Raw genomic sequence first — 44,966 nt, forward strand, 5'->3', positions numbered from 1 at the left:
AACAGTGGGTATACGGTTCGGTGAACGATGCACTGTACTCAAACTTCATCACAACAGGTGCAGGCACTATCTTCCCTGCAGCCCTGCAGAAAGCTCTTAAAGAGGCTGGCGAAGACTTCCTTGAAAAGAGTCCGAAGGCAGACGATATCTGGGTCAACGTTATTGCCCTGCGTAATGGCTTGAAGGCACGCAAAATTGACCACAGGGGAATGACCTTTATTTCTATTCCTCGTACCCAGAAGAATGCTCTGCACCACCAGAACGTTGCTGAAAATCTGAATGATAAGCAGCTGGCTGCAAGCATCACTCAGCATGAAATTGATCTGATTGCACAGGACGCACCGCGCGTCTCAGAAAACTAGAAGGGGGACCTCAGCATGACTACAAAATTTTCACGTCGTCTTTTCCTATCGGGTCTTTCTGCCGGTACTGTCGCTGGCTTCTCTGCCTGTGGCCAGGAGAAAATCGAACGAATTGTGCCTACTGAAACCGCTACAGCGGCTACTTCAAGTGCAGCTGCATCAGGCTCGGACCCGCGGAAATGGTCACATTATGGCGACTCATTTACTGCTTCTGGCCTACTTGCACAGGAGCTTGAAGCACTTACGGGATACACTCATATATCTGCTGGAGTAGCTGGCGATACCTCTATGGCTGGTGCATTTAGAGCTGGCGCTTTAGAACTTGAAGTAGGATTTGAGAATAATCTGATTCCTGCTGAGGAACCAGCCTTAGTTACTGCTATGAGTATAGAGCCTAACCCAATTGCAGCCAACTACTGGCATTATCCTTGTGAGGTTCTGGGAGTTAATGGGTACCTTATGCGTGAGTATGGTGTACTAGAAACATATTTTTACCGTGATTCTCCCGGCAATGAAATTCACGCAGATCCTATGAACGCTGTATACCTAGACCCGGCTACGCCTACTAACACTTTGACCGAGGGAACCCGCGGGAAATATTCACTTATTGTAGGTTTTGGTCGTAACGATATTGATACAAGAGTTACTAGTGAGCAAACTGTCCAGTATATTCGCGATATTCTAGAAACAAATACAGATACCGGTGCGCGACACCTGGTATGGGATGTTCCACCGTGGGTTTCAGAACCTATAGGCTCAGAGGCTCGCCAGCCAGTGGATGAGATTAACTCTCTACTTGAAGAATCTTTTGGTGAAATTTTTATTAAACCTGTGAGATGGATTATTGAAAACCCGGTTGAAGCGTTTAACGCAGCTAAGATTGGTATGACTGAAAGAGATCAAACTGATATTGATAATGGAGTAATTCCGGAGTCATTTAGAATTGACGATATGGGGCATTTTAATGAAGCAGGCGCTCGGGCATGGGCGCATGCCGTTTATCAAGAAATCAAGAAACGCGGCTGGTAAACCCTCTTCTTTATCGATTTAACAATTTTTCCTGGGGGGGGGGGTAGCACCCCTCTCAAGGTTTACATGGCAAGGGAACCATGAATACAGCTACCACATCACACGCTTATCGGCACCGAGCAGCCGGAACGCAACGAGCTGACATCCAGGGCCTACGCGCTGTCGCCGTTATCCTCGTTATCGCTCAGCACTTTTGGAACCTTCCCCAAGGCGGGTTCATCGGCGTCGATATCTTCTTCGTGCTCTCGGGCTTCCTCATTTCAGGAATTATCCTGCGAGATATCCAGCAGCACGGGCGAGTACGCCTACCTCGTTTTTATGCGCGCCGTCTACGCCGCATCATGCCCGTGGCACTCTTCGTCTCGTTAATTACAGTAGCTCTTGCCTGGTTTACCTGGTTCACACCCCAAGCTCTGCAATACACGCTCGACGCTATCTGGTCTAACCTCTGGGTCGCCAACTGGCATTTTGCCGGGGCAGGGACAGACTACCTGGCCCACTCAGCGAACCCCTCCCCCTTCCAGCATTACTGGTCGCTATCAGTAGAAGAACAGTTTTATGTAGCCTGGCCGCTAGCGCTAACCCTGGCCTGGGCACTAGGTAACAAGTTCAAAAAACCAGAACGAGCAATTGACATTGCAATTATCGCAACAATTGTTCTTTCAGCTCTATGGGCAGTACTCTTCACAGACTACCGAGCACAGTGGGCCTACTTCGACACCATTTCAAGAGCCTGCGAGTTCGCGATTGGTGCCCTAGCCGCAAGACTTGGTATGAGAAGAAAATACAGCCCATACCTTGGTGCTGTTGGGCTCGCCTTGCTCGTTATCTCAGCATTCACTATCACCGCAGAGACTCCCTTCCCCGGCCCTTTCGCTCTTGTACCTGCGATTGCAACAGCCTTCGTGCTTCTGCCCCAACAGCAGACCGTTCCCGTAGTTATCGGCCTTGAAAATCCTGTCATGCGCTGGATCGGCGATATCTCATACTCGCTCTATCTGTGGCACTTCCCCGTCCTTATTTTCATGACTACCTGGTTCAGTAACTCTAACCTGGTACTCCTAGGCTGCCTGGCACTAACCTTTGCACTTTCCGCCCTATCTTACTATTTCGTGGAAAACCCCGTCCGCCATTCAAACCTGCTTCGAAGCTGGGAGAAACAAGAGCGAAACCAGCTACCCTCAGCATGGATCAAAGGTGGGAACCTAGTATCGGCAGCCATCCTCGTTGCGATTGCAGCTATGACAGTATGGCAGTTTATGCCCTCAAAATATGCTGTACTTGCGCCTCAAACTATGGCCGTTGAAAGGGCCTCGGCAACAACTACTTACAGCACCATAGAAGAGGCACAGAAGGCAATTACCGATTCAGCGCAAGCAGAATGGAGCAACCAGCTCATTCCTTCGCCCAACCAGCTCACCCAGGAACAGATGGGCGAAGCAATGGCTCCATCAACATCCTGTGCCGTAGGATTCGGAGATACCGAGCTGAAGCTCTGCGAATGGGGTGCAAGCGAAGCATCGGCTGAGCGCACAATACTTGTCATCGGAGACTCAGTGGCAATGGCTTGGACTCCGGCCGTCGTTGCCGCCAGTGAAGCCACAGAACGTGTCATTGCGGCTGGTGTGGGTTCGTGTTCTATCATGTCTATTCGGCAGGAGGCTGATTTTGAAGCAAGCGGATTCGCTGAAAAATGTGCAACCACACGTGAAGCCATGTTTGGTCTCGCTGAAAAGGTGCAGCCAGACCTCATCGTGATTGCGAGCGCAACAGGTGGCTATGAGTATCAGCTCAATGAAGCTGGCCAGATTATTACCGATGCAACTCAAAAGTCAGAGAACTGGGAGCAAGCAACGACTCAGACACTCAAGCAACTTGCAAACTACACCAGCCATATCAGCGTGCTTGGTTCCCCTGCGCTTACCGGTGATCCACGAAGCTGTATGACTAAGACCGGGACAACAGCAGATTGCTCTGCTGAGCTACAAAGCTACCAACAGGAAAAGGAAGCAGCAGAACAGCGTGCTGTAGATGCTGCCGAGTTGGGAACGACCTCGGTGACTCGCTTTGATGCACTTGCAGCAACCTGCGTCAACGGGATGTGCCCTGTGGTTATTGGGGAATATCTGACTCATACAGACCCCACTCATATCACTCAGGCATTTGCTGAAAGCCTGGCACCACTTATCAAACCGGTGCTTCAGCCGTAAAGAGAAGGGGGCAGGGACTAAGGTCCCTGCCCCTTTTACTTATCCGCTTTTAGTGGGATTTGGTCTGACGGCGTGCTGCAACCAGCGCCAGTCCATCTACTAAGACTGAACTTGCCCCAATCAATGACAGAATAGCTAAACTTTCTTCACCTGCTCCGGTACGAGCTAAAGCAGGATACGCTGGCTGCTGAGTAGAAGTAGCACCTGATGAAGCTAACGTAATCTGTGATGAACTCGCTTGGCCTAACGACGCGCCTGCTTGGTTCACCTGGGTAGGGTTCGACGCTGTGGTGGCCTGTTTTACCTGAGGGCTCTGCTCAAACTGACTGTGCGGAGCAGGAGAAACGACAGATAGCTCATGGGCTACTACAAGGGTAGGCTCAGCTGTAGCTATAGTGCTGGGCGTAGCTATAGGTTCTTCAGGAGTTGCTGATTCAACCGGTAACCCGACTGTGGGCTCCTCTGCGGGTACGGGAGCTACAGGGGACTCAGCCGGTGCAAGGCCTAGATTAGGCTCCTCAGAAGGAGCAAGGGTATCAGTATGGTCAGCCGCAGTATCGGGAACCGCAACTTCTGGAGTTTCATCAGAAGAAGGAGCTGAAGGCTCTGCGGAAGGTGCCGGAGTTGCTTCTGATTCAGGCGGGGAAACAACCTTATAGTGTGCTTCGAGATTATCATGTGACCCATCAGGGTAGGTGAGTTGCAGATAGGCTGTATCCGACCAAGGGTTGGTCGACACATGAGCATCAGGGGATATCAGAATCTGAATCTGCCGCCCGTCGTCACTCAGACTAACTGCTGCAATATCAGTGTCTGAGTATCTCAGAGAAAGAGTGGTGCCAGTGGGTAAATCGCCGCCGTTGCCTATGACTACTAAGTTATTGCTGAACGATCCACCCGGAACAATTTTTGTCGCCGAGATTTTCTCTGTAGATACAGAGATAACGTTGCTATACTCCGCTACTTCCACGGTCAGATGGACTTCGCGCTGCACCCCCGTCCTCTCCAACGAAGTTCAGGGGAATCTTGTGGTTGCCGCTCGGCACTCCACCACCGGGGGTAAGTACCACAGAGCCATCGCTGGCAATAGCTACCCACGACGGGGTTTCGGCGGTCGCAGAGAAAACTCCCTGTGCCTTAGACCCGTTAGCAAAAGTAGGAGGAGCCAGCTCTAAGCGGCCATTTGGTTCAACAGAAAGATTCTCTGGATACCACAGACCTTCTTGTCCGGCAGGCTCGGTAACAATAATAGACCCGTCGTACTGCAACTGAACATTGTAGTTACCGTAGCCAGTCACTCGATAGTCATAGCGACCAGGACGAGTTCCTGCCGGGACTGAGCCAGAAATCCACCCTGAGCTAGAAACAGAAATCCATTCGGGGTTTGAATGCTCTCCTAAGTAGAAGGCCACTCCGGGCTCCCAGGGCATCTGTAAATCAAAGGAAGGGAGCTCTTGTCCCCATACAAGTGCGGTGAGGGGGAAATAGTTACCTGTAATATGCGAACTATAGAAGTCATTAATGACCACAATAGCCTGCGATACGGTATCAGCCGATCCGTCAGGGTAAGTAACCAGGACATCTACTGTGTAGGTGCCCGGGTCTACATCGTATGTGGGGGAAACCGAAATATCACCAGCAGGGCCAATAAAAATCCAGCTAGGTGTCCCAGGAGTTGCAGCGAAAGAGGTTCCAAAAGGCAGAGGGAGGCCTGAAGAATCCGTGGGAGCAGCATAGGTTCGCTCATCTGGGACCGCAATAGTATAGGATTCTTCCGCACTATAAAGGGGTGAGTATAGTGATGCTTGGGTCTGGAATTGTGCTGTAATTTCCTGCTCAGCGGTGTCAGCGGCAGCCCGGGGAAGAGCCCAGAGAGGAAATACTGCAACCCCGCAGGATAGTACCGCGGTTGCAATGCAGGAGTGGTGCATCATAAAACCTATGTAGCCTTCTAATAGAAAAGTGTTTTCCTTCTTATCTAATCAAAAAATATTCACAATCATAAATTCAGTGTACGCAGGTATTAATTATTTATATCTATAAAATTCGATCAGATGTTTGCTTTGGGCAGTGCTTCTCTGGGATTTGCACGTCAATATCTGGCATACTAAACAGGTATTCCAGAACAGCAGAAAGCAGGCCCATGCCCGTCCTTCTACCCCTTGAAACCGCTGACCTCACCGACGAGCTCAACTACCGCACTGGCCGTCTCATCTACGCCGGTGGTGGAGGCAATGAAGTGCGCCGCTCCGTGCTGCCGGGCGGCGTCCGCGTCATCACCGAACGCATGCCCTCCCAACGCAGCGTCTCCATCGGCTTCTGGGTAGGGGTGGGCTCACGTGACGAGCAGCCCGGCATGCTGGGTTCCACCCACTTCCTCGAACACCTGCTCTTCAAAGGCACAGAAAGCCGCAGCGCCCTCGATATCGCCCACGCTTTTGACCGGGTAGGCGGCGAATCCAACGCCCTCACCGCCAAAGAACACACCTGCTACTACGCCCGCGTGCTCGATGAAGACACCCCCATGGCCATCGACGTTATCGCCGATATGGTCACTGGAGCCAAGCTCGACCCCGCCCTGCTTGAACAGGAACGCGGCGTCATCCTCGAAGAAATCGCCATGGACCAGGATGATCCCACCGATGTAGCCTTCGAGTCCTTCATTGAACAGCTCATGGGCAGCAACCCCCTGGGGCGCCCTATCGGTGGTACCCCGCAGGAAATTACCGATGTTGCCCGCGATAAGGTCTGGGAACACTACAAGAAGTTTTACACCCCCGACCGCTTGGTCATCTCCGCAGCCGGTAGCCTCAACCACTCAGAGATCGTCAACCTGGTCCTTGACTCTCTGGCTAACCGCGGCTGGGATCTGACCGAAGGTGCCCTACCTGCCCCGCGCCGCGTCCGTCAGCAAAGCCAGATTGTTCCCGGGGCCCGCGAAAAAACCCTCGACAAGGGCTTTGAACAGACCAACATCGTCATGGGCTGCCCCGGTCTCATCGCAGGGGACGAGCGCCGCTACGCCATGAGCGTGCTCAACTCTGCTCTGGGCGGGGGAATGTCCTCCCGTCTCTTCCAGGAAATCCGTGAGAAGCGCGGCTTGGCCTACTCCACGTTCTCCTTCACCGGCTCTTACTCAGACGCCGGCTACTTTGGCATGTACGCGGGTTGCCTTCCTGCCAAGGCCGGGCAGGTGACCGCGCTCATGCGCTCTACCTTCGACGATTTTGTGCGCGACGGTATCACGCAAGAAGAACTTGAGAAGGTCGTTGGGCAGTTGGGAGGTTCCACCGTGCTGGGAAGCGAGGACGCCGGTTCCCGCATGAGCCGCCTGGGCCGGGCAGAGCTGGACTCGGGGAAGTTCCTCTCCATCGACGAACTCCTCGACGGTGTGCGGTCAGTGACGCTAGATCAGGTCAACGACCTGGCCCGCTATCTGGCCAGCCAGGAGTGGGTCACCACCATCGTCAAGTAAAAAACAGCAGGGGCACCCGCCGACATAGCGGGTGCCCCTGCTGTATGTTGATCGCGCCTTATTAGTCGAGGGCCTTCGCCACCGCATCCTTCACGGTTTGAGCGTAGACGGTTAGACCCTCATTCTGAGGGTGCACGCCGTCGGAGACCAGGTATTCGGGGTGGCCCTTGGCGGCGGCCTGCCAGTCGGCTACAAAGACGGTATCTGGATTCTGTGCCGCAAACTCGCGGATGACCTGGTTGGACGGTTCGATCCAGGTCAGGTTCGCCGGGCCCATACCGGTTACCAGCACAATCTTGCGCTCACCATTCGGTGACACTGAAGCCTTGAGCTGTTCAAGCTGGTCGAACGTAAAAGTGGAGTTAGCGGTCACCGAGAGCACTAGCACCTCGCGCATCTGCCCCGAATCTAGGAGCTGCTCAACAACGGGGAGGGCCGCAGAGCTAGTGCGGGAGACTTCGGCGTTGACCAGGGCCTGGGGCAGGGCTTCCCCCAGGGCAATGGAAGAAGCCAGGGTGACGGAGTCGCCCACAATCGTTACCTCCTGGGAACCGTCCACGGCGGCTGCCGATGGAGCGGAACCGGTGGGGGAGGGGGTGGCGCTTTCTGACGGTTGGCCGGATGTGCTGGGTTCTGCTGAGGCGCTGGGGTCGGCTGAAGCGGTAGGGGCGGCAGAAGCGCTGCTGGGTTGGGGAGCCGGTGCGGATGCCTGCGCATAGTTGGCACCGGCAGCCACCACAGCTTCGGCTTCGGTCATAGCCGGTGCGGTGCGTACAGCAAAAACGGTGGCAATGAGGGTGGCTCCGGCCAGGACGGCTGCGCCAAGGGGCAGAGCCCGGCCAGCGGGTGCAAGCATGGCAGAGAACCAGGTAGAGAGCGCCCCACGGAAGCCCAGCGTGCGCACGGGCTGCTCCACATACATGTAGGAGAGCCCTGCAACGATTAGAGTCAGAAGTAGCACGCCAAAGTTCACCCAGGGGGAGCGTGCTGCCCCAAAGGTGTAGTGGGCCAGCACCATCAGGGGCCAGTGCCATAGGTAGATGCCGTAGGAACGCTGACCGATCCAGCGCAGGGGAGCCAGTGACAAGATCCCCCGAAATAGCCCGGAGGTGCCGCCACGGACGTCCGGAAGCAGAGCCTGAATCATGCCCATACCCAAAAGGGAACCCACCAGCAGCCCCCAGGGCATCAGCCAGGAGCTGTGGTCTGACAGGGTCAAAGCATAGGGAACCACCGCAGCTAAACAGGCCCAGCCCACCAGCTGGCGGAGCCAGCCCCAGATACCGTTGCCATAACCTACAAGGGGGTAAAGCCGGTCGTCAACGGGCGGGTACATGGACCAGGGAATCATCATGGCCAGTAGCACGCCCAGCATGAGCCCGTAGAGGTGGGTATCGGTGCCGTAGTAGAGGCGGGTGCTAGAGGCACCCAGTAGGCCTAACGTAAGCGCTGCCAGCACGGAAAGAAGCCCCAGGACGCCCGGTACCAGGGCCCGCTGCCACCATTTGGCAGTAAACATAAAGACAAAGACCATGGCCACAGGCCAGAAGAGGTAGAACTGCTCTTCAACCGCCAGCGACCAGAAATTGGTCATGAGCTCAGGGGAGGTCTGAGTGAAATAGTCGTTGCCGGCCCAGATCAGCAGCCAGTTTGACGAGTAGGTAAAGGCACCAAGAATCTGACGGCCCAACCCCACCTGGGCGTCCCCACCCACCAGCAGGGCCAAGGACCCCACCACCAGCGTCAGCAGGGCAAAAGCCGGTACCAGGCGGCGCAGACGCCGAACCCAGAAAGAGACAATATCCATCTTGCCGGTATAGGCGCCCTCACGCAGTAGCAGAGCGGTAATCAGGTAGCCCGAGATGACGAAGAAGATATCAACGCCAATCATGCCCCCGGGTAGATACTGGGGCCACAGATGGTAGACCAGCACCAGCAAGACCGCGATAGCGCGGATGCCATCAAGACCGCGCAAGACGAAGCGTCGCTGCCCCTCATGGGGGTGCACGGCGGAGTAAAAAACGTGGTCGTCTTTCATAGTTCCCTTGGGTTGGTGAGCTGGGGTGCAGGCGCACCTTTCTAGTGTAAGAGTTGGTCGGGTTTTCTTGCGTCGCACCCGCCGGGTAGTTTTTGCAACAGGCAAGCCAAGGGCGGTTCCGGATGCTGAAATATCCCGGTCTGGCCGTGGATGTTCTCGCAGGTGACATAGCCTTTGGATGCGGTAAGGCGTGCGGTGAGGCTATCCCGTTCGCTAGAGTAGTGTGATGTGGCTTGTTGATGCGATACAGGTGCCAGCCGGTGCTATGCGTGTGAGCGAGTACTGCCAGGTGTCACCCGGCACCCGTAACATCAACGTACTAAAGGGGTAAAGAAGGTATGAGCAAGATTTGGAAGGTAGCTGTTGTCGGCGCCGCAGGACGTATGGGCTCAGAAGCGGTCAAGGCCGTCAACACCGCAGAAGACATGGACCTGGTAGCTGCCCTGGGCAACGGAGACTCCCTAGATCTCTTAGTCGAGTACGGCGCGGACGTCATGATTGACCTGACCGTCCCCTCCGCCACCGAAGCCAACGTACGCTTTGCCGTTGAACACGGTATTCACGCGGTGGTTGGCACCACCGGCTGGAACGAAGAGCGCCTAGCCTCCCTCGAAGCCCTGCTTGCCGAGCATCCTCAGGTGGGCGTACTCATCGCCCCCAACTTCGCCATCGGCTCCATCCTGGCTACCGAATTTGCCGCTAAGGCAGCAAAATTCTTCGAGTCAGTAGAAGTCATCGAAATGCACCACCCCAACAAGGTCGATGCGCCCTCGGGCACCGCCGTCCACACCGCCCAGAAAATTGCTGCTGCCCGGGCCGAAGCCGGGGTGCCTGCCTCACCTGATGCCACCGAAACCGATGAGGGCGGCTCCCGCGGCGCTAAGGTTGCCGGCGTCAACGTACACGCCGTCCGCCTGCGCGGCCTCACCGCCCACCAAGAAATCCTGCTCGGTGACGCCGGCCAGCAGCTGGTCATCCGCCACGACTCCTTCGATCGCACCAGCTTCATGCCCGGCGTCCTGCTGGGCGTCCGCCAGGTCGAACAGCACCCCGGCCTGACCGTGGGCCTTGATCGCTATCTCAACCTGGACTAACCCATGACCTTGCTGCGGGCCTTCACCGCCGGAGCTATTACCCTGGCCGTCCTCACCGTACTGATTTTGCCCCTACCCCTGGGCACCCGCCTCTTCCTGCTGGCAGTAGGCGTGTTCTGCGCGGTCTTCATCGCGGTGGACGCCGGTGGGCGAGGAAAAGCCTTCGCCGCCCTGGTGACGGTAGCCCTTAGCCTCTACCTGGTGCTCACAGCCCAAAGAGGCTTTATCTTCCTGCAGAACGCGGGGGCACTAGGTGCCCTGCTGGGTGGGGCCCTCATCGTCCTACCCGTCCTGGGTGCCTGGGCCATGATCCGCGAAATCATCTTCGGCTCCCGCACCCAAGCCCTGGGACAGGAACTCGCCGCAGCGGGGGAGCTACCCGAAGATACCCTGCCCCGCACCGAAGCAGGCCGCATCGACCGCGCAGTAGCCGACGCACAGTTCACCCACTACGCCACAGCCACCGAGAAAGACCCCACCAGCTGGAAAAATTGGTTCCGTCTCTCCCTGGCCTACGACGCCTCCGGCGACCGAAAACGCGCCCGCAAAGCCATGCGCACCGCCATAGCCCTGCACCGAGGCAAAAACCCCACCCAGGTCACCATCTAAAGCCAGGCTGCCCACCGGCGTCCGCCCCGGAGTAGCGCCAGCCTTTAATCAAACTCACCCCACCCCGCCCAGCCAGATAAGGTAACGTAGTAGATATGTCTGAGACCGCACAGCACACCCCAGCCATAGCAGAACCCATCTTCGGGCGCCTGCTCACCGCCATGGTCACCCCCTTCACCGCACAGGGAGAGGTCGACGAGCAGGCAACCGCCGCGCTCGCCACCAACCTGGTTGACCGCGGCCACGACGGTCTCATCGTCTGCGGCACCACCGGCGAATACTCCACCATGACCGATGAGGAAAACGAAAACGTCTTCCGCATCGTCAAGGAAGCCGTGGGCGACCGCGCCAAGATTGTAGCGGGTGTAGGCTCCAATGACACCGCCCACACCCTCCACCTGGCCTCCCGCGCCGAAGCTGTGGGTGTCGACGGTCTGCTCGTGGTCACCCCCTACTACAACAAGCCCACCCAGACCGGTCTTGAAGCCCACTTCCGCACTGTCGCTGACGCGGTTAAGACCCCCGTCATGCTCTACGACATCCCCGGCCGCACCGGTACCCCCATTACCCCGGCCGTCTACCGTGCCCTGGCAGACCACGAAAACATCGTGGCAGTCAAGGACGCCAAGGCCGACTTCACCGCTGCCACCGAGGTCATGGAAACCACCGACCTGGACTACTACTCAGGCGACGATGGCCTGACCCTGCCCTGGCTGGCTATGGGAGCCGTCGGCCTGGTCGGCGTCACCTCCCACGTAGCCCCCGAACACTTCCGCCAGCTCATCGACGCAACCATCGCCGGCGACCTGGCAACCGCCCAGAAACTGCACCTCGACCTGGCCCCGGTCGTCCGCGCCGCTATGAGCCGCGTACCCGGCTGTGTTGCCGCCAAGCAGATTCTCACCTGGCAGGGCATCCTCGACTCAGCCACCGTGCGCCTGCCGCACGTGCTGGCCACCGACGAAGAAGCCGCACAGATGCGCTCCGACCTCGAAGGCTCCGTCATCGCCTCAACCCTGGTCAAGTAAAAACGTACTGCGGGTACCCGGCGGGCCCACCCAAAATCAGGAAGATTTTGGGTGGCCCGCTTTGCCCGTATTCAGAAAAGAAAAGATAGAAGAAAGAGAAACTATGCAAACAGTTGAAAGCCCGCACCTTCCCCCCAAACTCAAAAAAGACACCCTGCGCGTTGTGCCGCTGGGCGGTCTCGGCGAAGTTGGCCGTAACATGACCGTCTACGAAATCAACGGCAAACTGCTCGTGGTCGACTGCGGCGTGCTCTTCCCCGAAGAGTCCCAGCCCGGCGTAGACCTGATCCTGCCCGACCTCAACTACATCAAGGACCGCCTGCAGGACATCGTGGCGATCGTGCTGACCCACGGCCATGAGGACCACATCGGCGCTGTACCCTACCTGCTGCGTATGCGCCCCGATATTCCCCTGGTGGGCTCCCAGCTGACCCTGGCCCTGGTCGAAGCTAAGCTCCAGGAACACCGCATCAAGCCCTACACCATGGACGTTGTTGAAGGCCAGGTTGAGCGCTTCGGCCCCTTCGAATGTGAATTCGTAGCCGTTAACCACTCCATCCCCGATGCCCTGGCAGTCTTCATCCGCACCAAGGCGGGCAAGGTCCTGCACACCGGCGACTTCAAGATGGACCAGCTGCCCCTGGACGGCCGCATCACCGACCTGCGTCACTTCGCCCGCCTGGGTGAAGAGGGAATCGACCTCTTCCTGCCCGACTCCACCAACGCTGAGGTTCCCGGCTTTACCCCGACCGAAAAGAACATCGGCCCGGTCATCTCCAACGTTATGCGCGATGCTAAGCGCCGCGTCATCGTTGCTTCATTCTCCTCACACGTGCACCGCGTCCAGCAGGTGCTCGATGCAGCTGCTGAACGCGGCCGCAAGGTGGTCCTGGTCGGCCGCTCCATGGTACGCAACATGACCATTGCAGAGAAGCTGGGCTACCTGAATGTACCCGAAGGTATTCTGGTTGACCTCAAGAAGGTCGATGACTACCGCCCCGAGCAGATTGTCATGATGTGCACCGGCTCCCAGGGTGAGCCCATGGCGGCTCTCTCCCGTATGGCTAACGGCGACCACAAGATTCAGGTCGAAAAGGGCGACACCATTATCCTGGCCTCATCCCTGATTCCCGGTAACGAAACTTCTGTCTACCGCGTGATCAACGGCCTGATGAAGCTGGGCGCCAACGTGGTTCACAAGGGCAACGCTAAGGTACACGTCTCAGGCCACGCCGCTGCCGGTGAGCTGCTTTACTGCTACAACATCCTGCAGCCCAAGAACGTCATGCCTGTGCACGGCGAAGTACGCCACCTGCTGGCCTCAGGCAAGCTGGCTATCGAAACCGGAATCAAGAGCGATCGGGTGATCATCGGTGACTCCGGAACCGTCGTCGATTTGCGCGACGGCCGCGCTGACATTGTCGGTCAGGTACCCTGCGAATATGTCTACGTTGACGGTAAGTCTGTAGGTCACGTTACCGAAGATGACCTCAAGGACCGCCGCGTCCTGGGCGAAGAAGGCTTCGTCTCTATCGTCACCGTAGTTGACCGCGCCACCAAGCGCGTGGTCACCGGGCCCGACATCCATGCCCGCGGTATCGCCGAAAATGATTCCGTCTTCGACGACATTACCCCCAAGATCACCGCAGCTCTTGAGGACGCCCTGCACCGGGCTCCTGAGCGCGTGCACACCACGCATCAGCTGCAGCAGATCGTCCGCCGCACCATGGGGGCTTGGGTAGCCCGCCGCTTGCGCCGCAAGCCCATGATTGTGCCCGTGGTCATCGAGACCCACACCCCCGAGGCTGACGGCAACTAGCAACCTCTGAGCATACCCGGCGGCAGTTTTACCTGCCGCCGGGTAAGCTATTTAAACGCAACCGATCATCAAGCAGTATTGGGAAGAATGGCTCCGCGAAAGTCTGCATCGAGTAAATCAGCCCCCCGCGCCGCGGGGAGTCGCTCCAAGACGTCCTCACGTCGCTCAACCTCAGCTCAAGGTAGAAGCCGGAAGGCCTCGTCAGCACCCCCACAGGAAAGTAACGCCTTTGTGCGTGCCCTGGTCGGAGCCTGGCAGGCCCTGGCCTTCACCGTGGGCGGTGCCGTACGCCGAATGGGTGAGCTCCGCACCGATATTGAACTCCACGAACGCCGCGACGGCGGTGCCCTGCTGGTGCTGGCTATCGGCCTGCTGACAGCCGGGGTGGAATGGTGGGGCTGGCGGGCTGACCCCGCGAACCTGGCCTGGTACGAGTGGCCCCTGCACCTGTGGCACATCGCTGTGGGCGGTCTCTTCGGCCAAGGCTCCCTGCTCATTCCTATCCTCTGCCTGATTTTCGCTATCCGTATCTTCCGTCACCCGCTGGAGGTGCGGGCTAACAACCGCATTGCGATTGGCTTTACTATCATGACGGTCTCTGCCTCGATGATGGGGGCCAAAGTTGCAGGCTACCCCTCTTTCTCATCGAGTTTTGATGAATTCTGGGGCGGCGGCGGTACCGTTGGCGTGCTGATTGGCACCCCCGCCAGCCGTATCGTAGGCGGCGTGAATGTGCTGGAATGGCTCTTGATTGCCCTGGTTTTCCTGGCCGGTCTGCTGGTGGCCACCGATACGCCCCTGCGCCAGATTTGGCCCAAGATCGTGCATATTTTCGGTCTGATGCTGGGGGAGAAGCCCCACGGTTCGGTCGCTGATGCCGGGCGTCCTTCCCGTGCCTCCCGTTCTCAGGACAAGGCTGAAACTCGCGTGCTAGAGGGCGAACACGACCGCTCCTATCTCTACGAGGACGCCCCCGCCCCGGCTCCCCGCCGTCGCGGTGGCTTACTGGGCTGGTTGGGCTTTGGCCCCCGTCCCGTGAGCGACCGCAGGTTAGACCGCTACGAGGCGGACGAGGCCTACCAAACCGCTGTGATTGATGACGGCTCCGAGGCTGACCCCGAGACCGCCCGCGTTGAGCAGGTGCCCCCGGCACCCCGCCGTGCCACCCAGACATCAAGCCGACCTGTTGAGGCCTTTGACGTAGAAGCACCCCGCAAGCAGACCCGCCGCGAGAAGAAAGCGGCGGCTAAGGCTGCCAAGAAGCAGGCCCAGCTCTTTGACCAGGGCCTGTGGGAGAGCGAGGACGAGCTTTCGGCCAGCTACGCCGGCGAAGACCGTTCGGACGCCCCGGCCCAGCGCCTCGACCAGGCCCGCCAGGCTGCCGCCGAGCACGGCTACCGCCCCGAACCCGCCGATAGGTCTAACGACGACTTTGCGACCGAGACTGCTTCAGCTCAGCCTGCCGCTCGCCAGACCGCTACTCCTTCTTCGGCCCCTGCTCCTGCTGTGCCCCGCCCCGGTCAGGGCAGCTCTTCTGCCACCTCGCTGGGCGCTGCCCTGACCGGAGCTGCTGCTGGGTCAGCCGCTGCTGGTGCCACTTCGTCAGCCAAGGCATCTGCCCCCCAGCCTGCTACCGCAGGTTCCGGGCAGGTACCCGCGGCGACTCGTCCTGCTGCTGACCGCCCTGTTGCAGAGCGCCCGTCCGCCCGACTGCAAAACAACACCGTGGCAGAACGAACCGAGCAGCCCCGCGGCGAGCTGGTCGTGGAATCCTCCACAGGCTCCTACACCCTGCCCACCGAATCCATGCTTGAGGCCGGCCCACCCGCCAAGGAAAGCTCCGAAGCCAACGAGCAGGTGGTCGATGCCCTGACCAACGTGCTCCAGCAGTTCAACGTTGACGCCGAGGTCACCGGCTTCTCCCGCGGCCCCACCGTCACCCGCTACGAGATTGAGCTGGGCCCCGGCACCAAGGTGGAACGCGTCACCGCCCTGTCCAAGAACATTGCCTACGCCGTGGCGTCTGCCGACGTTCGCATTCTCTCGCCCATTCCGGGTAAGAGCGCTATCGGTATCGAAATTCCCAATACCGACCGCGAAATCGTGGTGCTGGGCGATGTGCTGCGCTCGGCTAAGGCCCACGCTACCGACCACCCCATGGTCATGGGCGTGGGTAAGGATGTCGAGGGCGGCTTCGTCATTGCTAACCTGGCTAAGATGCCCCACATGCTGGTGGCAGGTGCTACCGGCGCCGGTAAATCCTCGTTCGTGAACTCCATGATTACCTCGATCCTGATGCGCTCAACCCCCGATCAGGTGCGCCTGATTATGGTTGACCCCAAGCGCGTGGAGCTCACCGCCTACGAGGGGATTCCCCACCTGATTACCCCCATCATCACCAACCCCAAGAAGGCCGCCGAGGCCCTGCAGTGGGTGGTGCGAGAGATGGACGCCCGCTACGACGACCTTGCCCACTACGGCTACAAGCACGTGGACGACTTCAACAAGGCCGTCAAGGCTGGCAAGATTCAGCCTGAGCCAGGTTCCAAGCGCCAGATTAAGGCCTACCCCTATCTGCTGGTGATCGTGGACGAGCTTGCCGACCTGATGATGGTTGCCCCGCGTGATGTGGAAGAGTCCATCGTCCGTATCACTCAGCTGGCCCGCGCCGCCGGTATTCACCTGGTGCTGGCGACCCAGCGTCCGTCCGTTGACGTGGTCACCGGCCTGATTAAGGCCAACGTGCCCTCCCGCATGGCCTTTGCGACCTCGTCAGTGACCGACTCACGCGTGGTGCTCGACCAGCCTGGCGCCGAGAAACTGATCGGCCAGGGTGATGCCCTCTTCCTGCCCATGGGCGCGTCGAAGCCCATGCGTGTGCAGGGCGCCTGGGTGGGCGAATCTGAGATTCACGAGGTCGTAGAGCACGTAAAGAAGCAGGCCCCTGCGGTCTACCGCGACGACGTGATCGCCGCTGCCCCCTCCAAGAAGATTGACGACGACATCGGGGACGACCTGGATGACCTGCTGCGGGCAGCCGAGCTGGTGGTCAACACCCAGTTCGGTTCGACCTCCATGCTGCAGCGCAAGCTGCGCGTGGGCTTTGCTAAGGCAGGGCGCCTGATGGACCTGCTCGAATCGCGCGAAGTCGTTGGCCCCTCTGAGGGATCGAAGGCCCGCGACGTGCTGGTCCAGCCCGATGACCTGCCCGCCGTCCTCGCTAAGATTCGGGGTGAAGAGCCCCCGGCCCCTGTAGACAGCGACCCCTACGGCGGGGATCCCGTAGCCCACATGAACGACGGGGTTCCGCAGACCGTTGACTACTACGACGAGGCGGATGCCCCCGACAGCGAGGACGCCTGGAACCTCACCGGCCGCTAGCCGGCCTTCCCCTGCCAGACCCAACCGACGGCGTCCGCCCCGCACACATCGGCGGGGCAATGCCACCCTAAGGAGAAGACCATGGCCGACCAGACCGCAACCGCCTCAAACTGGAACATACCCAATGCGCTGACCGCCCTGCGCATACTGATGGTGCCCCTGTTCGTGTGGGCCCTCTGGGCGGGCGGCCCCCATGGCGAGGCCAGCCTGAGCCTGCGCTGGTGGGCAGCTGCTGTGTTCGTACTGGCAATGATCACCGACTGGCTCGATGGCTACCTGGCCCGCAAGAACAACCTGATTACCAGCTTCGGAAAGATTGCCGACCCCATTGCCGATAAGCTGCTGACCGGTGCCGCCTTCGTGGTGCTGTCTATGTTGGGGGAGCTGTGGTGGTGGGTCACCATCGTCATTCTGGTGCGCGAGTGGGGTATCACGGTGATGCGCCTGTTCATCATCAAGTACGGGGTCATGGCGGCCTCTAAGGGCGGTAAGCTCAAGACCGTGCTGCAGACGGTGGCACTGGTGCTGATGATTCTCCCGCTGGGGCAGCTGGGCTCCTGGGCTCTGTGGCCCGGCTACCTGGTGATGGCCGCTGTGGTGGTTGTGACCGTGGTGACCGGTATCGACTACGTCATCAAGGCCATGCAGCTGCGCCGCGACTACTTCGCGGCTCAGGGGAAGTAGCCCGGCATGGTAGAGACAAGTGCCCAGGACCTTGAGCGCGCAGCTGCCCGCCTGGTTGCCGCTGCGGTAGCTCGCTCAGCCGATGCGGCGCAGAAGGGGGCGGACGCCGGTGCTCAGCTGGCAACGGCAGAGTCCCTGACCGGGGGTATGGTGGGCCAGCTCATCTGCACCGTTCCCGGGGCATCTGCGGTGTACCGGGGTGGCGTTATCTCCTACGCTACCGAGGTCAAAGCCTCAGTGCTGGGGGTACCTGCCGGTTTGCTGGCTGAGCGGGGAGCGGTAGATCCGGACGTCGCAATCGCCATGGCTCAGGGAGCCGCCCGGGTCTGCGAAGCTGATTTCGGCGTAGCCACCACCGGGGCTGCCGGGCCGGAGCCCTGCGATGGCAAACCGGTAGGGCGCGTCTACCTGGCCGTAGCGCACCCGGCGAGCGGGGGCGTCCGCGTGCTTGAAAAAAACTATGCGGGCAACCGGGCAGAAATTCGCGCCCAAGCCGCCCACGATGCCTTGAACCTGCTTGCAGAGTTTCTTGCTGAAACCGCTAAGTAAGCTCCCAGAAAATTTTCAGATGAATTTTTCAGCTAACAGGGAATGAAAACACAGCCCTGTGGGTTTAGATAGATGTAACAAGAAAAAGTCGTAAGTAAACGAAATATTCTTGAGGTCAGCTGACGAAAGCGCGAACATGCGATAGGCTGATAACACCCGCTCCTGATATAACGGGAGCATGACAACCAGGAGATTGGTATAAAAATGACTAAGCAGCCCGTATCCGTGAACGGTGTCGTCCGTTGGAAGGATGTGGGTCAGACTGAGAACGCTGCCCCCGCCCAAGACACCGGTAAAGTAATCCTGCTCCGCCACGCTATCGGCGAAGTTCTGCGCGATGTTCGCCAGCGCCAGGGCCGCACCCTCCGCGAAGTTTCCCACTCAGCCCGAGTGTCACTGGGCTACCTCAGCGAGGTCGAGCGCGGCCAGAAGGAAGCCTCATCAGAGCTGTTGGCTTCCATCTGCCAGGCACTGAACATCTCCCTCTCAGCTATGCTGGCCGAAGTCTCAGCCCGTATGGCTGTTGAAGAAGGCTTCTCGGTACCCGATACCGTGCCCGCTGAATTCTCAGAACAGTTCAAGCGCGAATACGGTATCGCCGCTACCTCAAGCCGCGATATTCCCGCCGTTGAGCGCCCCCTGGCAGCTCGCTAGACGATTCGCTCTCTAGGTAACTAAGAGATGGAGCCGGGCCCCGCAAGGGCTCGGCTCTCTTTGTGTTCTGTGGTGTCTGTGTACTGTGGGGGAAGGAAGAAGATGAAGCTCAGCGAATTTTGGGCGGCGATGGACCATGAGTTTGGTCCGGTCTATGCCCGCCATCTAGCCCGTGATCTGGTGCCCGGGGACTTCGGTGATTTGACGGCCCAGCAAGCCCTGGACGCCGGCGCCAACGTGCGCGAGGTGTGGCTGGCTATTTGCCGGGTGCAGGACGTTCCTGTGGAACGGCAGCTGGGGCCCGATATTGAACCGCGCCCCTAGGCTAGAAAATCGTTCGTACTTAATAGAAAATGTGTTCGAATTCCTGTAGGATTGTGAACAAACGACCGGCAGCCCGCGACACATAACCGGGTTATCCACAGATTTTCAAAATCTTCGCGCTGAACCCTTAAAGTGTCAGCCCTAGGTATTACCGTGGTAGCCAGAGAAGAACTCTCGTACCGCGATAAGAAATGAGGAACATACATGGCAGCGAAAACTCGCATGCAGTCAGTAGGTCAGGTGCCCGCCGAAGGGCGCGAAAAGGCACTTGAGGCCGTCCTTGCCCAGATCGATAAGAACTACGGCAAGGGCTCCGTCATGCGCCTGGGAGACCGCGAGGCCAGCAAGGTCGAGACTATTTCAACCGGCGCTCTGGCCCTGGACGCCGCCCTCGGCATTGGTGGTCTGCCCCGCGGTCGCGTGGTAGAAATCTACGGCCCTGAATCTTCTGGTAAGACCACCGTTGCCCTCCACGCTGTGGCTAACGTGCAGAAAGCCGGCGGTATCGCAGCCTTTATCGATGCTGAACACGCTCTTGACCCGGTCTACGCAGCCAAGCTGGGTGTAGACACCGACGCCCTGCTGGTCTCCCAGCCCGATACCGGTGAACAGGCCCTGGAAATCATGGATATGCTGGTGGGCTCTGGCTCCATCGACATCATCGTGGTCGACTCCGTTGCCGCTCTGGTGCCCCGCGCTGAAATTGAGGGTGAGATGGGTGACTCCCACGTGGGTCTGCAGGCTCGTCTGATGTCCCAGGCCCTGCGTAAGATTACCGGCCGCCTGTCAGCAACCAACACCACCGCTATCTTCATCAACCAGCTGCGCGAAAAGATCGGCGTTTTCTTCGGCTCACCCGAAACCACCACCGGTGGTAAGGCCCTGAAGTTCTACGCCTCGGTACGTATCGATATTCGCCGTATTGAGACCCTCAAGGACGGCGCTAACCCCATCGGTAACCGTACCCGCGCCAAGGTCGTCAAGAACAAGATGGCTCCGCCCTTCAAGCAGGCTGAATTCGATATTCTCTACGGTGAGGGTATCTCCGTTGAAGGCGGTATTCTTGACCTCGCCGTTGAGCACAACGTGGTCAAGAAGTCCGGCGCCTGGTTCACCTATGAGGGCGATCAGCTGGGCCAGGGTAAGGAAAACGTGCGCCGTTTCCTCAAGGACAACCCCGAACTGACCGAAGAGATCAAGTACAAGACCATGGTCAAGCTCGGCATCATTGAGGGTGAAGAGGAAGAACTGGACGAGGTAGAGCCCAGCACCTCTGTCGACCCGCTCGATGACATCTCTGAGAACTTCTAAACTCATAACAGCGAGCTAGTAGCCGCCACCACCGGGAAAAGCCCCCGGTAGTGGCGGCTTTCGACATGACACGATGTAGGTAGTAGGAGGGGAATATGAGCGCAGAAAACTCACGAGCCGAAGATTTTCTTGCCCCTGAGGAGTACCCGGCCTGGCACCCGGCGGCACAGGGTCTGACCCAGGACCTGCCGGGGGAGTCTGGCGCCTACGCCAGCACGCAAACCGCTACCCCCTATACCGGCAAAGCCTCAGCCGCAGCGGGTAGTAACCGTGACGGTGGGGAAGTAGCCGAGGCTGCGGAACCAGCCCGTCAGGGCAAATACACCCGCCGTCGTAACCCCAACCTCAAAAAAGGGTTCCGCAAGCCGCCCGCCAAATACGCTGCCCGCTCGCCCTTCGCACCCGCTATCGGGGCGGCGTCCGCCCCAGAGAACGAAACTCCCCAGCGCAAGCGCTCGCAGCCCCTCTTCTGTGAAGGCTCAGCCCTGAACGAGCCGGTCACCGACGAAGAGATGTTGGTGCAGGGGATCACTCCTATGCCTGAGAAGAGAGGCCGCGCCGGTAAGGAGCCGGAGAGTGAATTTACGCGGGCTAAAAATATTGTGCTGAATCAGCTTGCTGCGTCGCCTAAGTCCCGGGCCATGCTGGAGAAAAAGCTGGTTGAGAAAGAAATCTCGGCGGAGGTTATTGAGGATATCCTGAACCGTTTTGAGGCGGTCAACCTGATTAACGACGCTGAGTTCGCTGACATGTATGTGCGAACTCGAATGAACGTGAAGAAGCTGTCGCGGTCGGCTATCCGGCGGGAGCTGAAAACCAAGGGGGTTGAGGGTGAGCTTGCCGAAATAGCTCTGGAGCAGCGCACCGAGGAGGATGAGCGCGCCGACGCCCACGAGCTGGTGCGCAAAAAACTGCGTCCCTCAATGGACCTGGGGGACAGGGCTGAGAAAGAGAAGGTCATGCGCCGCCTGGTGGCTATGCTGGGTCGCAAGGGCTACCCGGCGGGCCTAGCTTTTAGCGTGGTGCGCGAAGAGGTCGAGAGTTACGCTCAAGAGATGGGCATGACCGCACAGGATAGCTATTCCTACTATGACTAAAAACAGGGGCGTACGGTACAGAGGTATGTACCGTGCGCCCCAGTCTGATATGGCCTGCGGCAGGTTTACGACCAGCCGTTGGGCAGTAGACCAAAAATAGCGGCAACCGAGTAGATAAAGGCAACCGTATAGGTCACAATGAGAATCCCCTGGGCAATGGGGTGAGCTTGCCAGGTCACTGTCCAGACAGGTTCTAGCTCGCCCTTTTTACGGGCGGCTCGAAGCATGAGCACCGGGAGGATAGACATAGCAGCACCGGCAAAGCCGCCGGCGTATGATAGGGCAGAAACGAAACCGCCTAGACCGGCAATTGAGATAGCCAGCGGGGGCAAAACGGTCAGGCCAACAGCGGCGATACGAAGCGGTCCGTGTTCTTCCCAGCGAGTGATATCGAGGATATTACGCATAGCGGTGTAGCCGATAGCTACAAAAGAGGTAAACATTGCCAGCAGGGCAAAGATGTTAGCCAGGTAGTAGGCAAGAGGGCCCAGGGCTTCACCCCAGGAGAGCGTGACAACCTCAGAGACGTTATCACCGAGCAGGCCCAGCGCGACAAAGGGAACCAGAGCGAGGGTGAAACCGGTGGCTGACATGCCGCCAACGAGAGCGGTGGGGATAGCCTTGGGGTTGGCGTCGCCAAGTCCGCGTACCAGCTCAGGGACAACGTACTGAGCCATAAAGGTGAAGACCGCTAGGTTCATAATTGGCACGATGAAGAAGGGGTGCAACTCTACCAGGTTGGAGAGAGTAATGCCGGGGCCAAGAATAGTCCAGAGTGAGAGGGCAAGAATGATCGCTGCCATGCCCGTGGTAATGAGCCCTTCGACAAGACCGGTGGCGTGTAGACCCTTAAACATGATGAAGGAGCCAAGCGCGAAGAAAAGTAGGGTTCCAGCGAGCTGTGGTAAACCGGTGAGATTGTTGAGCAGAGAGCCTGAGCCTGCGGCGTAGGCTATGAGTGCACCGATGGAGTTGACCATGATAGCAGCGAAGATGACCCAGCGGCCGGCCTGACCCAGGTACTTTTCTGCTAGGCCTGAGAGCTGTAGTGGTTCTTTGGTGCGCTGAGAAACCTCGGCGATGTACATCATAGAGAAGGTAGTCAGCAAACCAGCAATGGTGAGGGCAATGGCGAGCGCCAGGAAACCACCGTTGCGGGCGGCGTAGGGCAGGCTGAGGATGCCCGCGCCAATATTGGTGCCGAAGATGAGGGCGATGCCTTGGAGGACACTGAGGGTTGGGGCAGGGCGCTGATAAGCGACTGACCCTGACGGAGCGGACGAGGACATGGAAATCCTTAGGGTAGGGGAACATAAGAAGGGTGCGTACAGTGTGAGGTACTGAAGTAGATAGTACTCCCGGCGGGGCAAAATAAGAGCTATTGTGACTGCTTATGCCCGACAGTTTGTTCCGTTAAGATTGCTTGGAGGGTGAGAACCGCCGAAGCCACGTGCTGATCGTGATCAAAAGCTGCCTGGGGCTGGGGTGAGACTCGCTCGTAGAATTCTTGGGTTTTTGTGTGCCAGGTCAGGCTGCTTAATACTGCTTGCGGTAGTGGCCCCTCAGGCCAGGACGGGAAGCCCAGCAGGAGCTCAGCCACCGGTAACGCCCAGTGGTGCCAGCAGGTGCCCTCAGCGTCGATACCGCGAACCCCCGACCCAGGGGCCGCCTGCTGCAGCAGATTGGCCGGAGAAAAATCGCCGGACGACAGCACCCTCTCACTCGGCGCCGGGTAGATAATGCCCTCCACGGCCTGCTCCATCTGCGTGAACTCAACCGACCCCACGGGCACACCTTCCCTCTCGACCAACAGGTGCAGGCCCTTGAAGGCAAGCTGGGGTGAGGGCAGGGACCCTGGTGCGGACGCCCGCGTGTCAGCGCTCGCAAGCTCAGCGGCAAAAGATGCCTGGGCGGCAGCCTGGGCGGGAGAGCCCAGAATGCTAGCCCAGGTATCTACCCAAGCGTCCAGGGCCTGCCGGGGTGCGGCGTCCGCCCCGGACGACAGCAGCAGTTCACCTAAGCTGATAGCGGATGAGGCGCCGCCGGTGACGTCCTCAAGAATCAGTAGGCGATTAGCGTCGTCAGCGGCCAACAGGCGGGGGTAGAGCCCCGGTGCGACCTGCTCCAGGGCAGCAAGGCCGTGTTTTTCGCGCAGGTAGCCAAAACCGCCAGAGTTGCGGGCTGAATCCTTGCGGCGAAAATACTTGAGCACACAGCTCGCCCCGCGATGATCCCGCACCCGAACAACCACCGACCGCATCCCGCTCGACAAAATCTGGGCACTAGCAACCTGAACGCCGGTCAGCTCCACAGAACGCTCTAAAAGCCCGGCCAGCAGACGCAAAAAAGCGGGGGAATCTACGGGCTGCTCCACCGCACTAGGGGAGTAGGCGCTCGCAGCCTGGGCGGCACGTGATGCAAAGAATGAGGGAGAAGGGCGAACCGGCATAGAGCCCAGAATAGCAACCTAGTAGACTGTACGGGTGAGTATTGACGTGAACACCGACAAGCCCGTGGCAGCACCCAAAACCCGCACCTACGAGGTGCGTACCTTCGGCTGCCAGATGAACGTACACGATTCAGAGCGCATGAGCGGCCTGCTTGAAGCATCAGGCTATGTGCCCGCAGAAGAGGGAACCACCCCCGACCTGGTCGTTTTCAACACCTGTGCCGTGCGCGAAAAGGCCGATAATAAGCTCTACGGTAACCTGGGCCAGCTCGCCCCGGTCAAGCGTGAGAACGAGGGCATGCAGATTGCCGTAGGTGGCTGCCTGGCGCAGAAAGACCAGGACGTCATTCTGAAGAAGGCCCCCTGGGTCGACGTGGTCTTCGGTACCCACAACATCGGATCCCTGCCCACCCTGCTTGAGCGCGCCCGTCATAACAACGAGGCCCAGGCTGAGCTGCTGGAGGCCCTGGAGGTTTTCCCCTCCACCCTGCCGACCAAGCGCGACCACGTGTACTCCGGCTGGGTCTCTATCTCGGTGGGCTGCAACAACACCTGTACCTTCTGCATCGTGCCCTCTCTGCGCGGTAAGGAAGAAGACCGCCGCCCCGGCGAAATCCTGGCAGAAGTACAGGCCCTAGTCGACGACGGCGCTATCGAAGTGACCCTGCTGGGCCAGAACGTCAACTCCTACGGTGTGGGCTTTGGCGACCGTCAGGCCTTTTCGAAGCTGCTGCGAGCCTGCGGCGAGATTGAGGGGCTGGAGCGCGTCCGTTTTACCTCCCCCCACCCGGCCATGTTCACCGACGACGTCATCGACGCAATGGCTGAAACCCCCAACGTTATGCCCGTACTGCACATGCCCCTGCAGTCCGGCTCTGACAAGGTGCTCAAAGACATGAAGCGCTCCTACCGCTCCAAGAAGTTCCTGGGCATCCTGGAGAAGGTGCGCGAGCGCATCCCCGATGCCGTCATCACCACCGATATTATTGTCGGCTTCCCCGGCGAAACCGAAGAGGACTTCCAGGAGACCCTGCGCGTGGTGGAGGAGTCCCGTTTCTCGTCCGCTTTTACTTTCCAGTACTCGATTCGCCCCGGCACTCCGGCAGCGACCATGCCCAACCAGGTGCCCAAGGCCGTGGTGCAGGAACGCTACGAGCGTCTGATCGCCCTACAGGACCGCATTGCCGGTGAAGAAAACCGTAAGCAGCTGGGTAAGACCGTTGAGCTGATGGTTACCGCAGAGTCAGGGCGTAAGGCCGAAGAAACCGGCCGCCTGTCGGGCCGCGCCCGCGACCAGCGCCTGGTGCACTTTACTGTGCCCGAAGGCTGCGAGGTGCCCCGCCCCGGCGACCTGGTCACCCTGCCCATCACCGAGGCTGGTTCCTTCCACCTGATTTCTGACCCCACCGCTGACCAGTACTCGGTACGCCGCTCCCGCGCCGGTGACGCCTGGGACCGTGCCCAGGCCGACTCCTGCGGTACCGGTACCACCCAGGTTCCCGGCACCCCGGTTTCCCTGGGCTTCCCCACCTTCAAGCCCGCCCTCTAACCCATGACAGAGAAGGACGCCGCCAGCAGCTCCCTGCCCATCATCGCCGTGGTGGGCCCCACCGGCTCAGGTAAAAGCGCCCTCGCTATCGAGCTGGCACGGGCTTTGGGAGGGGAGTGCGTCAACGCCGATTCCATGCAGTTCTACCGGGGTATGGATATCGGCACCGCCAAGGTCACTGCCGAAGAAATGCGGGGGGTTCCCCACCACCTGCTTGACACCCTCGATGTCACGGAGGAAGCCTCGGTCGCTACCTTCCAGTCCCAGGCCCGGCAGATTTTTGATGAGATTCGCGCTCGCGGGAACTACCCGATTCTGGTCGGTGGATCCGGTCTGTATGTGCGCGCTGCCCTAGACGTTTTGGAATTTCCCGAAACCGACCCGGCGGTGCGGGCTCGGCTGGAAGCTGAGCTGGCGGCGTCCGGCCCCGGCCCCCTACTGGAGCGCCTGCGCACGGTCGACCCAGAATCTGCCGAGCGGGTCAAGGATGACCGCCGCCTGGTGCGCGCCCTTGAGGTCTTTGAGGTGACCGGTCGCCCCTTCTCGTCCTTCATGCCCACCCGCACCTACCACCAGCCTGCCCTGCAAATTGGTCTCAACGGTGACCGTGCCCGGCTGCACCAGCGGCTGCACCAGAGGGTCGTTGCCATGGAAGAAGCCGGGCTGCTGGCCGAGGTAGAAGCCCTCGAAGCCAGGGGACTGCGCCGGGGCAAAACGGCCCCGGCCGCCATCGGCTACCGGGAATTTCTCAAGGTTCTGGACGCCTCCCGCGGCTTGCTGCCTGCCGGTGAGGAATATTCTGTCGCCCAGGCAGTTGAAGATACCGTCACCGCCACCCGCCAGTTCGCCCGCCGCCAGCTCACCTGGTTCAGGGCAGATGAGCGGGTGCACTGGCTTGACTGGTCCAGCCCCGATCTGCTCACCGAGGCCCTGGCGATCATCAAGGGCCACCAGGCACTAGACTAAGAAGAAAAAGCGCCCCACAACGGAAAGGCAAAACCCGTGGCAACCCACACCGTAGAAACCCCCGTCTGGGGCGATTTGACCGGCAAGACTCTCACCAAGGGGCAGGCAACCGGTAACGACTTCATCTTCGTCACCGACCCCGAAGCTAAGCTCGACCTGTCGGCTGAGCTCATTGCCAAGGTGACCGACCGCCACTTCGGCATCGGGGCCGACGGCTTTATTCGCGCGGTCAAGACCGAACACCTGGACTTTGCCTCCCACCTGCTGGAAGAGGCCCCCGAAGCTATCTGGTTCATGGACTACCGCAACGGCGATGGCTCCATTGCCGAGATGTGCGGCAACGGCGTGCGCGCCTTCGTTGACTACCTGCTGGCCGAAAAACTGGTTGAGCTTGAAGAGGGCGGACGCCTGCTGATTGCCACCCGCGCCGGTATTAAGGCTGTGGGACGCACCGAGGACGGCTACGCCATCGACATGGGCCCCTGGGGCTTCATCAACGGTGACATGGCCCGCGATAACGGCACCGACGCCCAGGTGACCGCCAAGGGCCTACGCACTCCCCGCGGTGCCCTCTCCATTACTATGGGCAACCCCCATACCGTCGTCATGCTGGGCACCGACGGCAAGCTTGACGGGCTGAACCTGCACGAGGCCCCCAAGGTTTCACCCAACCCGCCTGAAGGCACCAACGTAGAGTTCGTCGTCCCCGAAGAAATCTCAGCAGAGGACGGTGACCCCGCCACCGAAAACATCGGTTCCATCCGCATGCGCGTACACGAACGCGGAGTTGGTGAGACCCTTTCCTGCGGTACCGGTGCTTGCGCCGCCGCTGCCGCTACCCGTTTCTGGGGTGGTGAGGACGCCCCCGACGAGTGGCTGGTCCGCGTACCCGGTGGAACCCTCGCCGTCACCTTTGTGCTGGGCCCCGACAACCTCGAACACGTTGTCCTGGCAGGCCCTGCCGCCATGACCGGCAAGGTGCTGCTATAACGAGGCTTATTCATAATGGGTTTCGCAGGCTCACGCTCGCTGCGACCCTCTCGTCCGGTTCGCTTCGCTCACTGAGCGATTCGCGCCAGCCACCGAGCCAGCAGCTTCGCTGTGAGCCTGCTTCACCTACTCTTATGAATAAGCCTCAACGGAGAAAGCCTTTAAATAGATGAGAGAGACATACGAGTGAGATATCTTGGAAACAAGGAAAGCTTAGCTGATGAAATAAAATATTTTATGGCTAAAAAAATTCCCATGAGGAAAGAATATACTTTTTTTGATGCATTTTCAGGCACAGGAGCGGTGGCCAAAGTTATTGCGGGAAGTGTTGGTAAGATCATCGTTAATGATAGCTTGGAGTGCTCGGCCTGGTATGCTAAATCTAATATCGAAGGAAACGTTTACAACTGGGAGTCATTGGGCTTCGACCCGATCGACTATCTAAATAATAGTGATGCAGTTTCTGAGGGATTTATCTATAAAAATTATGCTCCTTTAGAATCCGGGCGGATGTATTTCACAAATTATAATGCTAAACGAATCGATTATGTTCGCGGGACAATTGATACCTGGTATGAAGATAATCTGATAGATGTTCAACAAAGACATTACCTTATTTCATGTTTAGTAGAAGCAGTATCTAAGGTATCAAATGTTGCAGGTGTTTATGGAGCATATCTAAAGAGATGGGATTCACGAGCCCATAAAAAATTACATCTATCGCATTTTCCACCGAACACAGAATCTGTGGACGTTGAGGTAAAAAATAGTTTTCTGGAAACAATCATCAGTTCTGTTGAATGTGATATATTGTACCTGGATCCACCCTACACTCAGAATCAATACGGTACTCAGTATCATCTACTTGAAACAATTTCAAAATATGATTCTCCTGAAATCAGTAGAATCACTGGGTCGCGTCCTACTGGGCCGATGCGTTCAGATTGGTCGAAGGACATAAAAGCACATATTCTATTTGAATATATATTGTCCCAGACAAAAGCAAATCATGTTTTTCTGAGCTATAGCTCAGATGGTTTAATGTCGAAAGACTATATTATGTCGTGCCTTAAACGACACTGCGTAGACGGAACTATCGATCTTAAGGTTATTCCATACAAAAATTACTCAAACTGGAAAAACAAACCAAGAAAAAATCATGAAGAGTATATTTTCTATGGCGAGCTCAAGAAATCCGAAAATATTCGCTACCAGTCGCCTCTGAATTATACTGGAAATAAGTTTAATATAATTGATGAAATTATAGAATCACTCCCTGCTGGAAAGATGGACACTTTTGTAGATGTTTTTGGAGGCGGATTTAATGTAGGCATTAATATTGAAGCGTCTTCCCTTATATATAATGACATTAATCCTTTTGTTGTTAGTCTTATTGAATCTTTCAAAAAATATGATACCTACGAGTATATAAAGTATATTAGGAAGCTGGAGAAGCAGTATAACCTTTTAGATATAGACTCTGGAGGCTACGCTTTCCTTCGTGAAAAGTATAACTCTACACCAATTCCTCAACGTGATCCGAGGATGCTCTTTGTTCTAATTATGTATGGTTTTAATCAGCAAATTAGATTTAATTCAGCGATGGAGTTTAATAATCCTATAGGCATGCGTTGGTTCAATGATCGTATGCTTGAAAAATTTATTAGTTTTTCAAGAAGAATCAAACAATCTGAAGTAAAATTTTTTTCAAATGATTACTCTAATTTGATCAAGTACCCGTTTTCCGGGAATCCGTTTTACTATTTTGATCCACCATATCTACTAACAACTGGAAGTTATAACGATGGAAGTCGAGGTTTTAAAGGATGGAATAAAAAATTAGAAGTTGAATTTTTTGATGTTTTAACCGGAAAACTAGGACACAGCAGGTGGATGCTATCTTATGTGGATAGCCATAAAGGTATTAAAAATGACTATTTTATTAATTGGCTTAATAACCATTCATTTAAAATCTATAAATTGGATGGTATTAGGGGTCATGCTGGGTCCAGGCGTAATGAATTGTTGGTGATGAACTACCATGAGTGAGAACGCAAAAATTTATGTACGAAATAATTTTCAGCAAACTGCACGGACTAAAGAACTGGCAGAAGATATATTTACTGAAGAAGTCCTGAAAGATTTAACTCGTAGATTGACTGGTGCAGAAAAATACGAGGTGAGCTTCATTGACTCCGGTGGTGACCATCCTTTTGATTCTTTCTCTTATAATCAAGGACGTCTCCTGTATCTAATATATAAAGATACAATTACTATCGTGACATTTACTCCGCGTTCAGTTACTTCAAGAAATTCTCCATTTCAGACATTGGGGAGTGCTGTTTATGCTATGTTCCAATTGGAAAATAGATCAGAATTTTCTTCATATAAAAAGAAACTTGCATACTACTTTGTTCATGAAAAGGGCACCTTTGATACAGATTATGCTAAATTTATGTTTAGAGTAATTTCTACGATTGGTATAAAGGTTTTAAATCCCCCGAGTTATGTTTCTACTGATGCCTTTGTTAATGTTCTTGAGCTAATCACTGCTAAAAACCTGATAAGAGAGAAGAATAAGAAGAACAGGTCTACGAACATCATCTTAGGCGCTGGCTCAAAAATCGAAATTTATGCAAAAACATTCGGTGCTAATAAATACGAATCGATGCTTCTGGCTTTGTCTTGCAGGTCGCTCATTGAAGCAGGCAGAGGGATAATTGTTTACGAAATATCTGATAATTCACTTACTGAATTGCCTGAATCGGTCCATGAAATTTTTGATTGGCAGCAGATTCCGTACGATAAATCTGATGTAGAGCTTCGACGAGATATTTTACAGCAGGATAGAAATTCTGTTCCAAATCTTCGGTCACCGAGTTTTATTTCCGATATGCTGGATATCCATGGGGCAAAGAAGTGTTCGTGGTGTAGCTGTGCCATCCCGCAGCTAATCGAAGCAGCGCATATCTGGCCTGTTGGTAGTATTCGCAGAGATGACAGCATTACACTAGAAGAAAAGTTTTTTGCTGCTAACGATGCAAATAATGGGATATGGTTGTGTCGTAATCATCATAAGCTTTTTGATTCAGATATAGTTGCTTTAAATTCTGACTTTAAGATTCTGAAGAATGTAAATTTTTCCGAGGACTGCTATGTTAATTATATTAATGAAACATTATGTGGTGATAGTCTTGTTCTGGGGATTTTTTCCGATCGGGATATCGTTAGATCCTATATCGAGTTAAGGAATTCTGATTTAGATATGATAGTTTTTTCCTAGCTTTTGAATTTGAGTTCCCGTAAGAAAATTATGCAGAATTCTGGAATTCGGCCGCCATGACCGGCGAGGTACTGCTGAGCTGGATAAAGAAGTAGGGGGCGTCCTTCGTGTGGAAGGACGCCCCTTTGGCTTTACGCCGGGCGGTGCACCTCAAGAATGCGGAAACCCTTTGAGGTAGCGTAACGGCCTACCTCCAACTCGGGGAACTCAGCGGCCAGCCACTTCTGTAGGGAGTCTGACCCCAGGTTCTTCTGCACGACCAGGTAGGTGGCACCCCCGGGGGCCAGGCGGGGCAGCCAGGTGTGCATGATGCCGTGTAGGACGTCCTTGCCCACCCGGATAGGCGGATTAGACCAGATGGTGTCGAAGGTCAGGGACTCATCGAGGGCCTCGGGCGCAGATACCGTCACATTGGTCAGCCCCAGCCGCTCGGCGTTCATCTCGGTGAGCTTAGCTGAGCGGGAGTTAACCTCAACCCCGTAGACCTGGGCATCGGGCGCTGCCATAGCTAGGGACAGGGTAATAGGGCCCCAGCCGCAACCGATATCGAGCAGGCGCGCCCCCTGCGGAGCGGGGGCCTCATCCAGAAGAATACGGGTTCCCTTATCCACCCCACCCGGGCTGAAAATTCCGGGGGCGGTGAGGACCTGCACCCGGCGTCCGCCCAGCTCCACAGAAAGGGGCTGGGGTAAGAAATCTCCGGTGGGGTTTTCAGAAAAATAGTGCGCGCTACTCATAGACGTTCATTCTACGCTAAGCCCCCTGCCCTTATTGCCGTGTAAAAGCTAGAATAGAAGGACGCCTCAAACCACCTCGAAAGGTACTATGACCGAGACTTCAACCCCCAGCAATGACCCCAAACTTCCCTCAGACGAACAGCTGAGACTCACGGTAGACCGCGTGCTGGGGCGGGCTCAGGCCAACGGTAGCGTGCTCGATGAAAGGGCCCGCGAACTCTCTAATAACCAGCGCGAACACTCTGAATACGATGGTGACCAGCAGGACCTTGAAGAGCGCCGTGCTCTGCGCCGAGTGGCCGGTCTATCGACCGAACTCGATGACGTCACCGAAGTTGAATACCGCCAGCTGCGCCTTGAACGCGTTGTGCTGGCAGGTGTTTGGTCTGAGGGCACCCTGGAAGAAGCCGAAAACTCCCTGCGCGAGCTGGCCGCTCTAGCTGAGACTGCGGGTTCTGAGGTTCTGGACGGTCTGGTGCAGCGTCGTCTGAAGCCCGACCCGGGCACCTACCTGGGCTCCGGCAAGGTGCTCGAACTCAAAGACATTGTTGAGGCATCCGGCGCCGATACCGTGATTGTGGACGCCGAACTGGCCCCCTCCCAGCGCCGAGCCATTGAAGATATCGTCAAGGTCAAGGTCATTGACCGGACCGCCCTGATTCTTGATATCTTCGCCCAGCACGCTAAGTCGCGTGAAGGTAAGGCCCAGGTTGAGCTGGCCCAGCTCGAATACATGCTGCCGCGTCTGCGCGGCTGGGGTGCCTCGCTGTCCCGTCAGGCTGGTGGCCGTGCCGCCGGTGGTGAAGGTATCGGTTCCCGCGGCCCCGGTGAAACCAAAATCGAAATGGACCGCCGCCGCCTACGCGCCCGCATGGCCAAGCTCAAGCGAGAGATCGCGGCCATGGCTCCTGCCCGCGAAACCAAGCGCCTGAACCGCAAGCGTAACCGGGTGCCGTCCGTAGCTATTGCCGGTTACACCAACGCCGGTAAGTCCTCCCTGCTCAACCGCCTCACCGACGCCGGCGTGCTGGTCGAGAACGCCCTCTTTGCGACCCTCGACCCCACCGTACGCAAGGCCCAGACTCCGGACGGCGTGGGCTACACCCTCTCTGACACCGTCGGCTTTGTGCGCGCCCTCCCCACCCAGCTAGTGGAGGCCTTCCGCTCAACCCTTGAGGAAGTTGCCGACGCTGATGTAATCGTTCACGTTGTGGATGTCTCCCACCCCGACCCCGAGGGGCAGATTCACTCTGTCCGCCAGGTCATCACCGAGGTTGATGCCCAGAACATCCCCGAAATCATCGTGCTCAACAAGGCCGATGCCGCTGACCCCTTCGTCATTGAGCGCCTGCGGCAGAAGGAACCCAACCACGTTGTGGTCTCGGCTCGCACCGGTGAGGGAATTGAGGAGCTACAGCAGAAGATTGCGGACACCATTCCCCGCCCCTCGATTGAGCTCAACCTGCTGGTACCCTTCTCAGCAGGTGGCGTGGTGTCCCGCCTGCACGAGTGGGACGCCGAGATCCTGCGTACTGCCTTTGTGCAAGACGGTACCTATGTGCAGGCCCTGGTCCGCGAAGAAGTAGCCTCTGACCTCGCTGAGTACGTGCTCGAAGAAGACCTTCTTGAGGTACTGCAACCTGAAATCGACGAAGCTATCGCCTCAGGGGCAGTAGAGACCCAGCGCGCATGAACGACCACGTCACCGCACCCACCGGGCAGGAGCTAGAGACCCTGCCCGGAGCCAAACCCGTCCTACAGCTCCTCGACACCGTCGTGGAGCGTTCCGGCGGCCAGAAGCGCGACGGCCAGCGTACTATGGCAGCCCACGTAGCCCGCGCCCTCGACACCGAAAAACACCTGCTGGTGCAGGCTGGCACCGGCACCGGTAAGTCCCTGGGCTACCTGGTACCTGCCATTCACGCTGCCCAAACAGCAGAAAAACCTATCGTGGTGGCTACCGCAACCCTGGCCCTGCAATCGCAGATTGTTAATCGCGATATTCCGCGCCTGCTGGAATCTCTGGGTGATGAACCCGAGCACGAAACCGACGTCGCTATTCTCAAGGGCCGCAACAACTACGTCTGCCTGCACAAGCTTGAAGGCGGCTACCCCGAGGACGACGGCGACGCCCTCTTCGATATGGACGCCGCCACCGGCTCCACCGGCCCCTCCGGAAAACTGGGGGAAGAGGTGGTGCGCCTTCGCGAATGGGCACAAACCACCGACACCGGCGACCGTGACGAGCTGCTGCCAGGCGTAAGCGATAAGGCCTGGCGGCAGGTAGCCGTCACCGCCTCAGAATGCCTGGGCAAAAAGTGCCCCCTGGTTGAAGAGTGCTTCAGCGAGATGGCTCGAACCCGGGCTGCTGAATCAGATATCGTCATTACCAACCACGCCCTTCTCGCTATCAACGCCTTTGAGGGTGCTGCGGTGCTGCCCGACCACGACATCGCCATCATCGACGAGGCCCACGAACTGGCTGACCGCGTCACCGGCGCCGTCACCGGGGCACTATCACCGGCCGCTATTACCAAGGTTGCCCGCAGCCTCAAGCGGCACACGGACGCTGATCACAAGGCACTCGAACAGGCAGCGCTCGCCCTTGACGACTCTCTCAATGGGGTACCCGCTGAGATGACGCCCAAGGGCTTGCCTGACCGGGTTGCCGCTGCCATGGAACGCGTGCGCGATGCGGCGCGTCAGGCCCTCACCGATACGAAGAGCGGGGACAAGGACGGCGACGCCGGCCGCCAGATGGCGCGTGCCGCCCTGACCGAGGTGCACGAAACCTCAGAAAAGATGCTGACCGCTGACCCGCTCTATCAGGTTATTTGGGTTTCTCGTATCGGCTCCTGGGAGCCCGGTAGGGGGTATGTGGCGGCAGCTGACGATGACCCCGCTACCCTGAACATTGCACCTATCTCGGTTGCCGGTTATCTGCGAGAAGGTCTTTTCGAAAACCGCACCGTGGTGCTGACGTCTGCGACGCTGACGGTGGGAGAAAGTTTTGATGCCGCCGCTGGTGCCCTGGGGCTGATGGGTAAGGACGCTCCGCGCTGGGACGGTATCGATGTGGGGTCTCCCTTTAACTACCCCAAACAGGGCGTGCTGTATCTAGCCTCTGACCTGCCTAAACCTGGGCGGGGAGTTTCGGTAGAGCAGCTGGACCGTATCGTTGAGCTTGTGACCGCTTCGGGTGGCGGCGCGCTGGGGCTCTTTTCCTCTAAGCGCGGGGCCGAGCTGGCTGCCGAGTACGTGCGGGAGCGCACCGACCTGAACATTCTTCTGCAGGGGGAGTCGTCTCTGCGCGCCCTGGTGCAGGAGTTCACCGAGGACACCGATTCCTGCCTTTTCGGCACCATGAGTCTCTGGCAGGGTGTGGATGTTCCTGGCGACTCCTGCCGCCTGGTCATGATGGACCGTATTCCTTTCCCCCGCCCCGACGATCCACTGTCGCAGGCGCGTACCCGGGCAGTAGCAGCTGCTGGCGGTAACGGCTTTATGGCTGTGTCTGCCTACCACGCGGCGGTACGCATGGCCCAGGGCGCCGGCCGCCTGGTGCGGTCGGTCGGTGACAGGGGAGTCGTGGCCGTCCTTGATTCCCGTATTGCTACCCAGAGGTACGGCTCATACCTGGTGAAGTCTCTGCCGCCCTTCTGGACCACTACGCGTAAGGATGTTGTGGTCGGTGCCTTGGAGCGCCTCAAACAGTCAATTGACTAAAGACTGGGGAGAAAAATCAGCCCGGCTGTGAAGGCCGGGCTGATTTTTCTTGCCTGTGAAGAGAGAGTCGGGTGGGGCGGGTACCTGAGAAGTGGTAAAGAACCTAGCTGACTCTTAGAGGCTGCGGAGAACAGAAACAACCTTGCCCATGATGGTGGCAGTGTCGCCCAGAATCGGTTCGTACTGGGTGTTCTGGGGCAGCAGCCAGGTGTGGCCATCGCGCTGGCGGAAGGTTTTGACGGTGGCCTCATCATCGAGCAGGGCCGCTACGATATCGCCGTTCTGGGCGGTGTTCTGGGCACGCACAACGACCCAGTCGCCGTCACAGATTGCCGCATCGACCATGGAATCGCCTTTGACCCGCAGCATGAAAAGGTCACCCTGGCCGACTAGCTGGCGGGGCAGCGTCATCACATCTTCGATAGCCTGCTCAGCGGCGATAGGGGAGCCAGCAGCAATGCGGCCCACCAGGGGGACGGTGGCTAGGTTGTCGTCGGTTTGCGCAAAGGTGGGCACAATCGGCAGGGTGATGACGCTGGTTTCGGGTTTTGCTTCTTCGGTTGAGGTCTCGCCGGTGAGAACTTCAATAGCGCGAGGACGCTTGGGGTCGCGCCTAATGTAGCCCATTTCTTCGAGGCGAGAGAGTTGGTGGGTGACCGATGAGAGGGAAGCCAAGCCTACGAGGTCGCCAATCTCACGCATGGACGGCGGGTAGCCATGTTCGTCAATCGCGTTTGAAATGGCGCTCAAAATTTTTTTCTGGCGGGCAGTGAGGGGGCGGGAGCCCTTGTGGGGCGGGCTTGCCGGAGTCTGCACAGTCTGTTCGCTCACGGTAACTCGTCTCTGTAGGTTCTTAAAATGTCAGCCACCCGGTGTTCACTATCAAGTGGTCTTCTAAGACTATGCCAAGCAAATAAGTTATTCAAACATTTGTTCTAATTTTTCTCGACTATGTTCGATTTTTCTGATAGAACATAAGTACGAAGAAATTTTAGAACAAAGATTCGACTGTTGGTTGAATCTTTGAGCGTGAATCAGGAGAAAGACTTATGAGCACCATCGCCTTGCCCGAGTTTATGGCTCGTACTTCTTTGAAGAAGCCCCTTGATCAGGCTGCTACTTTTACTGTTCGCCACAGGGCTCAGCCTGCTATCTCGGCTGGAGCTATAAGGGAACCTCAGTACCGCATTCGCTTTGCGGCCCCGGCTCCCACTAGCCCTACTTCTGCCCCGCGTAATGCTGGGCAGGCCGCAGTGGTGTCTGTGCCCACCCGCCAGGTGCGCGCTGACAGTGCACCCCGTACCGCTGCTGCTCAGCGCCAAAAAATTCGGCTCACTCGCCGCGGCCGCCTGGTCTTTAGGGGCCTGCCGCTACTTACCCTCCTAGCCCTGGTGGTACTCGGTGCCCTGACCTTTATAGCTCCGGGCGAAGCTAAGAGCGCTACTTTTGACCCGGCCGCTCCTGTCAGCCAGACTGTGACCGTGGTGCACGGTGACACCCTGTGGTCAATCGCAGCGGAGGTTGCGCCGGGTGAAGATAACCGCGATGTCATCAACCGCATCATGCAGATTAACGATCTCACCAGCGGCCAGCTCGTTCCCGGGCAGGTTCTTGAGGTTCCCGTCTACACCCAGACCCGGTAATGAGAGGTAGCGGCCCTATGCCAGACTGCGAAACAAGAATGCAGGGCAAGGGTCTGGGTCGCTACACTAGGGGGGTGACCGAAACTACCACAGCACTTGAAGCCCTACCCCTGCGCGATGATTTGCGGGGGCGTTCACCCTACGGCGCGCCCATGATTGACGTTCCGGTAACGCTTAACGTTAACGAGAACACCCACCCCATGCCGCAAGAAGTCATCGAGGCCATTACGCGCGATGTGGCAGAGGCTGCCGTAACCCTCAACCGCTACCCCGACCGCGAGTTCGATACCCTAAGGGCGGAGCTAGCAGACTACCTGGGGCACGGTCTGACTCCCGAGAACATCTGGGCAGCCAACGGCTCCAATGAGATTCTCCAGCAGCTTATGCAGGTCTTTGGTGGGCCTGGCCGTTCGGTTATGAGCTTTGTGCCCACCTACTCCATGTACCCCCTGCTGGCAGACGGCACCAATACCGCCTTTATTGCCGGTACCCGCGCAGCTGACTACTCACTGAGCGCAGCATCGGCGGTTGAGCAAATTGAGCAGCACAAGCCCTCGATTGTCATTCTCTGCTCACCCAACAACCCCACAGGCACAGGTCTGGGTTTAGATGTCATTGAGGCTGTCTACGATGCTGTTGCCGCCTATAACGGTATTGTCGTGGTCGACGAGGCCTACGCCGAGTTCGCTCAGGATCGCACCCAAAACGCCCTCACCCTGCTACCCGGTCGCCCTAACCTGGTGGTGAGCCGCACCATGAGCAAGGCCTTCGCTTTAGCCGGTGCCCGCCTAGGCTACTTTGCAGCTGCCCCTGCCGTGGCGGACGCCGTCCGCCTGGTCCGCCTGCCCTACCACCTCTCAGCTGTCACCCAGGCAACCGCTATCGCCGCCCTGCGCCACCGCACCCAGCTGCTAGCTAACGTTGACGACATCCGCGCCCAGCGCGACCGCATCGTAGAGCACCTGACCGGTTTAGGGCTAGAGCCCGCTGTCTCAGACTCCAACTTCGTATTCTTCGGCGGCCTCAACGACGAAAAAGCCGCCTGGGCCTACCTGCTGGAGCGCGGCGTCCTTGTACGCGATAACGGCATTCCCGGCTACCTGCGCGTCACCGCCGGAACTGAAGCCGAGACCAGCGCCTTCCTGGAACACCTCACCGACTACGTGCAGACCTTCGAACGATAAGCGCCCCGCACCCGTCCTCACACCGGCAAGAACCTTTAGAAAAAGAGATAGACATGGCAGTTCCCACCGAATCATCCACCGGCATCGGCCCCCGCATTGCAAAGATGGAGCGCACTACCAGCGAGTCCTCCGTCAGTGTCGAAATTAACCTGGACGGCACCGGCGTCTCTGACATCGACACCGGCGTTCCCTTCTATGACCATATGCTGACCGCCCTCTCCAAGCACTCCCTGATTGATATGACCATCAAGTGCTCCGGCGATACCCACATCGATGTGCACCACACCGTAGAAGACACCGGCATCGTGCTCGGTGAGGTTCTCCGTCAGGCCCTGGGCGACAAGGCCGGTATCCGCCGCTTTGGCACCGCCACCGTGCCCCTCGATGAAGCACTAGCCTCAGCCGTAGTCGATATTTCAGGCCGCCCCTACCTGGTACACACCGGCGAACCCGAAGGCTTCGAATACCACCTCATCGGCGGGCACTTCACCGGATCAATGGTGCGCCACGTCTTTGAGGCCTTTGCCTACCACGCCGGTATCTGCCTGCACATCACCCTGCTGGGCGGGCGCGACCCCCACCATATTGCCGAAGCCCAGTTCAAGGCCCTGGCCCGTGCCCTGCGTCAGGCGGTAGAGCCCGACCCCCGCCACGCCGGCATCCCCTCCACCAAGGGAGCCCTCTAATGACTGAAACCCGTCAACCGACCGTCACCGTTCTCGATTACGGGGCAGGGAACGTGCGCTCAGCCGTCCGCGCCCTTGAAGAAGCGGGAGCGCGTGTTGTGCTTTCCCGCAAGGAATCAGACGTCCTGGGTGCCGATGGCCTGGTTGTGCCCGGCGTGGGCGCTTTCAAGGCCGTCATGGACGGCCTGAAAGAAGCAGACGCTATCCGCATGATTGGCAGGCGCGTTGCGGGCGGACGCCCCGTGCTTGGCATCTGCGTGGGTCTGCAAGTGATGTTCGACAAGGGTGTTGAGCACGGAGTTGAAGCAGACGGGCTGGGTGAGTGGCCCGGCACCGTTGAAAAGCTCAAGGCTGAAGTTGTACCCCACATGGGGTGGAATACCGTCCGCGCCCCCGAAGGCTCCAAGCTCTTTGCCGGTATCGAGAACGAACGTTTCTACTTTGTGCACTCCTACGGTGTGCAGGAGTGGACCTTCGACCAGAACAACGAAGCGATGCTCCCGCCCCAGGTTACCTGGGCCAACCACGGGGGCGACTTTATCGCCGCCGTAGAAAACGGGCCGCTGGCGGCTACCCAGTTCCACCCCGAAAAGTCGGGTGAAGCGGGCATTCGCCTGCTCAAGAACTGGATTGACTCCCTGCCTGTGACCGGACGCTTGGACGGGGGCCAGTAGGGATGTCTGCAACAACGTCCGGTCTGCTACTGATGACCGTGGGCATGATGTTCATCGGCGGCGCCTACTCCTTTTACAGGCAGAAAATTACCTGGGTAGCCCAGCTGGTCCTGCTCCTGGTGGGTCTTGCCTTCGCCGGCTATGGTCTGTACGTGGTCATGAACTACAGCTAGGCAGCCAACAGCGCATACCTAGCCCCTCCTAAAACTTCACTCTTACCCCATACTCCCAAGGAGAGAACAATGACTGATCGTCTCGAACTGCTACCCGCGGTCGACGTAGCCAACGGCCAGGCTGTGCGCCTGGTACAGGGCGAAGCCGGATCGGAAACCAACTACGGTTCCCCCGTCGAAGCTGCCCTAGAGTGGCAGAACGCCGGTGCTGAGTGGCTGCATCTGGTCGACCTCGACGCTGCCTTTGGACGCGGCGACAACATCGCAATTCTGACCGAGGTAGCCCAGGAACTCTCCATCAAAATCGAAATGTCAGGCGGAATCCGCGATGACGAGTCACTGGAACGCGCCCTATCCCTGAACCCGGCCCGCATCAACCTGGGCACCGCTGCCCTGGAAAACCCCGAGTGGACTCGCAAGGTGATCGCCGAGCACGGCGATATCATCGCCGTTGGTCTGGATGTACGCGGGGAAACCCTGGCAGCCCGTGGCTGGACCAAGGAAGGCGGCAACCTCTGGGAGGTTCTCGACCGCCTGAACGAGGACGGCTGCGCTCGCTACGTGGTCACCGATGTCACCAAGGACGGCACCCTGCAGGGACCTAACCTGGAACTTTTACGCAAGGTCGCAGAGCGCACCGACAAGCCCGTGGTTGCCTCCGGCGGTATCGCCACCCTCGATGACATCGCAGCCCTGCGTACCATGGTTCCCCACGGCGTTGAAGGCGCCATCACCGGTAAGGCCCTCTACGCCGGTAAGTTCACCCTGGCCCAGGCCCTCGACGTTGCAGGTCGCCCCTAGTGACCGACTTTTCAGATCGCGTGCACCGCGCCCACACCCACGGGCATGGCAACCCCGGTAACCCCAGCGCACCCCGCCGGGAGCTACCTGCGCATATCGCTGCCCAGCTGGCGTCCGCCGGTCAAAAAACCGATACCGGCGGGCAGCCCTGGGAAGGGCGCAACCTGGGGGAAGGCACCAGTCACACCCACCAGTTCCCCGGCGACGACGGCAGAACCGACCCCGCCCTGCAAAAAGTTCTCGATGCTTTTGCCGCGGGCGAAGTCGATGAAGTCGCCGTGGTCGATGCCCTGCGCTCCGTGCGCATCTTTGCCCCGGTCGTAGCCCAGCTATCTCAAGCAGAAATCACCGAGCACGGCCTGGTATCAGACAAAGAATCGGATATGGCGCTGGTGAGTATTCAGGCTCCGGACGGACGCCGCGCCCTCCCCGTTTTCACCAATGTAGACGCCCTCACCGCCTGGCACGACCTAGCCCGCCCGGTTGCCGCAGATATGCGGAAAACCGCCCTATCAGCCGTTGAAGACGAGAACCAGCTGATTGTGGTAAACCCCGGTGCCGACCTCACCTTCGTCGTGCGCCGCCCAGCTTTCTGGGCAATCGCCAAGGGGGAAGAATGGGTGCCCTCCTACCGCAACCCCCGGGTCGCCGAAGAGCTCAGCAACATTGCAGCGCCCCTGTCTGCTGTAGTTGCGGTTGAAGCAGGTCCCGGCACCGGCGTGTACTCGCAGACCGCGAGCGGACGCGTACTGGCAGGTGGTGGGCACGGGCCAGAGCTGAAAATTATGCTCAAACTCCGCCCCGGCCTCACCCAGGAACAGGTCAACCAGACCGTGCAGACCTTCCAGCAGGGGCTCGCCCTCAATCAGGTCATTGCCGAGCAGGCTGACTCAGTGCAGATTGCCTTGGCCTCAGCCTAGAAAACCGGCCCGGTGAACTTTTCGCCGGGTCCCTTGCCGGGGGCGTCCGGGTAGGGGGACGCCTCGCGGAAGGCCAGCTGGAGGGAACGCAGGCCGTCACGCAGGGGAGCGGCGTGCTGGGAACCAATCTCGGGCGCCGCAGCGGTAACGAAACCTGCCAGGGCGGTAATCAGCTTGCGGGCCTCATCAAGATCTTTGAGGTCTTCGGCGTTCTCTTCAGCAGCCAGGCCGCACTTGACGGCAGCAGCGCTCATTAGGTGAACAGCAGCGGTCGTAATGACCTCAACGGCAGGAACCTCAGCAATATCGCGCATCTGGGCGTTAACTTCTTCAACCTGCTCGGCAGTCAGACCATCGGGCAGCGCTTCGCCCTGCTCAGCGGAATCTTCAAAACGGTAGCTAGTTTCGTTGCTCATGGTTACTAGAATCTCACACCAACCCCACCGAGCGTGAATCGCCCGTCACACTCAACCCGACCACCGGCGTCCGCCCCAAGAAAAACAGCCAAAACCCTTGAAAAACCGCCCCTAACCCAGTAATGTTAAGAGCTGTTTGCAAGTGGAACTTAAGTTCCCACCCGCTGCCGCCAACTCTGGCGACCGGGTCAGCCCCAGGCTCCCGTAAGGGAAACCTTCGAAGGCTCACAGCGCCGACTACCGGCGTCCGCACCTTCACCCTGGGTAGGTAACCTAAGCCTCCGCTTGCCAAGCCGCAACCGGGGGCTTTTTTCAACCCCCACAGAAATTCACGGGGACACCCCCACCACAAGCAACAGGAGCTTTGTCATTAGCGATCCACGCATCAACGACCGCATTCGCGTTCCGGAAGTTCGACTCGTCGGCCCCGGCGGTGAACAGGTCGGTATTGTCCGCGTAGAAGATGCACTGCGTCTTGCTCAGGAGTCTGACCTTGACCTGGTTGAGGTTGCCCCTAACGCTAAGCCGCCTGTGTGCAAGCTTATGGACTTCGGTAAGTACAAGTACGAAGCCGCAGTCAAGGCACGTGAATCTCGAAAGAAGCAGGTCAATGCTTCTTTGAAGGAAATCCGTTTCCGCCTCAAGATTGATACCCATGACTACGAAACCAAGGTCGGGCACGCACGTCGTTTCCTGGCTGGCGGTGACAAGGTCAAGGCTATGATTCAGTTCCGTGGTCGTGAACAGCAGCGCCCCGAGATGGGTGTGCGTCTGCTTGAACGCATGGCAAACGACCTCACCGAGGTTGGCACCGTAGAGTCCAACCCTCGCGTTGACGGTCGCAACATGGTGATGGTTCTTGCCCCGCTGCGCGGCAAGCAGGAAGCCCGCCGTGAGAGCCAGAAGTCAGGTGGCCGCAAGGGTCGCGAACGCGTCAACACCACTGAGGCAACCCCTGTAACTAACTCCCTGGCAGATGCAATGCCCGAGGAGCTCAAGGCACAGGCGTCAGCCGAATAGGAGCTGTTTAGACAACCAGGCGCGAGCTCGTGTAGGGTTTCGTGCTTGGTCGTCGTTCGCTCTACCGCTGTTTTTATTGAAAGATAAGGGCACCGGTGAGCGGGCAGAACACCCTTAAAACTTCCCCGCCCGCCGGGGTCGTTGAGTTTTTCAGTTCCTCACCCCGTAACCGGGGCGAGGGTAGAACGTAAGGAGAATCGGCTCATGCCGAAGCAGAAGACCCACTCTGGTGCTAAGAAGCGCTTCAAGCTCACCGGTACTGGCAAGGTTAAGCGCCAGCAGGCCAACCGCCGCCACTACCTCGAGCACAAGTCCTCCCGTCTGACCCGTCGTCTGGCTTCTGACCAGATCGTAACCGGCGGTCAGGCTAAGGTCATCAAGAAGATGCTGGGCAAGTAAGCTCCTTCTTTTTGAAGCTTCGCCCCGAAAGGGCGCACCAAAAGTAGATATTTTCTCTCCTGCACCAGCGCTAGAGTTTTTAGCTGGGTAGGACACAAGACGTTAGGAGACACACGTGGCACGTGTGAAGCGCGCGGTTAACGCGCACAAGAAGCGCCGAGTAATCCTTGATCGTGCATCAGGCTACCGTGGCCAGCGTTCACGCCTTTACCGTAAGGCTAAGGAACAGGTCACTCACTCACTGGTATACAGCTACGACCACCGTCGTAAGAAGAAGGGCGACTTCCGTCGTCTCTGGATTCAGCGTATCAACGCAGCTGCACGCGCTGAGGGCCTGACCTACAACCGCTTCATCCAGGGCCTGAAGGCTGCTGAGGTTGAGGTTGACCGTCGTATGCTGGCTGAGCTGGCTGTTAACGAGCCTGCTGCTTTCTCAGCTCTGGTTGAAATCGCTAAGAACAACCTGCCTGAGGACACTTCAGCTCCCAAGGCTGCCTAAGTCTTTTTAGGTTTGTCTTGCCCCATCTAAGTGGTGGGGTGCGGACGCCGCCTCCCGCTTTCCTGCCCCCTGGGCAGGGGAGTGAGGGGCGGCGTCCTTGTATTTTTGCGGTAAATGGTGGGGCTGGAGCGTCGGGCACGCAGCGAACGCCCACCAGATTCTCGCAGTGTCTACGCCTATGATGGGCGCAGCGAGAGTCTGGTGGGCAGTCAGATTTTGCATGCGGACGTCCGTGAGCGTGAAACGCGGCTCACGCCAGTCCATGGTTTCCAGGGGCGCCTGAAACCGGTGCGGGTAAGCCCACCCCGCTTTTCGCCCGTGGGCGGACGACGGCGGGGTGGGCTAGACACCGGAATTAGTACTCAAAAGAGGTCTGAATGGCTACCTGTATTGAGCAGGATGAGAACCAGCTGACCTTCAAGGCGTTCATATATAAGTAGCCAGTCTGGTTCGATATGGCACTCGCGAGTATCGGCGTAGTTTCCAGTGAGCGCGTGGTCTTTATGTTTTGCGCTGAGTTGCTTGCCCTCAGCGAGAGCCTCAACAATATCCGTGAGTTTCTGGAGGTCTTTTCCACGCTTTTTAGCGGTTTTTAGGCCTTTTTTGAAAGCATTGGTAGTGATGATTTCGTATCTCATAGTTCGTTAATGAGAGTTTTGAACTCCTCGATTGACCTAATCCGGGGAGTGTTTGGGTCCTGGGCGAGCCGACGTCCTTCTTCGATGGCCGCAATGGTTGTCGCATTGGGGTAGGGGCGCCCAACGGTGAAAGGTATTCTTCCTTCGCGAAGGGCCTGCTTCATGAACATGTTGATTGCTGTAGACATGTTTAGACCTAGCTCGTTGAAGAGTTCCTCTGCCTGGCGTTTAGTCTCCTCGTCGGTTCTAACGCTAATAGTGGTGCTCATAGTCGCTCCTTTCTTGCATTTGTGCGACATAGTTCTACATTAGCAGGGATACATCAATGATTGAAGAGTCATCAGGTTCGAGGAAATAGGTGAGTAAAAAGCAAATACGAGATGATCGAGGCGCTTGGGCCATGGTGTGCTGGGGGCCTGCTTACGCAAAAGCCCACCCTGCTTCCGTCCTGGTGCGGACGGCGGTGGGGTGGGCTTCTGTGCTACCTGAAGTTGCAGGTAGGGTGGGTTTTGCTACTTAACCCAGGTGATGACCTCTTCGGCGGGCTGG

The 44,966-nt window shown here is 57.9% G+C and carries 41 protein-coding genes and 2 pseudogenes (1 of these 43 only partly in view); 32 read left to right on the forward strand and 11 right to left on the reverse strand.

Translation table 11 applies throughout. The features are described from left to right. From ACRCJM_RS09275 to ACRCJM_RS09285, 3 genes are all read left to right on the forward strand, one after another. Positions 1 to 362: the 3' portion of a glycosyltransferase family A protein gene (locus ACRCJM_RS09275; protein WP_237222244.1), read on the forward strand. It extends 517 nt beyond the left edge of the window; the window shows 362 of its 879 coding nt (coding positions 518-879); the start codon falls outside the window, past its left edge; it ends in the stop codon at positions 360 to 362. A gap of 15 nt (positions 363 to 377) precedes the next feature. Then, positions 378 to 1,391 (forward strand): hypothetical protein, encoded by a 1,014-nt coding sequence (locus ACRCJM_RS09280; protein ID WP_431464697.1) that lies wholly within the window; start codon positions 378 to 380, stop codon positions 1,389 to 1,391. Positions 1,392 to 1,471: 80 nt separating this feature from the next. Continuing rightward, on the forward strand, positions 1,472 to 3,601 hold the full coding sequence (locus ACRCJM_RS09285) for an acyltransferase family protein (RefSeq protein ID WP_431464698.1): 2,130 nt from the start codon (positions 1,472 to 1,474) through the stop codon (positions 3,599 to 3,601). 49 nt (positions 3,602 to 3,650) lie between these two features. On the opposite strand, the gene ACRCJM_RS09290 is transcribed toward ACRCJM_RS09285, so the two are convergent. From ACRCJM_RS09290 to ACRCJM_RS09300, 3 genes and pseudogenes are all read right to left on the reverse strand, one after another. After that, positions 3,651 to 4,595: a hypothetical protein gene (locus tag ACRCJM_RS09290; RefSeq protein ID WP_431464699.1), complete on the reverse strand. Its 945-nt coding sequence runs from the start codon at positions 4,593 to 4,595 to the stop codon at positions 3,651 to 3,653. Then, positions 4,552 to 5,013 carry a putative Ig domain-containing protein gene (locus ACRCJM_RS09295; protein WP_431464721.1) on the reverse strand — a complete coding sequence of 154 codons (462 nt, stop codon included), beginning with the start codon at positions 5,011 to 5,013 and terminating at the stop codon, positions 4,552 to 4,554. Before ACRCJM_RS09295 ends, ACRCJM_RS09290 begins: the two co-directional genes overlap by 44 nt. Positions 5,014 to 5,136: 123 nt before the next feature. Further along, positions 5,137 to 5,535 (reverse strand): annotated as a pseudogene (locus ACRCJM_RS09300) (Rib/alpha-like domain-containing protein); the annotation flags it as partial. Between the two features lie 209 nt (positions 5,536 to 5,744). Between ACRCJM_RS09300 and ACRCJM_RS09305 the strand changes: the two are divergent. Continuing rightward, complete coding sequence (locus ACRCJM_RS09305) at positions 5,745 to 7,076, forward strand: M16 family metallopeptidase (RefSeq protein WP_431464700.1); 1,332 nt, start codon at positions 5,745 to 5,747, stop codon at positions 7,074 to 7,076. A gap of 61 nt (positions 7,077 to 7,137) precedes the next feature. Here the strand turns inward: ACRCJM_RS09305 and ACRCJM_RS09310 are convergent, their stop codons facing one another. Beyond that, positions 7,138 to 9,114 carry an acyltransferase family protein gene (locus ACRCJM_RS09310; RefSeq protein ID WP_431464701.1) on the reverse strand — a complete coding sequence of 659 codons (1,977 nt, stop codon included), beginning with the start codon at positions 9,112 to 9,114 and terminating at the stop codon, positions 7,138 to 7,140. Between the two features lie 338 nt (positions 9,115 to 9,452). On the opposite strand from ACRCJM_RS09310, the gene dapB reads away from it, so the two are divergent. From dapB to ACRCJM_RS09365, 11 genes are all read left to right on the forward strand, one after another. After that, positions 9,453 to 10,208, forward strand: coding sequence for a 4-hydroxy-tetrahydrodipicolinate reductase (gene dapB / locus ACRCJM_RS09315; RefSeq protein WP_237242819.1), 756 nt, complete (start codon positions 9,453 to 9,455; stop codon positions 10,206 to 10,208). A gap of 3 nt (positions 10,209 to 10,211) precedes the next feature. Continuing rightward, a complete protein-coding gene (locus tag ACRCJM_RS09320; protein ID WP_431464702.1) occupies positions 10,212 to 10,817 on the forward strand; it encodes a hypothetical protein in 606 nt (201 codons plus the stop codon). Between the two features lie 95 nt (positions 10,818 to 10,912). Further along, complete coding sequence (dapA, locus tag ACRCJM_RS09325; protein WP_431464703.1) at positions 10,913 to 11,845, forward strand: 4-hydroxy-tetrahydrodipicolinate synthase; 933 nt, start codon at positions 10,913 to 10,915, stop codon at positions 11,843 to 11,845. Positions 11,846 to 11,948: 103 nt separating this feature from the next. Then, on the forward strand, positions 11,949 to 13,664 hold the full coding sequence (locus ACRCJM_RS09330) for a ribonuclease J (protein ID WP_237186852.1): 1,716 nt from the start codon (positions 11,949 to 11,951) through the stop codon (positions 13,662 to 13,664). A gap of 87 nt (positions 13,665 to 13,751) precedes the next feature. After that, positions 13,752 to 17,045 (forward strand): DNA translocase FtsK, encoded by a 3,294-nt coding sequence (locus ACRCJM_RS09335; RefSeq protein ID WP_431464704.1) that lies wholly within the window; start codon positions 13,752 to 13,754, stop codon positions 17,043 to 17,045. 81 nt (positions 17,046 to 17,126) lie between these two features. Beyond that, positions 17,127 to 17,729, forward strand: coding sequence for a CDP-diacylglycerol--glycerol-3-phosphate 3-phosphatidyltransferase (gene pgsA / locus ACRCJM_RS09340; RefSeq protein ID WP_431464705.1), 603 nt, complete (start codon positions 17,127 to 17,129; stop codon positions 17,727 to 17,729). A 6-nt stretch (positions 17,730 to 17,735) separates the two neighbouring features. Beyond that, positions 17,736 to 18,278, forward strand: coding sequence for a CinA family protein (locus ACRCJM_RS09345; protein ID WP_431464706.1), 543 nt, complete (start codon positions 17,736 to 17,738; stop codon positions 18,276 to 18,278). A 204-nt stretch (positions 18,279 to 18,482) separates the two neighbouring features. Continuing rightward, positions 18,483 to 18,932 carry a helix-turn-helix domain-containing protein gene (locus tag ACRCJM_RS09350; protein ID WP_237186848.1) on the forward strand — a complete coding sequence of 150 codons (450 nt, stop codon included), beginning with the start codon at positions 18,483 to 18,485 and terminating at the stop codon, positions 18,930 to 18,932. A gap of 102 nt (positions 18,933 to 19,034) precedes the next feature. Then, positions 19,035 to 19,256: a DUF3046 domain-containing protein gene (locus ACRCJM_RS09355; RefSeq protein ID WP_185173269.1), complete on the forward strand. Its 222-nt coding sequence runs from the start codon at positions 19,035 to 19,037 to the stop codon at positions 19,254 to 19,256. Between the two features lie 204 nt (positions 19,257 to 19,460). Continuing rightward, complete coding sequence (gene recA, locus ACRCJM_RS09360) at positions 19,461 to 20,567, forward strand: recombinase RecA (protein WP_185173268.1); 1,107 nt, start codon at positions 19,461 to 19,463, stop codon at positions 20,565 to 20,567. A 95-nt stretch (positions 20,568 to 20,662) separates the two neighbouring features. After that, the gene (locus tag ACRCJM_RS09365; RefSeq protein ID WP_431464707.1) at positions 20,663 to 21,664 is read left to right on the forward strand and encodes a regulatory protein RecX; all 1,002 of its coding nucleotides are present in this window, start codon (positions 20,663 to 20,665) and stop codon (positions 21,662 to 21,664) included. Between the two features lie 65 nt (positions 21,665 to 21,729). Here ACRCJM_RS09365 and ACRCJM_RS09370 read toward each other — a convergent pair whose 3' ends face one another. Together ACRCJM_RS09370 and ACRCJM_RS09375 are read right to left on the reverse strand one after the other, a co-directional pair. After that, positions 21,730 to 22,953 (reverse strand): aromatic amino acid transport family protein, encoded by a 1,224-nt coding sequence (locus ACRCJM_RS09370; RefSeq protein ID WP_237236293.1) that lies wholly within the window; start codon positions 22,951 to 22,953, stop codon positions 21,730 to 21,732. A gap of 89 nt (positions 22,954 to 23,042) precedes the next feature. Continuing rightward, positions 23,043 to 24,113 carry a hypothetical protein gene (locus ACRCJM_RS09375; protein WP_431464708.1) on the reverse strand — a complete coding sequence of 357 codons (1,071 nt, stop codon included), beginning with the start codon at positions 24,111 to 24,113 and terminating at the stop codon, positions 23,043 to 23,045. Between the two features lie 34 nt (positions 24,114 to 24,147). Between ACRCJM_RS09375 and miaB the strand changes: the two genes are divergently transcribed. The 5 genes from miaB (at position 24,148) to ACRCJM_RS09400 (ending at position 30,901) form a co-directional block, all read left to right on the forward strand. Next, the gene (gene miaB, locus ACRCJM_RS09380; protein ID WP_431464709.1) at positions 24,148 to 25,662 is read left to right on the forward strand and encodes a tRNA (N6-isopentenyl adenosine(37)-C2)-methylthiotransferase MiaB; all 1,515 of its coding nucleotides are present in this window, start codon (positions 24,148 to 24,150) and stop codon (positions 25,660 to 25,662) included. Between the two features lie 3 nt (positions 25,663 to 25,665). Further along, positions 25,666 to 26,628 (forward strand): tRNA (adenosine(37)-N6)-dimethylallyltransferase MiaA, encoded by a 963-nt coding sequence (miaA, locus tag ACRCJM_RS09385; protein WP_431464710.1) that lies wholly within the window; start codon positions 25,666 to 25,668, stop codon positions 26,626 to 26,628. A gap of 36 nt (positions 26,629 to 26,664) precedes the next feature. Then, complete coding sequence (gene dapF / locus ACRCJM_RS09390) at positions 26,665 to 27,618, forward strand: diaminopimelate epimerase (protein WP_431464711.1); 954 nt, start codon at positions 26,665 to 26,667, stop codon at positions 27,616 to 27,618. Positions 27,619 to 27,804: 186 nt separating this feature from the next. Next, on the forward strand, positions 27,805 to 29,667 hold the full coding sequence (locus ACRCJM_RS09395; RefSeq protein WP_431464712.1) for a DNA adenine methylase: 1,863 nt from the start codon (positions 27,805 to 27,807) through the stop codon (positions 29,665 to 29,667). Next, a complete protein-coding gene (locus ACRCJM_RS09400) occupies positions 29,660 to 30,901 on the forward strand; it encodes an HNH endonuclease (RefSeq protein WP_431464713.1) in 1,242 nt (413 codons plus the stop codon). The genes ACRCJM_RS09395 and ACRCJM_RS09400 overlap by 8 nt, the downstream gene beginning before the upstream one ends. A 131-nt stretch (positions 30,902 to 31,032) precedes the next feature. Here ACRCJM_RS09400 and ACRCJM_RS09405 read toward each other — a convergent pair whose 3' ends face one another. Continuing rightward, complete coding sequence (locus ACRCJM_RS09405) at positions 31,033 to 31,638, reverse strand: class I SAM-dependent methyltransferase (RefSeq protein WP_431464714.1); 606 nt, start codon at positions 31,636 to 31,638, stop codon at positions 31,033 to 31,035. A gap of 88 nt (positions 31,639 to 31,726) precedes the next feature. Here ACRCJM_RS09405 and hflX point away from each other — a divergent pair, with 88 nt between their 5' ends. Further along, positions 31,727 to 33,331 carry a GTPase HflX gene (gene hflX, locus ACRCJM_RS09410; protein WP_431464715.1) on the forward strand — a complete coding sequence of 535 codons (1,605 nt, stop codon included), beginning with the start codon at positions 31,727 to 31,729 and terminating at the stop codon, positions 33,329 to 33,331. Next, the gene (locus ACRCJM_RS09415) at positions 33,328 to 35,364 is read left to right on the forward strand and encodes an ATP-dependent DNA helicase (RefSeq protein ID WP_431464716.1); all 2,037 of its coding nucleotides are present in this window, start codon (positions 33,328 to 33,330) and stop codon (positions 35,362 to 35,364) included. The genes hflX and ACRCJM_RS09415 overlap by 4 nt, the downstream gene beginning before the upstream one ends. A 114-nt stretch (positions 35,365 to 35,478) precedes the next feature. On the opposite strand, the pseudogene lexA reads toward ACRCJM_RS09415, so the two are convergent. Further along, positions 35,479 to 36,138, reverse strand: a pseudogene (gene lexA, locus ACRCJM_RS09420) (transcriptional repressor LexA); the annotation flags it as partial. 275 nt (positions 36,139 to 36,413) lie between these two features. Here lexA and ACRCJM_RS09425 point away from each other — a divergent pair. The 7 genes from ACRCJM_RS09425 (at position 36,414) to ACRCJM_RS09455 (ending at position 41,445) form a co-directional block, all read left to right on the forward strand. After that, positions 36,414 to 37,007, forward strand: coding sequence for a LysM peptidoglycan-binding domain-containing protein (locus ACRCJM_RS09425; RefSeq protein WP_431464717.1), 594 nt, complete (start codon positions 36,414 to 36,416; stop codon positions 37,005 to 37,007). Between the two features lie 38 nt (positions 37,008 to 37,045). Then, complete coding sequence (locus ACRCJM_RS09430) at positions 37,046 to 38,191, forward strand: histidinol-phosphate transaminase (protein WP_431464722.1); 1,146 nt, start codon at positions 37,046 to 37,048, stop codon at positions 38,189 to 38,191. 53 nt (positions 38,192 to 38,244) lie between these two features. After that, entirely contained in the window at positions 38,245 to 38,877 is a 633-nt protein-coding gene (gene hisB / locus ACRCJM_RS09435; RefSeq protein ID WP_237205528.1) for an imidazoleglycerol-phosphate dehydratase HisB, read from the forward strand. After that, entirely contained in the window at positions 38,877 to 39,551 is a 675-nt protein-coding gene (gene hisH, locus ACRCJM_RS09440; RefSeq protein WP_431464718.1) for an imidazole glycerol phosphate synthase subunit HisH, read from the forward strand. Before hisB ends, hisH begins: the two co-directional genes overlap by 1 nt. Before the next feature lie 2 nt (positions 39,552 to 39,553). Beyond that, entirely contained in the window at positions 39,554 to 39,724 is a 171-nt protein-coding gene (locus tag ACRCJM_RS09445) for a hypothetical protein (protein ID WP_237206800.1), read from the forward strand. Positions 39,725 to 39,793: 69 nt separating this feature from the next. Then, positions 39,794 to 40,525 (forward strand): bifunctional 1-(5-phosphoribosyl)-5-((5-phosphoribosylamino)methylideneamino)imidazole-4-carboxamide isomerase/phosphoribosylanthranilate isomerase PriA, encoded by a 732-nt coding sequence (priA, locus tag ACRCJM_RS09450; protein ID WP_237206801.1) that lies wholly within the window; start codon positions 39,794 to 39,796, stop codon positions 40,523 to 40,525. Beyond that, positions 40,525 to 41,445: an SseB family protein gene (locus ACRCJM_RS09455; RefSeq protein WP_237205531.1), complete on the forward strand. Its 921-nt coding sequence runs from the start codon at positions 40,525 to 40,527 to the stop codon at positions 41,443 to 41,445. The genes priA and ACRCJM_RS09455 overlap by 1 nt, the downstream gene beginning before the upstream one ends. Here ACRCJM_RS09455 and ACRCJM_RS09460 read toward each other — a convergent pair. Further along, the gene (locus ACRCJM_RS09460; RefSeq protein WP_237205532.1) at positions 41,442 to 41,861 is read right to left on the reverse strand and encodes a DUF1844 domain-containing protein; all 420 of its coding nucleotides are present in this window, start codon (positions 41,859 to 41,861) and stop codon (positions 41,442 to 41,444) included. The two genes, ACRCJM_RS09455 and ACRCJM_RS09460, sit on opposite strands and share 4 nt — an antisense overlap. A 285-nt stretch (positions 41,862 to 42,146) precedes the next feature. On the opposite strand from ACRCJM_RS09460, the gene infC reads away from it, so the two are divergent. The 3 genes from infC to rplT all read left to right on the forward strand — a co-directional run bounded on the left by infC (position 42,147) and on the right by rplT (position 43,779). Then, a complete protein-coding gene (gene infC, locus ACRCJM_RS09465) occupies positions 42,147 to 42,881 on the forward strand; it encodes a translation initiation factor IF-3 (protein ID WP_423817200.1) in 735 nt (244 codons plus the stop codon). Positions 42,882 to 43,085: 204 nt separating this feature from the next. Beyond that, positions 43,086 to 43,280, forward strand: coding sequence for a 50S ribosomal protein L35 (gene rpmI / locus ACRCJM_RS09470; RefSeq protein ID WP_135011425.1), 195 nt, complete (start codon positions 43,086 to 43,088; stop codon positions 43,278 to 43,280). 115 nt (positions 43,281 to 43,395) lie between these two features. After that, entirely contained in the window at positions 43,396 to 43,779 is a 384-nt protein-coding gene (gene rplT / locus ACRCJM_RS09475; RefSeq protein WP_135011424.1) for a 50S ribosomal protein L20, read from the forward strand. 362 nt (positions 43,780 to 44,141) lie between these two features. On the opposite strand, the gene ACRCJM_RS09480 is transcribed toward rplT, so the two are convergent. Continuing rightward, positions 44,142 to 44,417 carry a type II toxin-antitoxin system YafQ family toxin gene (locus tag ACRCJM_RS09480; RefSeq protein ID WP_431464719.1) on the reverse strand — a complete coding sequence of 92 codons (276 nt, stop codon included), beginning with the start codon at positions 44,415 to 44,417 and terminating at the stop codon, positions 44,142 to 44,144. Further along, on the reverse strand, positions 44,414 to 44,686 hold the full coding sequence (locus tag ACRCJM_RS09485; protein WP_431464720.1) for a type II toxin-antitoxin system RelB/DinJ family antitoxin: 273 nt from the start codon (positions 44,684 to 44,686) through the stop codon (positions 44,414 to 44,416). Before ACRCJM_RS09485 ends, ACRCJM_RS09480 begins: the two co-directional genes overlap by 4 nt. Between the last annotated feature and the right edge of the window lie 280 nt (positions 44,687 to 44,966).

Source organism: Rothia sp. L_38 (assembly GCF_050689125.1).
In the GTDB taxonomy this organism is placed as follows: Bacteria; Actinomycetota; Actinomycetes; order Actinomycetales; family Micrococcaceae; genus Rothia.

Excerpts from the sequence above, each read along its gene's own strand:
- ACRCJM_RS09460 (WP_237205532.1), bottom strand. The coding sequence starts at position 41,861 with ATGAGCAACGAAACTAGCTACCGTTTTGAAGATTCCGCTGAGCAGGGC.
- ACRCJM_RS09320 (WP_431464702.1), top strand. The coding sequence starts at position 10,212 with ATGACCTTGCTGCGGGCCTTCACCGCCGGAGCTATTACCCTGGCCGTC.
- pgsA (WP_431464705.1), top strand. The coding sequence starts at position 17,127 with ATGGCCGACCAGACCGCAACCGCCTCAAACTGGAACATACCCAATGCG.
- ACRCJM_RS09355 (WP_185173269.1), top strand. The coding sequence starts at position 19,035 with ATGAAGCTCAGCGAATTTTGGGCGGCGATGGACCATGAGTTTGGTCCG.
- dapA (WP_431464703.1), top strand. The coding sequence starts at position 10,913 with ATGTCTGAGACCGCACAGCACACCCCAGCCATAGCAGAACCCATCTTC.
- ACRCJM_RS09445 (WP_237206800.1), top strand. The coding sequence starts at position 39,554 with ATGTCTGCAACAACGTCCGGTCTGCTACTGATGACCGTGGGCATGATG.
- ACRCJM_RS09485 (WP_431464720.1), bottom strand. The coding sequence starts at position 44,686 with ATGAGCACCACTATTAGCGTTAGAACCGACGAGGAGACTAAACGCCAG.
- hisH (WP_431464718.1), top strand. The coding sequence starts at position 38,877 with ATGACTGAAACCCGTCAACCGACCGTCACCGTTCTCGATTACGGGGCA.
- priA (WP_237206801.1), top strand. The coding sequence starts at position 39,794 with ATGACTGATCGTCTCGAACTGCTACCCGCGGTCGACGTAGCCAACGGC.
- ACRCJM_RS09425 (WP_431464717.1), top strand. The coding sequence starts at position 36,414 with ATGAGCACCATCGCCTTGCCCGAGTTTATGGCTCGTACTTCTTTGAAG.
- ACRCJM_RS09330 (WP_237186852.1), top strand. The coding sequence starts at position 11,949 with ATGCAAACAGTTGAAAGCCCGCACCTTCCCCCCAAACTCAAAAAAGAC.
- hflX (WP_431464715.1), top strand. The coding sequence starts at position 31,727 with ATGACCGAGACTTCAACCCCCAGCAATGACCCCAAACTTCCCTCAGAC.
- ACRCJM_RS09345 (WP_431464706.1), top strand. The coding sequence starts at position 17,736 with ATGGTAGAGACAAGTGCCCAGGACCTTGAGCGCGCAGCTGCCCGCCTG.
- ACRCJM_RS09350 (WP_237186848.1), top strand. The coding sequence starts at position 18,483 with ATGACTAAGCAGCCCGTATCCGTGAACGGTGTCGTCCGTTGGAAGGAT.
- ACRCJM_RS09305 (WP_431464700.1), top strand. The coding sequence starts at position 5,745 with ATGCCCGTCCTTCTACCCCTTGAAACCGCTGACCTCACCGACGAGCTC.
- ACRCJM_RS09370 (WP_237236293.1), bottom strand. The coding sequence starts at position 22,953 with ATGTCCTCGTCCGCTCCGTCAGGGTCAGTCGCTTATCAGCGCCCTGCC.
- rpmI (WP_135011425.1), top strand. The coding sequence starts at position 43,086 with ATGCCGAAGCAGAAGACCCACTCTGGTGCTAAGAAGCGCTTCAAGCTC.
- ACRCJM_RS09335 (WP_431464704.1), top strand. The coding sequence starts at position 13,752 with ATGGCTCCGCGAAAGTCTGCATCGAGTAAATCAGCCCCCCGCGCCGCG.
- miaA (WP_431464710.1), top strand. The coding sequence starts at position 25,666 with ATGACAGAGAAGGACGCCGCCAGCAGCTCCCTGCCCATCATCGCCGTG.
- ACRCJM_RS09365 (WP_431464707.1), top strand. The coding sequence starts at position 20,663 with ATGAGCGCAGAAAACTCACGAGCCGAAGATTTTCTTGCCCCTGAGGAG.
- dapB (WP_237242819.1), top strand. The coding sequence starts at position 9,453 with ATGAGCAAGATTTGGAAGGTAGCTGTTGTCGGCGCCGCAGGACGTATG.
- ACRCJM_RS09280 (WP_431464697.1), top strand. The coding sequence starts at position 378 with ATGACTACAAAATTTTCACGTCGTCTTTTCCTATCGGGTCTTTCTGCC.
- ACRCJM_RS09375 (WP_431464708.1), bottom strand. The coding sequence starts at position 24,113 with ATGCCGGTTCGCCCTTCTCCCTCATTCTTTGCATCACGTGCCGCCCAG.
- ACRCJM_RS09405 (WP_431464714.1), bottom strand. The coding sequence starts at position 31,638 with ATGAGTAGCGCGCACTATTTTTCTGAAAACCCCACCGGAGATTTCTTA.
- ACRCJM_RS09400 (WP_431464713.1), top strand. The coding sequence starts at position 29,660 with ATGAGTGAGAACGCAAAAATTTATGTACGAAATAATTTTCAGCAAACT.
- ACRCJM_RS09310 (WP_431464701.1), bottom strand. The coding sequence starts at position 9,114 with ATGAAAGACGACCACGTTTTTTACTCCGCCGTGCACCCCCATGAGGGG.
- ACRCJM_RS09430 (WP_431464722.1), top strand. The coding sequence starts at position 37,046 with ATGCAGGGCAAGGGTCTGGGTCGCTACACTAGGGGGGTGACCGAAACT.
- ACRCJM_RS09285 (WP_431464698.1), top strand. The coding sequence starts at position 1,472 with ATGAATACAGCTACCACATCACACGCTTATCGGCACCGAGCAGCCGGA.
- ACRCJM_RS09480 (WP_431464719.1), bottom strand. The coding sequence starts at position 44,417 with ATGAGATACGAAATCATCACTACCAATGCTTTCAAAAAAGGCCTAAAA.
- hisB (WP_237205528.1), top strand. The coding sequence starts at position 38,245 with ATGGCAGTTCCCACCGAATCATCCACCGGCATCGGCCCCCGCATTGCA.
- ACRCJM_RS09415 (WP_431464716.1), top strand. The coding sequence starts at position 33,328 with ATGAACGACCACGTCACCGCACCCACCGGGCAGGAGCTAGAGACCCTG.
- recA (WP_185173268.1), top strand. The coding sequence starts at position 19,461 with ATGGCAGCGAAAACTCGCATGCAGTCAGTAGGTCAGGTGCCCGCCGAA.